This window comes from Rothia sp. HMSC066G07 (assembly GCF_001814485.1).
Classification (GTDB): domain Bacteria; phylum Actinomycetota; class Actinomycetes; order Actinomycetales; family Micrococcaceae; genus Rothia.
The window spans coordinates 108,958-153,054 of sequence record NZ_KV816926.1; the positions used below are offsets into that span (position 1 = coordinate 108,958).

The 44,097-nt window shown below is 58.8% G+C and carries 26 protein-coding genes and 1 other RNA gene; 13 read left to right on the forward strand and 14 right to left on the reverse strand.

What is annotated here, in order from left to right:
* Nucleotides 1–178 precede the first annotated feature (178 nt).
* The 11 genes from HMPREF2971_RS05450 to HMPREF2971_RS05500 all read left to right on the forward strand — a co-directional run bounded on the left by HMPREF2971_RS05450 (nucleotide 179) and on the right by HMPREF2971_RS05500 (nucleotide 19,793).
* Nucleotides 179–850: a TetR/AcrR family transcriptional regulator gene (locus tag HMPREF2971_RS05450; RefSeq protein ID WP_239662189.1), complete on the forward strand. Its 672-nt coding sequence runs from the start codon at nucleotides 179–181 to the stop codon at nucleotides 848–850.
* A gap of 130 nt (nucleotides 851–980) precedes the next feature.
* Nucleotides 981–2,708 (forward strand): MDR family MFS transporter, encoded by a 1,728-nt coding sequence (locus HMPREF2971_RS05455; RefSeq protein ID WP_070691807.1) that lies wholly within the window; start codon nucleotides 981–983, stop codon nucleotides 2,706–2,708.
* A gap of 516 nt (nucleotides 2,709–3,224) precedes the next feature.
* A complete protein-coding gene (locus HMPREF2971_RS05460) occupies nucleotides 3,225–4,220 on the forward strand; it encodes an ABC transporter permease (RefSeq protein ID WP_005507218.1) in 996 nt (331 codons plus the stop codon).
* Nucleotides 4,217–5,218, forward strand: coding sequence for an ABC transporter permease (locus HMPREF2971_RS05465; protein WP_005507216.1), 1,002 nt, complete (start codon nucleotides 4,217–4,219; stop codon nucleotides 5,216–5,218). The genes HMPREF2971_RS05460 and HMPREF2971_RS05465 overlap by 4 nt, the downstream gene beginning before the upstream one ends.
* The gene (locus tag HMPREF2971_RS05470; RefSeq protein ID WP_049359635.1) at nucleotides 5,218–7,311 is read left to right on the forward strand and encodes an ABC transporter ATP-binding protein; all 2,094 of its coding nucleotides are present in this window, start codon (nucleotides 5,218–5,220) and stop codon (nucleotides 7,309–7,311) included. The genes HMPREF2971_RS05465 and HMPREF2971_RS05470 overlap by 1 nt, the downstream gene beginning before the upstream one ends.
* A gap of 431 nt (nucleotides 7,312–7,742) precedes the next feature.
* Nucleotides 7,743–9,443, forward strand: a complete 1,701-nt coding sequence (locus HMPREF2971_RS05475; RefSeq protein WP_049353427.1) for an ABC transporter family substrate-binding protein — start codon at nucleotides 7,743–7,745, stop codon at nucleotides 9,441–9,443.
* 367 nt (nucleotides 9,444–9,810) lie between these two features.
* Entirely contained in the window at nucleotides 9,811–11,541 is a 1,731-nt protein-coding gene (locus HMPREF2971_RS05480) for an ABC transporter family substrate-binding protein (protein ID WP_070691809.1), read from the forward strand.
* Between the two features lie 407 nt (nucleotides 11,542–11,948).
* Nucleotides 11,949–13,649 (forward strand): ABC transporter family substrate-binding protein, encoded by a 1,701-nt coding sequence (locus HMPREF2971_RS05485; protein WP_070691811.1) that lies wholly within the window; start codon nucleotides 11,949–11,951, stop codon nucleotides 13,647–13,649.
* Nucleotides 13,650–14,092: 443 nt separating this feature from the next.
* On the forward strand, nucleotides 14,093–15,802 hold the full coding sequence (locus HMPREF2971_RS05490) for an ABC transporter family substrate-binding protein (protein WP_070691813.1): 1,710 nt from the start codon (nucleotides 14,093–14,095) through the stop codon (nucleotides 15,800–15,802).
* Nucleotides 15,803–16,133: 331 nt separating this feature from the next.
* Nucleotides 16,134–17,840: an ABC transporter family substrate-binding protein gene (locus HMPREF2971_RS05495; protein WP_070691815.1), complete on the forward strand. Its 1,707-nt coding sequence runs from the start codon at nucleotides 16,134–16,136 to the stop codon at nucleotides 17,838–17,840.
* 249 nt (nucleotides 17,841–18,089) lie between these two features.
* Nucleotides 18,090–19,793 carry an ABC transporter family substrate-binding protein gene (locus tag HMPREF2971_RS05500; RefSeq protein WP_049350487.1) on the forward strand — a complete coding sequence of 568 codons (1,704 nt, stop codon included), beginning with the start codon at nucleotides 18,090–18,092 and terminating at the stop codon, nucleotides 19,791–19,793.
* A 168-nt stretch (nucleotides 19,794–19,961) separates the two neighbouring features.
* Here the strand turns inward: HMPREF2971_RS05500 and HMPREF2971_RS05505 are convergent, their stop codons facing one another.
* The 7 genes from HMPREF2971_RS05505 to HMPREF2971_RS05535 all read right to left on the reverse strand — a co-directional run bounded on the left by HMPREF2971_RS05505 (nucleotide 19,962) and on the right by HMPREF2971_RS05535 (nucleotide 32,204).
* Nucleotides 19,962–20,987, reverse strand: coding sequence for a hypothetical protein (locus HMPREF2971_RS05505; protein WP_049350519.1), 1,026 nt, complete (start codon nucleotides 20,985–20,987; stop codon nucleotides 19,962–19,964).
* A gap of 183 nt (nucleotides 20,988–21,170) precedes the next feature.
* A complete protein-coding gene (locus HMPREF2971_RS05510) occupies nucleotides 21,171–23,243 on the reverse strand; it encodes a glucose PTS transporter subunit IIA (RefSeq protein ID WP_049350488.1) in 2,073 nt (690 codons plus the stop codon).
* Nucleotides 23,244–23,850: 607 nt separating this feature from the next.
* Nucleotides 23,851–26,409 (reverse strand): HAD-IC family P-type ATPase, encoded by a 2,559-nt coding sequence (locus HMPREF2971_RS05515; RefSeq protein WP_070691817.1) that lies wholly within the window; start codon nucleotides 26,407–26,409, stop codon nucleotides 23,851–23,853.
* Between the two features lie 241 nt (nucleotides 26,410–26,650).
* A complete protein-coding gene (locus HMPREF2971_RS05520; RefSeq protein ID WP_070599151.1) occupies nucleotides 26,651–27,421 on the reverse strand; it encodes a heme ABC transporter ATP-binding protein in 771 nt (256 codons plus the stop codon).
* On the reverse strand, nucleotides 27,418–28,497 hold the full coding sequence (locus HMPREF2971_RS05525; RefSeq protein ID WP_049340275.1) for a FecCD family ABC transporter permease: 1,080 nt from the start codon (nucleotides 28,495–28,497) through the stop codon (nucleotides 27,418–27,420). The genes HMPREF2971_RS05520 and HMPREF2971_RS05525 overlap by 4 nt, the downstream gene beginning before the upstream one ends.
* The gene (locus HMPREF2971_RS05530) at nucleotides 28,497–29,660 is read right to left on the reverse strand and encodes a heme/hemin ABC transporter substrate-binding protein (protein ID WP_049361834.1); all 1,164 of its coding nucleotides are present in this window, start codon (nucleotides 29,658–29,660) and stop codon (nucleotides 28,497–28,499) included. Before HMPREF2971_RS05530 ends, HMPREF2971_RS05525 begins: the two co-directional genes overlap by 1 nt.
* A gap of 183 nt (nucleotides 29,661–29,843) precedes the next feature.
* A complete protein-coding gene (locus HMPREF2971_RS05535; RefSeq protein WP_070691820.1) occupies nucleotides 29,844–32,204 on the reverse strand; it encodes an HtaA domain-containing protein in 2,361 nt (786 codons plus the stop codon).
* A gap of 236 nt (nucleotides 32,205–32,440) precedes the next feature.
* On the opposite strand from HMPREF2971_RS05535, the gene HMPREF2971_RS05540 reads away from it, so the two are divergent.
* Complete coding sequence (locus HMPREF2971_RS05540) at nucleotides 32,441–33,103, forward strand: biliverdin-producing heme oxygenase (RefSeq protein ID WP_049360377.1); 663 nt, start codon at nucleotides 32,441–32,443, stop codon at nucleotides 33,101–33,103.
* 139 nt (nucleotides 33,104–33,242) lie between these two features.
* Here HMPREF2971_RS05540 and purL read toward each other — a convergent pair whose 3' ends face one another.
* The 7 genes from purL to HMPREF2971_RS05575 form a co-directional block, all read right to left on the reverse strand.
* A complete protein-coding gene (gene purL / locus HMPREF2971_RS05545; RefSeq protein ID WP_070691823.1) occupies nucleotides 33,243–35,561 on the reverse strand; it encodes a phosphoribosylformylglycinamidine synthase subunit PurL in 2,319 nt (772 codons plus the stop codon).
* Between the two features lie 25 nt (nucleotides 35,562–35,586).
* Nucleotides 35,587–36,399: a phosphoribosylformylglycinamidine synthase subunit PurQ gene (gene purQ / locus HMPREF2971_RS05550; RefSeq protein WP_070691825.1), complete on the reverse strand. Its 813-nt coding sequence runs from the start codon at nucleotides 36,397–36,399 to the stop codon at nucleotides 35,587–35,589.
* A gap of 5 nt (nucleotides 36,400–36,404) precedes the next feature.
* The gene (purS, locus tag HMPREF2971_RS05555) at nucleotides 36,405–36,656 is read right to left on the reverse strand and encodes a phosphoribosylformylglycinamidine synthase subunit PurS (protein WP_005507194.1); all 252 of its coding nucleotides are present in this window, start codon (nucleotides 36,654–36,656) and stop codon (nucleotides 36,405–36,407) included.
* Nucleotides 36,657–36,778: 122 nt separating this feature from the next.
* Nucleotides 36,779–37,729 (reverse strand): 3-methyladenine DNA glycosylase, encoded by a 951-nt coding sequence (locus HMPREF2971_RS05560; RefSeq protein ID WP_070691826.1) that lies wholly within the window; start codon nucleotides 37,727–37,729, stop codon nucleotides 36,779–36,781.
* Between the two features lie 125 nt (nucleotides 37,730–37,854).
* Complete coding sequence (locus HMPREF2971_RS05565) at nucleotides 37,855–39,150, reverse strand: aspartate kinase (RefSeq protein WP_049333969.1); 1,296 nt, start codon at nucleotides 39,148–39,150, stop codon at nucleotides 37,855–37,857.
* A 192-nt stretch (nucleotides 39,151–39,342) separates the two neighbouring features.
* Nucleotides 39,343–40,491 (reverse strand): recombination mediator RecR, encoded by a 1,149-nt coding sequence (gene recR, locus HMPREF2971_RS05570; protein WP_070691828.1) that lies wholly within the window; start codon nucleotides 40,489–40,491, stop codon nucleotides 39,343–39,345.
* Between the two features lie 190 nt (nucleotides 40,492–40,681).
* Nucleotides 40,682–43,489, reverse strand: coding sequence for a DNA polymerase III subunit gamma and tau (locus HMPREF2971_RS05575; RefSeq protein WP_070691830.1), 2,808 nt, complete (start codon nucleotides 43,487–43,489; stop codon nucleotides 40,682–40,684).
* Nucleotides 43,490–43,717: 228 nt separating this feature from the next.
* On the opposite strand from HMPREF2971_RS05575, the gene ffs reads away from it, so the two are divergent.
* Nucleotides 43,718–43,814: signal recognition particle sRNA small type (gene ffs, locus HMPREF2971_RS05580), an RNA gene on the forward strand.
* Nucleotides 43,815–44,097: the final 283 nt, after the last annotated feature.

The following is a 44,097-nucleotide window of genomic DNA, read 5'->3' on the forward strand; positions in this document are numbered from 1 at the left end:
GGGGGGGGGGGGGGGGGGGGGGGGGGGGAGTGGGTTTGCCGCTTCGTATGTGATGTGTCGGTATTGTGTGCGGGTGTTGTGTGCCAGTGGCGGGGCCGGAGTTTAGCCGGCTATGCTGTGAGCCTTAACGCTAAAAATGCACTTGAGCATTGTGTGCAGTGGTGAAATAATTGCAGTTATGCAGAAAAAGGAACAGAGCCTTCGCGAACGCCGCCGCGAACAAACCTGGACGGCAATCCACGAAGCAGCCCTCAAACGCGTCCGCGACCATGGGATGCGCGGAACCACCGTTGAAGAAATCGCCCAGGAGGCGGGCGTCTCCCCGCGTACCTTCTTCAACTACTTCCCCTCCAAAGAGGACGCCGTTCTGGGTCTGCGTGAACCGGTGGTCAGCGAGGAAATCCTCGAAACAGACCGCGCCCACGAGGATGACAACACCATCATTCGTGTAACCCACCTTCTCTGGGAGGTCATTTTCCAGAGCTTCCACTACGCCAATGGCAAGGACCCCCGAGCTCCCTTTCAGGAGTTCCCCGAGTCCGCGAAACGAATGAAAATGCACTACATGAAGTGCGAACAGGTGCTCACCGATTACCTGAACACTATTGACTGGGTGGCTTTTGACGCGGCCGGTCGCCGCGGCCCCTTCCCGCGCCGAACCCCCGCTGACCCGCTGACCGATCACTTCCGGGAGCGATCACGCGCAAAGGTCCAGCTTGCCTCCGCGGTGCTTCGTCAGCTGGAGTTCGCCCGCGACCTGGAAGATAAAGAGGATATTGCCCGCCATATCCGCCAGACGGTGAAGACCTTCCAGTTCCTGCTTTTTGAGCAGAACCGACCGGCAATCTAGCGGCGGTTCACTGCTACAAACTACAAAAGCCCGCCGGAAACCGAATCCGAGGCCCCGAATCGAGGCAACCGAATCCAGAGCCCGGCGGACACTCACAACAGACATATAGAACGTAACTAAGGATTAAACGATGAGTACAGAGGAAAAGAATCTACCTCAGCCGCCAGCCGGTGAGGCTAAGCAGGAAAGTAAAAACCGCATCCGCGCCATGTTCCTGGGCCTGGTCATTGTGATGCTCATGTCCTCGCTGAACCAGACGATTCTGGCGCCGTCGCTGCCCACGATTGTGGGTGAGCTTCACGGCGTGGAGCACATGAGCTGGGTGATTACCATTTTCATCCTGCTTTCGACGATTACGATGCCGGTCTACGGTAAGCTATCGGATCAGTTCGGACGCAAGCCCTTCCTGATTTTTGCGATTGTCTCCTTCATGGCGGGCTCCGTGGTCGGCGCGCTCGCACAGAACATGAACTGGCTGATTTTCGCGCGTGCCCTGCAGGGTCTGGGCGGTGGCGGTCTGATGATTCTGTCTCAGGCTGTGATTGCTGATGTGATTCCTCCCCGCGACCGCGGCCGTTACATGGGTATTATCGGTGGCGTTTTTGCGTTCTCGTCGGTGGCTGGTCCGCTGATTGGTGGCTGGATTACTGAGGGGCCGGGTTGGCGTTGGGCGTTCTGGCTGAACCTGCCGCTGGCTATCCTGTCGATTCTTGCGGTGATTTTCTTGCTGCCGCACCGCCCGTTCCGTGACCGTGAGAAGCACAGCATCGACTACCTTGGTTCGCTGATTCTGATGGCGGGCACGAGTGCGCTGGTGCTTGCCACGATTTGGGGCGGTAACCAGTACGAGTGGACTTCGCCGCAGATTATTGGTCTGCTGGTCTTCTCTGTGGTTGCTGCGCTGGTGTTTATCCCGGTGGAGAACCGTGCGGCTGAGCCGGTCATGCCCATGTACCTGTTCAAGAACCGTAACTTCCTGCTGACCCTGGGTGCTTCGCTGGCGCTGGGTGTGGCAATGTTCGGTGCGGTGGAGTACATCCCGACCTACCTGCAGATGGCACTGGGTGTGAGCGCTACGGTGGCGGGTCTGCTGATGATCCCGATGATGGGCGTCATGCTGGTGGTCTCGATTGTGACGGGCCGCGTGGTGTCGAAGAGCGGTCGCTATAAGCGTTACGTGACGAGCGGTACCGCGATTGTGGCGCTGGGCCTGTTCCTTCTGTCGACCGTGAATGTTGAGACCCCGACCTGGCTGTTCTGTACCTACCTTGCGGTGATGGGTGCCGGTCTGGGCATGTCCATGCAGTTCTTGACTCTGATTGTTCAGAATGCGTTCCCGGTTAGCGTGGTGGGTACCGCGACGGCGTCGAATAACTTCTTCCGTCAGGTGGGTGCTACTGTGGGTGCCTCGCTGGTGGGTGGTCTGTTTACCTCGCGTCTGACCTCGCTGATTTCTGAGCGTATGCCGCAGCAGGCGCTGCAGTCTTCGGGTAGCCATGCGTCTTCGTCTCTGACTCCTGAACTGGTGGCGTCTTTGCCGGAGCCGGTGCACGGCATCATTGTGAATGCGTATAACGATGCGCTGATTCCGCTGTTCCTGTACCTGGTGCCGCTGGGTCTGGTGTCTACGCTGCTTCTGTTCTTCATTCGTGAGGATGCGCTGGCGACGACCCTGGAGACTGAGCCGGCTGTTGATATTGCCCGTGCGGCGACCGGTGCGATTCCGGTGATTACTCCGGAGATGGCGGCTAAGGATGCTGAGGCTCTGAAGAGCATGCACGCCTCTGCTCGTGCTCGTATTGATGAGTCGTTGAGCTCGGAGGCTTCGCCTGATTCGGAGCCTAACGCTAAGAGCTAGGGTCTTAGCACTAAACGCGGAGGCGTTGCCTTCCTATATAAGTGGCGCCCCGGTGCGAGTCGTGTGCTCGTGTCGGGGCGCTGTTTTTGGCTGAGTTGCCTTAAATAGCGCGCTTAAGAGGTGTGCCTTAGTGCTTGGTTTAGGGGTTGGAAGTGTTGGTTTAGTCCCCTAAATGGTGGGTTTACGTGGTGTTTTACCCCGTTAAAGCGCTTATCGAAAAGGTTATTACGTCCCTATGTCGAGAGAATTGTTTCGGATGTAAAATTTTCGTAAAAATTGTTAATCCGCCCCTTTTCCCCGGTATTCCGGGGCATTTTTTTACCCAGCTCCCTTTTAGCTTGCATACAGGCTGTTCTAAGGGGTGAAAGTGCCCAATGTGGGTTTGGTGGAAGTGTTACAGGCTATATAAGATAAAGTACATATGCTCCTAGTGACAGTCATCACGAAGCAGTGCGCTAGGACAGCATGACACACATGCCTTAACACCGACATCTACACAAGGAGGGGAACCGTCCCATGTTTAGGTACATCCTCCAGCGATCGCTGACGTACCTCGTCATGGTCTTTATTACGACCACGATGGGTTACTTTGCAGCGGTTACTGCCCTGAAGCCTGCCCTCTTGGAGCAGGAAAAGGTTCCGAAGCCTAGCCCCGAGCAGGTGAACCGTAACTTCGCATCCCTGGGTCTCGATCCCGAAATGAACCCCTGGGACCGCTACGTTCAGTGGCTGACCAATGTGGTCACCAAGTTCGATTGGGGCCGTAGCCCCAACGGCGCGTACATTAACCAGGAATTTGGCCAGCGCGTGTGGGTTTCTACCCGCCTGCTGCTGGTGGCTACCATTCTCTCGATTGTGATTGGTATTGCCCTGGGTGTGTACTCGGCAGCTCGCCAGTACAAGTTCTCTGACCGTGTTATCACCGGTTACTCCTACCTGGTCTACATCATCCCCGCTCCCGTTGCTTACTTCGTGGTGCAGCAGGGCGCGACCACTATCAACAACATCGCCGTTGCTAATGGTGGAGAGAAGATTTTCTATGTGACCGGTATTTCGACTCCGGGTCTGACCGGATTCTGGGAAATCACCATGGATATGGCGGCGCACTACGTCGTGCCGACCTTCTGTATGACCATCTTCGGTTGGGCTGGTTACCAGATTGCACAGCGTCAGTACCTGCTCGATAACGTGAACGCTGACTTCGTGCGTACCGCTCGTGCTAAGGGCTTGACCCGTAACCAGGCGATTACTCGCCACGCACTGCGCGTCTCCTTCATCCCCGTGGCACAGTCCATCGCGTACCAGATTCCGATGATTTTTGCGGGTGCATTCTTCGCCGAGACCGTCTTTGCATGGCCCGGTATCGGTAAGTGGTCGATTGACTCCATTTCCGCGCAGGACGTGAACGCTGCGACCGTGACCCTCGCGTACGGTTCTGCACTGTTCGCTGTCGGTGCGATCATCGCTGATATCGCTACCACCATCGTCGACCCCCGAGTGAGGATCTCATGAGTCAGGTAACTGCAACTTCCTCCGTACCGGTGGTACAGGAGAACGGTGACTTCAAGGTCATCAACAAGAGCGTTATTATTCTGCGCCGCTTCCTGCGTAACAAGGCTGCAGTCTTCGGTCTGTGCGTGTTCATCGGCATGGGTCTGTTCGGTCTGTTCGGTAAGTACCTGACCAAGTACAAGCCCAACGACATTGACTACATGGCGCTGGGTGAAGGCCCCTCGGCCGAGCACTGGTTCGGTACCACCATCGCGGGTAATGACGTGTTCGCCATGATGTCTGAGGCCGTCTGGACCTCTCTCCAGATTGGTGTGGTCGTCGGTTTGGCCACTGTGTTCATCTCCGCAGTTTACGGTTGTGTGATGGCGTACTTCGGCGGCTGGATTGACAAGATCATGCTGTTCATCCTCGAGACCCTGATCATGGTTCCCTCGCTGCTGATTCTGGCAATTCTGATTAACGGTCAGGTTGGTAAGCAGATTCAGAAGAGCGTCCCCACCTGGGTTCTGCTCTCTGCAGTGCTGATTGCCTTCGGCTGGATGGGTAGCGCCCGTGTTATTCGTGCAATGGCGCAGTCCCTCATCAACCGCGACTTCGTGAAGGCTGCACGCTACATGGGTGTGCACCCCTTCAAGATTGTGATGCGCCACCTGGTTCCGAACATTGGCTCCCTGCTGGTTCTGAACTTCACCAGCGGCATCATGGGCGCTGTGCTCTCTGAGGTCGCTTACTCCTTCATCGGCATCGGTATTAAGTACCCCAACTACTCGCTGGGCTCGCTGATTTCGGATGCTTCGCAGCAGATTAACACCCTGCCGCACATGTTCTGGTTCCCGGTTCTGTTCTTCTTCCTGCTGGTTGGTCCGCTGGCCCTCATGAACGACGGTCTGCGTGACGCATTCGACCCGACTTCGATGTCGGTCGGTAAGATCAAGAAGTCCAAGAAGAACGAGAAGGCAGAGGCACCCGCTGCCGCTGCAAAGGAGGCGAAGAACTAATGAGTACCTCTCCCGTTCTGAGCGTTAAGGACCTCAACGTCCGCTTCAACACTGAGAATGGCGTCGTGCACGCTGTTCGCGGTGTGAACTTTGACCTGTACCCCGGTAAGACCCTGGGTATTGTGGGTGAGTCCGGTTCCGGTAAGTCCGTTGCTTCCATGGCGATCATGGGCCTGCACCCGACTACCGCTGACATCACCGGTTCGGTTAAGTACAACGGCACCGAGCTGCTGGGTCTGAGCGATAAGGAAATGTGCGCATACCGCGGCAAGGAAATCTCTATGATTTTCCAGGATCCGCTGTCCTCGCTGACCCCCGTGTACACCATTGGTGACCAGATTGCTGAGGTGCTCAAGGTCCACAACAAGGGCATGAGCAAGCAGGCTATCAAGGACCGTTCCATCGAACTGATGCGTATGGTGGGTATTCCTTCGCCGGCTGACCGCCTGCGTTCCTTCCCGCACGAGTTCTCCGGTGGTATGCGTCAGCGCATCATGATCGCTATGGCGATTGCGAATGACCCCCGCGTGCTCATCGCCGATGAGCCCACCACCGCACTGGATGTGACCATTCAGGCGCAGGTGTTGGAGGTTATGCAGAAGGCTCAGGAAGAGACCGGCGCAGCGACCATCATGATTACCCACGACCTCGGTGTTGTGGCTGGTATGGCTGACGACATTCTGGTGATGTACGCCGGTAAGCCGGTGGAGATTGCTAAGGCAGAAGACCTGTACAAGCATCCCTCCCACCCGTACACCATCGGTCTGCTGGGTGCGGTCCCGCGTGTGGACCGTTCCGAGAAGGTCTCCCTGGTACCCATCGAGGGTACCCCTCCGAACCTGATTAACCCGGTGACCGCGTGCTCCTTCCGCCCGCGTTGCCCCATCGCTAAAAGCGGTGGCCAGTGCTGCCAGGACTCCAACGGCGAGCCCGATCTGCAGCTGCTGGAAGGCGTTGGCGAGGGCCACTACTCCTCCTGCACCATCTCTCAGGAGCTGGTCGGTAAGACCGCAGACGAGCTGTACCCGGTTCCGGAGCCCCCGGTATCGAAGTACGACGGCATCCCGCGTGAGGAGCGTGCCCCCGTCCTGGAGGTCCGCAACGTCAAGAAGCACTTCCCGCTCATGAAGGGTGCGCTGATTAAGCGCCGCGTGGGCACTGTGAAGGCTGTGAACGGCCTGTCCTTCGATATTCGTGAGGGCGAGTGCTTCTCCATCGTGGGTGAGTCCGGTTGTGGTAAGACCACCACCCTGCTGGAAATCATGGAGTTCAATAAGAACACCGACGGTGAGATTCTGATCAACGGAACCTCCACCAAGGACGGCAAGTCCGCAGGTGAGATTCTTGAGCTGCGTAAGAACCAGCAGATGGTGTTCCAGGACCCCACCGGTGCTCTGGATCCGCGCTTCACCGTTTACGAGGTGCTTGCTGAGCCCCTGGAAAACCAGGGCATGAACAAGGCAGACATCAAGAAGCGCGTCATCGAGCTGATGCACATTGTGGGTCTGCAACCCGACCACGTGAACCGCTTCCCGAACCAGTTCTCTGGCGGTCAGCGTCAGCGTATCGGTATTGCTCGTGCGCTTGCCGTTAACCCTAAGCTCGTGGTTCTGGATGAGCCGGTGTCCGCACTGGACGTGTCCGTCCAGGCTGGTGTGATCAACCTGCTGGAGGAGTTGCGTGCAAACCTGGGCCTGAGCTACCTGATGGTTGCTCACGACCTCGCGGTGATTCGCCACGCATCCGACCGCGTTGCAGTGATGTACCTGGGTCGTATTGTTGAGATCGGTGACGTCGACCAGGTGTTCGACAACCCGATCCACCCGTACACCCGTGCACTGCTCTCGGCGATTCCGGTTCCGGATCCCGAGGTTGAGGCAAAGCGCCACCGCATTATGCTTGAGGGCGACCTGCCCACTCCGGTGAACGCGCCTAAGGGTTGTGGCTTCTCGAGCCGTTGCCCGGTCTTCAAGCTGCTGCCTGAGGACAAGAAGCGTCGTTGCCTGGAGGAGATGCCGGAACTGACCCCCGTTGAGGGCCAGGATCACGGTTATGCTTGCTACTACCCTGAGGCTGAGGCCGCTACGGTGTAGCTCTAGAGTCGGCTGAATAAGTCGCATGTGTGCCGAGGGGCGAATATTCGTTGAATATTCGCCCCTCGGGTTTTTTAATGCCCGGTACTGGTGAGGCGCGTGCAGCTTGAGATTGTCACCTGGTGAGACGGCGGGAGCCTCAGAATGTGGCGCTTGGCACTGAAACCAGCAAGAAAACAGGAAAAACTGCACTGACTAGGCGTAACCTTTCTCACCATTCAAGATATGAATATTTATAGGCGAGCTTCTATACCGCGGGTAAGCCATAATTAAGCCTGTGGGTGCGCCGCTAGGGGCGTGCCTCAAGGAACACATTCATAGACCGGCACTAATTCATCGCTCACCGCACCCTAATTGCGGCGCATGAGCAGGGAACCCTTGACGCTTTCCTGCAGGATTATTGAGGGTCAAACGTATAAGAGGACACTCTCATGGAGAAGAATTTCATCCTGAACCGTCGTACCGTTCTCGGTGGCGCTGCAGCACTGGGTACCGTGGGCGTACTGGCTGCGTGCGGCTCGTCCAAGGACTCCAAGGCAACCACCCAGGGTGCAACCGTGGGCACCGATGCCAAGGAGCTTTATGACCTTGCTGAGGCAGCTGTATCTGAGCTGAAGGATGGCGGCACTCTGCGCCTGGCTATTCCCGGTATTGGTCCGGACTTCAACCTTTTCAGCGCGGACGGCAACTCCCTGTACACCCAGACTGCTATGAGCCCCGTGGCTTACGCAGGCCTGTGGCAGGGTGACCCCATGGGTAAGCGCACTCTGGCTCCCGATTTCGCGAAGAGCTTCGATGTTTCCGAAGAAAACGGTCTGCCCGTTGTCTCCATTGAGCTGAACCCCCAGGCTAAGTTCAACGACGGTACCCCCATCGACTACAAGGCTCTGCAGGCTACCTGGGAGGTCCTCAAGAGCACCGATGGCGGCTACAAGATTGGTACCAGCGGCATCTACAGCAGCATTGCTTCCGTGGAGCGCGACGGTGATGACTTCAAGGTGAAGGTAACTTTCTCCGCACCTTACTACCCGCTGGATACCCTCTTCGCTGGCATTATGCACCCGGCTCTGCTGGACAAGGAACTCTTCAACACTGGTTTCGTTGACAAGCCGCACCCCGAGTACTGGGTTGGCCCCTTCACCATTGCTGAAGGTGGCTGGAACTCCACCGAGAAGACCCTGACCCTGACCCGCAATGAGAAGTGGTGGGGCGAGAAGCCCGTTCTGGAGCGCATCGTCTTCCGTCAGATGGATACCGCTGCTGAGCGCGCGGCATTCAAGAACGATGAGCTTGACGCGATTGGCGCTACCACCGCTTCTGCATACAAGGAGCTCAAGGAAGTTGCTAACACCGAGATTCGTCGCGGTGCTCGCCTCTTCGCCGGCGGTCTGACCATGAACCCCGCCCGCATGCAGGATGTTGCTCTGCGTCGCGCTGTGGTTGTTGGTCTGAACCGTGAGGCTCTCGCTAAGGTTCGTTTCCAGGGTCTGGATTACGAAGAGAAGCTCCCCAACTCGGTTATTCATATGCCCTTCACCGAGTACTACCAGGACGACTACCCGACCCCGAACAACGATGCTACTGCAGCATCCAAGATTCTGGAAGAGGCAGGCTACACCAAGAACGGTGAGTTCTACGAGAAGGACGGCAAGCAGGCTGCCTTCAAGTTCTCCATCTTCGGTGAGGACCCCACTGCCAAGGCTGTCGGTCAGACCCTGGTTCAGCAGCTGAAGTCCGTCGGTATTAATGCTGAGCTCGACTCCCGTGCTGTGAGCGAGTTCAACAAGACCATGGCATCCAAGGATTACGACGCAACCTCCTCCGGTTTTGCTCCGACCTCCCCGGATGCTACCGAGGCTACCGAGCAGTTCTACATGCGTCGTAAGCCCGAGGAAGCCGGTTCCGATGAGATCAATGAGATGATTGCAAAGATGAAGCTCATTGCTGACGACAAGGAACGCAACCGGGCTTGCAGCGAGATCGAGAAGAAGCACCTGGCTGAGTTCGCAGTGCTGATTCCGCTCATCAACGGCCCCGAGTACAAGTTCGTGAAGAAGGGTCTGCGCAACTACGGCGTGTCCCTCTTCCAGGGCACCGGTATTCACTGGCAGAAGGTTGGTTGGGCTAAGTAAGTCCTTATCCCTTCACCTAATAGGTGAATAGTCTAGAGCTACTGAAAGTGTCCACCCGGATTATCCGGGTGGACACTTTTTGCATATCTGGAGGAATTGCTTTGGGCATTTTGTGTACCGGTGCAGGGGAGCGGTGGCATAGCTATCCGGCAAAATCCGAAAAATTCGCACAAAAACAGCGTATTCATGGTATGAATATTCAAAAAACACGATAAATATTAAGAAATATTGTAAAAATGCTTGGTTTTTGCTCCCGAGGCGCGCTACAGTGGAGTTATACAAAATTATGCAGTGCTCTGCATAAATAATCATTACTTCGGGGATACGGGATACACCCGCCCACACAAGACAGAAGGAAACCACTCCCATGACCGCCAACACCGCATACACCGCGAGTAGCCACGAAGCGACCAAGAACAGCTTCAGCCGCCGCGCCCTCATTGGCGGCACTGCGGCTCTGGGAGCTGTAGGTCTGCTCAGCGCCTGCGGCAACGGCAGTGCAAGCTCTGAAAAGACCAAGGCTGCCGGTGCCGGTGCCAATATCGAAGACCTCTACAATATCAACGCTCAGGACGTGAACAGCCTGAAGAAGGGCGGCATCCTACGCCTGCCCGCCGGATCTATCGGTCCGAACTTCAACTTCTACACCCAGAGCGGTAACACCAGCGATAACGTCAACGTTATGAGCACCATCAGTCAGGCTGGCATGTGGAACCTCGACTTTGATGGCACCTACAAGCTGAACACTGACTTCGCTGTCTCCTTCGAACACAGCAAGAAGGGCGACAAGATTCAGGTTGCCGTCAAGCTCAACCCCAAGGCTGTCTTCAATGATGGCACCCCCATCACCTACAAGGCGCTCCAGTCCACCTGGAATATCTTCAAGAGCCTGGACAACGGCTACAACATTGTCTCCAGCGGCATCTACGAATTCGTTGAATCCGTAGAAAAGGGCGAAGACGACTACAGCGCAACCGTCACCTTCTCCAAGCCCTTCTACCCGCTGCAGAGCCTCTTCTCTGAGATTCTGCACCCCGCCCTGGAGGATGTTGAGCTCTTCAACAACGGCTTCGTGGATGAGCCCCACCCCGAGTACTGGGCTGGCCCCTTCACTCTGGCGGATAAGGGCTGGGACTCCACTGCGAAGACCTTCAGTGTTGTGCCCAACGATAAGTGGTGGGGCACCAAGCCCCTGCTGGACAAGATTGTGTTTACCCAGATGGAGTCCAGCGCTGCACGTGCCGCGTTCAAGAATGATGAAATTGACGCTATCGGTGCAAGCACCTCCTCCACCTATGCCGAGGTGAAGAACATTGCGGGTACCGAACTGCGTAAGGGCACCCGCCTCTACGCCGGCGGCCTGGATATTAATCCCCGCCGCGTCAAGGATGCTGCCCTGCGTAAGGCAATCTTCGTCGGCACCAACCGTGAAGCACTCGCAAAGATTCAGTTCCAGGGTCTGCCCTACGAGGAAGCTATCCCTGGTTCGATGATTCATATGCCCTTCTCGCCCTACTACCAGGATTCTTACCCGACCCCGAATAATAGTGTTTCGGAGGCGCAGAAGATTCTGGAGGCCGCCGGTTACACCAAGAACGGCGACTACTACGAGAAGGACGGCACGAAGGCTGGCTGTGCAGTGGTGGTCTTCGGTGACGATCCGACCAACAAGGGTAAGGCTCAGACCTTCACTCAGCAGATGAAGGATGTCGGTATCGAGATCCGGATTGATCAGCACGCCGATAGTGAGTTCGCCACCATTCTGGGCAACTGGGACTACGATATTTCCTTCAGCGGCTACTCGGTCTCTGCTGACGCAACCGAGGGTACCAAGCAGTTCTACTACTCCGAGAACAACGAAGGTATCGGCAGCAAGGAAATCGATGCCCTCATCGACGCCATGACCCTCATTGAGGATGACAAGGAACGTAACCTTGCCTGTAACGAGATTGAGAAGAAGCACATGGCTGAGTTCGCCTTCCTGGGTACCATTACGAACGGTCCTGACTTTGTGATGGTCAAGAAGAATCTGGCTAACTACGGTCCGCACCTGTACAAGTCGATGGACTGGACTGCTGTGGGCTGGATGAACTCCTAGGGGTTCCTGCCCTATGAGCGGGTCGAATGCGTATATGCGCGTTCGGCCCGCTTTGCTGTGCCCGCTGGCTATTTCTGGGGGTGGGGGAGGGGTGTTGCGCGAAAGGCGGTGGGGTTGTGCCGATATGGATTTAGGCCCGCTGCATTAGGGCCGGGCGTAATAATTGAGAAATATTTATCGTGTTGCACACCTGTAGTGATGTGTGTGGTGTACACTACTAAAAATATTAAATGTGGCTTAGAACATAGCTTTAGGTCACATTATTTTGCATGGCTTGACCTGCCCGCCCATCACCGCAGATAGCAGGCGCTCCTACAGGCGGAAACCCCGCCTCCAGAGCACGCGAGCCACCCACTCTACACTGCAAACACTGCATCAGCGCAGTCCACACCCACAAGGAGCCCGTCATGAGCCCCCACCCCATCCCCTCCCTCTCCGGATTCAACCCGATCATGAGCCGCCGCGTACTGTTCGGCGGCGCAACCGCCGTCGCTGCTGCCGGCGTACTGAGCGCTTGTGGCTCCTCGTCCTCCAAGACCGAGCACAAGGCAAGCGAAACCCCGTTCTATGAAATCAACGAGCAGGATGCCTCGAAGCTCAAGCAGGGCGGTACCCTGAACCTGAGCACTTACTCCCTCGGTCCGGACTTCAACCGCTTCTCCCAGAACGGCTCGAGCACCTCCGTCTCCGAAACCATGGGCGTTATCGCCGGTGCCGGCATCTGGCGCAGCACCTTCAAGGGTGAAGACGAGCTCGACCCCAACTACTGCCTCGGCTTCGAAGCTAAGGAAGTAGACGGCAAGATCACCGCAGAGGTTCGCCTGAACCCCAAGGCAGTCTTCAACGACGGCACCCCCATCGACATCGATGCACTCAAGGCAACCTGGCAGATCCAGCGTGACCCCGACGGCGAATACAAGATTGCCGCAGCAGGTATCTACGAGTACATCGAAAGCGTTGAAGCTATCGATGGCGACCGCTACCACGCACGCGTTGTTTTCAAGACTGCACACAACCCCGTCAAGGGTCTGCTCTTCGGTGGAATCCTGCACCCGGCGATGCTCGACGTAAACCTCTTCAATGAAGGCTTCGTGGACAACCCCCACCCCGAGCTCGGTTGCGGCCCCTTCACCCTGGCACCCAACGGCTGGAACTCCTCCGAGAAGACCTTCACTGCTGTGCCCAACGACAAGTGGTGGGGTGAGAAGCCCAAGCTGGACCGCATCGTCGTGCGTGAAATGGCAGACGCTGCAGCTCGCGCCGCCTACAAGAACGGCGAGCTGGACGTCGTGGAATCACGTACCCTCAGCGCCTACAACGAGATGAAGGACGTTGCGAACTCTGAAATCCGCCGCGGTCGCCGCCTCTTCGCCGGCGGCATGAACCTGAACGCAGAGCACATCACTGATGTTGCTGTGCGTAAGGCAATCTTCCTGGGTATCGACCGTGGTGCTCTGGCAAAGATTCGCTTCCAGGGTCTGCCCTATGAAGAAGAAGTTCCCGGCTCGATGCTTCTGTTGGGTTCCTCCCAGTACTACCGCGACAACTACCCGGCACGTAACCCGGAGGAAGCACGCAAGGTCCTGGAGAAGGCAGGCTACACCAAGTCTGGCGACTTCTACGCGAAGGACGGCAAGACCATCACCTTGAAGCTGACCACCTTCGGTGATGACGCCACCACCAAGGGCCAGGCACAGACCTTCATCCAGAGCATGAAGGAAATCGGCATTAACTTCGAGCTCGATTCGCGTGCACAGTCTGAATTCTCGAAGGTTGTTGGTAACCGCGAGTACGACGTAAGCATTTCGGGCTTCGGCGTGACCTCCGAGCCGACCAGTGCAGCCGAGTACTTCTACCACTCCAAGAACTGGAACGGCGTCGGCACCCCCGAAATCGACGCTATGGTCGACGAGATGGTCACCATCCTCGATGACGCTAAGCGCGCCGAGAAGTGCAACGAAATTGAGAAGAAGCACATGAGCGAGGTTTGCCTCTTCATCCCCTTCCTCAATGGCCCGGACTTCAAGGCATGCCGCCCGAAGCTCGCTAACTACGGTGCGTTCCTCTTCAAGACCACCGACTGGTCTTCGGTTGGCTGGATGGCATAAGCCGCAGTTTTAAGCTCCCTGCCCCCTATACGTTTTCGCAGTGTCGTATAGGGGTGGGGAGCTTTTTCTTGTGGAGGGTTCAGCGCGCTTTAGCTGCCCCGACGCTGTGCTTGTAACTTGTAACGACTCTCAAAGTACCGGGTGTGACGCGCTCGCGCGCCAATGCTACATAATATTTCATTTTTTAGTTTTCGCACGCGGCTTCCGCATGATGATGCGGTTTCAGGCGCTGAACCCGTGATTTTTAGACGGTGTATAGTTCTTCCACGGATTGGACTGTGGTCTGCGTCGCTTCTTTTGGGGGTATACTGTGTTTCAACCACAAACAATGTGGGGGCTCTCACAAAGGTGATGGGCGGGAGCTTCGGCGCTCCCGAAAAATCAGCGCACAACACGGTGCGCTTATCGAATAGCACCCGAGCCCTCCGGCATGAGGAGAATACATGACTCATCTACGTATTAATCGCCGTACCCTGCTGACCGGCACCGTTGCCCTGGGTACCGTCGGCCTGCTCGCTGCATGCGGCGGCGGCTCTGACAAGAAGATCAGCGGTAAGGCTGCATCAAGCACCGAGGAAATCGTCAAGAACCTCGAAATCAACAAGCAGGACCGCTCCTCCCTCAAGCAGGGTGGCGAGTTCCGCGGTAGCGTCTCCGCAGTCGGCCCGAACTTCAACATTCTGACTCAGAGCGGCTACACCACCGAGAACCTCACCGCGTTCGGTGGCGCCTGCAACATCCCCTCCGCTATCGGCTTCACCTCCCTAAGCCCTGCTGGCGAATACAGCCTCAACGACGACTATGTCAGCGACTACAAGGCAGAGACCGTTGGCGGCGTGCAGACCATCACCTTCAAGCTCAACTCTAAGGCTGTCTTCAATGACGGCACCCCCGTTGACGTTGAGGCAATCCGCGCCGCGTGGACCGTCTACCGCAACCCTGATGACGGCTACAACGTTATCGCCGCTCCCTTCTGGCAGCAGGTAGCATCCATCGACCCCGTGGATGGCGACAAGACCCGCGTCAAGATCGTCATGTCCAAGCCCCTGTACCCCGCTGAGACCCTCGGCCTGCTCGGTCTGCACCCCGCACTGACCGACAAGGAGCTCTTCAATAACGGCTTCGTGAACAAGCCCATGGATCAGTACTGGTCCGGCCCCTTCAAGATTGGCGAGTGGAACTCTTCGGCTAAGACCCTCACCCTCGTGCCCAACGACAAGTGGTGGGGCGAGAAGCCTCTGCTGGATCGCATCATCTGGCGCGAAATGGGCGACGAAGCAGAGCGCGCAGCGTTCAAGAACGGCGAGCTGGACAGCATCGGCTTTGCTGGCCTGGCAACCTACAACGCCGTCAAGGGTCAGCCCGGTGTCCAGATTCGCTCCGGCCAGAGCGTCGGCGTGATCAACCTGCAGTTCAACCCGACCCGCGTGACCGACACCGCCCTGCGCCGTGCAGTCTTCGCCGCGGTTGACCGCTCTCAGCTGGCTAAGGTCAAGTTCGGCCAGATCAACTGGGAAGAGCCCCTGACCGGCTCCATGATTGCTATGCCCTTCCAGAAGGGCTACCAGGACGCTATGCCTTCTAACCCCGGCCCCGAGGCTGCGGCAAAGATCCTGGAAGCAGCAGGCTACTCCAAGAATGGCGACTACTACGCCAAGGACGGTAAGACTGCAGGCTTCTCCATCACCTACTTCGGTTCGGATGCAACCTCCCTGGCTCAGTTCCAGAACCTCGAGCAGCAGCTCAAGGTAGCAGGTATTAAGCTCGAGCAGGACAACCAGCCGCAGTCCCAGTTCAACTCCGTGATGGGCTCTAAGCAGTACGACTGCGCCTTCTCCGGCTGGGGTATTGGTGCTGACCCCGCAGACAGTGTTCAGTACTTCTACACCAGCGAAATCAACGAAGGTGTGGGCGATCCCGAGCTGGATAAGTTCATCGCGTCTATTTACGAGAAGGAATCCCACGAGGAGCAGTTGAAGATGGCTGCTGAGGCTGAGAAGCAGCACATGGAGAAGGTCGCTATTTACTTCCCCTACGCTAACGGCCCCAGCTACGCAGCTGTGAAGGAGAAGCTGGCTAACTACGGTCCTTCCCTCTTCGCAACCAGCTACACCGACCCCAAGCGCTGGGTCAATGTGGGTTGGCAGAACTAAAGCCACAGGTTAATTTTCTGGATTTCTATTCGGTAGTTTCTGAATTTTTGGAGGCGCCGGCATAAGACTCCGGAAGGGTAAAGTCCCGCGGTATTCCGCCTTAGAGGCGGGGTGCTGCGGGGCTTTTCTGTGTTTTTGATGGGGGGTTTGTGGTGGGGTGGTTTCGGGAATTGGCTGAAATATTTTCCCTAAAACGGTGAACTAGGTCATAGTGCGTGGGAAATGTGTGTATACTAATCTCAATGCAAAATGTGCGTGCTGTCACAAAGGTGTGCGGGTTGTGTTCCCCCGCGTACAGCAAAGCAGCATCCCACCTAACTGAGGAAAACTAATGACCACTTTCACCCTCAACCGTCGTACCCTACTCACCGGCACCGTTGCCCTGGGTACCGTCGGCCTGCTCGCAGCCTGCGGCGGCAACTCCTCCAAGAACGAAACCAGCGCTCTCTCCGCCGGCGACGACCTGTCCAAGGCAGTCTCCTACAACGAGAAGGACCGCTCCGCCCTCAAGGACGGCGGCGAGTTGCGACTGAGCGCAGACGGCATTGGCCCGAACTTCAACATCCTCAACACCAACGGCTACACCGCCGGTAACCTGAATATTCAGGCGGCAATCAACTCCGCCTTCACCGGCGGCTTCTACGCTGACTTCCGCGGCGAGTCGCACATGAACCAGGACTACGTCACCGAGTACAAGGCGCAGACCGTTGACGGCGTGCAGACCGTGACCTTCAAGATCAACCCCAAGGCAGCCTTCAACGACGGTACCCCCATCGACGTGAACGCCGTCAAGAGCTACCAGACCATCTACACCGCCGCGGCATCCGGTTCGGACTACCAGATCACCCCCTCGCCCATCTGGGAGCAGGTCGCAAGCGTCGAGGCTGTGGACGGCGATACCCGCCACGTGAAGGTCACCATGTCCAAGCCCTGGTACCCCATCGAAGGCAGCTTCACCTCCTTCCTGCACCCGGCATTCGTCGAACCCAAGTTCTTCAACGACGGCCTGAACGACAAGCCCCTCGACCAGTACTGGGCAGGCCCCTTCAAGGTCGGCGAGTGGAACTCCTCCTCCAAGGTGCTCACCGTCGTCCGCAACGAGAAGTGGTGGGGCACCAAGCCCGCTCTTGAGCGCATCACCTGGCGTGAAATGAGCTCCCAGGCAGAGCAGGCAGCTTACAAGAACGGCGAAATCGACTATGTGGACGCCAGCACCCTCAGCTCCTACAACGAGCTCTCCGGCGTGGCAAACACCGACATTCGCAAGGGTAGCGCTCTCAGCGTGGGCAACTACGAAATCAACCCCGAAAAGGTGCCCCTGCCCGTCCGCCGCGCATTCGTTGCAGCCCTGAACCGTGAGCAGCTGCAGAAGCTGCGCTACGAGAAGCTCGGCTGGAAGGAAACCCTGCCCGGCTCCATGTGCATGCTGCCCATGCAGGAAGGCTACCAGGACAACTACCCGACCAAGCTCGGCAAGGACGTCGCTACCAAGATCCTTGAGGACGCAGGCTACACCAAGTCCGGTGACTACTACACCAAGGACGGCGCTAAGGTCTCCTACCCGGTCATCACCTTCGGTAGCGACCCGGTTGTCAGCTCCACCGCGCAGTTCCTCGTTCAGCAGATGAAGGAAATCGGCGTTGAACTGACCATCGAGAACCACGGTGCCTCTGAAATGTCGAGCATCATCTCCTCGAAGAACTTCGCGATTAAGACCGGTGGCTACGGCATCACCACCTCCCCGGTGGATGCGGCGAACTACTTCTACATCTCCGAGACCAACAACGGTCACGGTAAGGATCTGGACTCGCTGGCAGCAACCATGATGTCCACCGAGGACCCGAAGGAACAGCTCAAGATCATGAACGAGCTGGAGAAGCGCCACCTGGACGAGGTCGCCATCTACGTGCCCACCCACAACGGCCCGAACTTCAAGGCGTGCCGTAAGGGCCTGGCGAACTACGGCCCCATGCTCTTCGGCCTGCCCTACTACAACCCGAACGTATGGATCAACGTCGGTTGGGAGAAGCAAAACTAAGCGTTGAGCACCGCTCACACACTCCATAAGGGGTAAAAGCGCTACAGCGGCGTGTTACAAAAGGATTAAAACCTTCTGTAGCACGCCGCTTTCCCGTTCCTAAGAGAGTCGCACGGATATACTTAAAACAAATGTGGGCATTCTGCCCGCAACCCCGGCAGAGACTGTCCTCCCGCCGGGTTGGAGTGTTAGTTGCGCACCGTTCGCGTACCGCCTCCACAACACTGCGAATACTCTAGGAGAAATTCCATGAAGAGCATGTCTGTCTCTCGCCGTACCCTCCTGACCGGCACCGTTGCCCTCGGCACCGTTGGTCTACTGGCTGCCTGCGGCAGCTCGAAGGAAAAGGTTGGCGGTAGCGCCGCTAACAACGCTGAAGATATTCTGAAGAACCTTCAGGTCAACAAGCAGGACCGTTCCTCCCTCAAGCAGGGTGGCACCCTGACCCTCGCGGCTACCGCCCTGGGCCCCAACTTCAACCTGCAGACCCAGAGCGGCTACACCTCCAGCAACCTGGACGCTCTGGCACCCTGCAACATTCCCGCCGTGATGGGCTTCTACACCATGAGCCCCGAAGGCGAAGGCACCCTCAACCCCGAGTTCTGCACCGAACACAAGACCGAGACCGTCAATGGCGTGCAGACCGCGACCTTCAAGATCAACCCCAAGGCTGCCTTCAACGACGGCACTCCCATGGACGTGAACGCTGTTCGCGCCATGTGGAAGGTCTACAGCGCAGTCACCGACAACCCCTACCACATCACCGATAACACCATGTGGCAGCAGGTTGAAAGCATCGAGGCTGTGGACGGCGACAACTTCCACGTCAAGGTCACCATGAAGGCTCCGTACTACCCCTCCGAGGGTCTGTGCGCCTTCGCAATCCACCCCGCACTGGAAGACGTCAACCTCTTCAACGAAGGCTTCGTTGACAAGCCCCTCGATCAGTACTGGGCAGGTCCCTTCAAGATTGGCGAGTGGAACTCCTCCCAGAAGGTGCTCACCCTGGTCAAGAACGACAAGTGGTGGGGCGAGAAGCCGGTGCTGGACCGCATCATCTGGCGTCAGATGGACTCCGAAGCAATCCGTGCAAGCTTCAAGAACGGCGAACTGGACGCCTTCACCTTCGTTGGCGCAACCAGCTACAACGCTGTGAAGGGCCAGGCAGGCACCGAGATTCGCCAGAGCCAGAACACCAACGTCAACATCATTCAGCTGAACCCCAAGCGCATCGAGGACCTGGCACTGCGCCGCGCAATCCTCGCTTCTGTGGACCGCGAGCAGATCGCTAAGGCATACTTCTCGCAGCTCGGCTGGACCGAGCCGCTGCCCGGCTCCATCATTGCGATGCCGTTCCAGAAGGGCTACCAGAACAACTACGCTGGTGACACCGGTGCACAGGCAGCTGGCAAGATTCTGGAGGCCGCAGGCTACTCCAAGTCCGGCGACTACTACGCTAAGGACGGCAAGGTTGCTGGCTTCGCGCTGACCTCCTTCGGTTCCGAGGCTGTCTACCAGGCGGTCTACCAGATTCTGGAGCAGCAGCTGAAGTCCGCAGGTATCCGCCTGAGCGCTGACAACCAGCCGCAGTCGAACTCCAACTCCGTGCTCGGCCAGAAGAGCTACGAAGCAATCTTCACCGGTTGGGGCGTTCTGCCCGACCTGGCTTCCTCGGCACCCTACTTCTTCACCACCGAGGTGTTCGGAGTCGGTGACCCCGAAGTTGATAAGCTCATCGAGAAGCTGCAGAACACCGAGAAGGAAGACGAGCGCATCAAGATCGCTAACGAGTCGGAGAAGCTCTACTACGAGAAGGTCGCAGTGTACCTGCCCTACGCAAACGGCCCGATGTACGCCGCTGTCAAGGCTAAGGTTGCGAACTACGGTCCGTCCCTGTTCAAGCAGAGCTACACCAGCGCTGACTACTGGGTCAACGTTGGCTGGCAGGAGTAGTACCGCTTGCGGTAACGCTCTAGCCGTCCTGTAGGACTCGAAATCCCGGGTACTCTCACGAGAGAGTGCCCGGGATTTTTCTGTCCCGCTTGTTCTGCGTCCTTTAGCTGGATACATTAGCGGGATATGTAATTACAAAAACTAGGGGAGCGCCACTCTAACTGGCTGCTACCACTCGCCCAGGTACAGGGCGCGCTCCTGCAGATACCTCAACATCTTCGGGTTCTGCCTCAGGTAGAAGATGCGGTAAATGCCGCCTCCAGCGACGATGAAAGCCAGCGGGAAACCTAAAATCACGAGCACACGGCTCATATTGGCGGACAGATCAAAAGGATCACCGCTGGTTGCCACCAGCATAATCCAGAGAGAATAGCCCACGCAGGCGAACACGGTGCCCCACATGCCGCGCACGAGCCAACTCACCAGCGCCACCGCAATAACCCACGCCAGCGCCAACGTGAACTGGTGCCGCTCCGCCTGAGCCCACGGAAGCGCCCCCACGTAAATAATTGCGGGGATGCCCAGGTACCCGGGGATATTCAGCGAGGCAAGAATGTTCACACAAAAATAGCCCAAGAAAATAGCGCTCAACGACGAGGATAGGAACAGGTGCAGAGGAATCATGCCGTCGCCGCTATAGGCTGCGGTCGGGCCCGCGTACACGGTTTCAAACATGAGGGTCAGCGGAGTCATCATGTACTCGATCCAGACGACCAGCGCAAAAGCACCGAACATGCCCAGAGCCTGCATCAGAGCAATCAGCCGTGAACGGGCATCCCGAGGAATCGTGAAGCTCTGACCCTTAGCCTTGACCCCGCAGAGATGAACAACGGCCACCATTGCCGCGATGCACAGCACCCAGCGCACGAGGGCCCCCGGCAGCTCAGGAAGGCCGCCGTAAGCCCCCGTAGCGGGGTTACCCCAGGCTCCGGGGAGCAATGTAATAGCGTGAGTACCCTCGGGGAGGTTTGCGGAGGAAGCAAGTCGGTGCGGTTCGTAGATAACCCACCACAGAAGGTACGCGGGAATCAGCGCGGAGAGCTTACGCAGCAGAACCGGGAACGGCGCGGACTCATAGACGAGCGCCTCAAGATTGAGCCGGCGCATCAGCCGCCGAAAAGGAGGAAGAGCGCGCAACTCTTTTTGCTGCTCTTCCCACACCTCGGTATCCCATATCCTAGTATCAGAAGACATCGTCGTACTCCCTATCACGTGAGAACTTCCTTGTTGAGCTTATTATCACACTAGCAGAAATACCCCCGGCTAGTGGGTAACCCCAGGCTAAGCCCTACCCGAATATCAGGGCATAAGGAAAGGGGGCCCCACCGTAATGGTGGGGCCCCCTTTAGAGCCATAGTTAGAGCCTTAGAAAGCGAACTACTTAGTGGTCACCTTCAGGACAGTGCTCAGGTTCTGGTGAGCAACGCCCGGCAGACCCTTCACCTCAGCGAACTTGCGGGTGTTGGTCACAATCACCGGGGTAATCAGCGGGTAACCCGCCTCCTTGATAACCTCAGGATCGAACTCAATCAGAGCGTCGCCAGCAGCAACAACATCGCCCTTAGCAACCTTCACGCTGAAGCCCTTACCGTCCAGGTTCACGGTATCCAGACCAACGTGAATCAGCAGCTCAATGCCGTTCTCCAGCTTCAGACCCACAGCGTGGCCCGAGGGGTAGGTTGCAGCAACCTTACCGGCAGCGGGAGCAACAACAGTGGTACCGGTCGGCTCAATAGCCACACCCTCGCCCAGCTTGCCAGCAGCGAAAATCGGGTCCGGAACATCAGACAGAGCAACAGCAGTACCCTCAATCGGAGCGTGCAGCTCAATGACCTCACCAGCGGAAGTAGCGGGTGCAGCAGCGGCGGTCGCAGTAGCGGCAGCAGCCGGAGCAGCCTTAACGGCAACAGCCTCAGCCTTGGGAGCGTCCTCAGCAGCCTCAGCCTTACGCTCCGCAGCGTGCCTTACAGCGTCAGCCTTCGACTCGTAACCGAAAATCAGAACACCGGTCATAGCGCCGAAGAACGCAATAGCCAGACCAATCACGTACAGGTAGGAAGGCTGCATAGCCGGAATCGACAGCAGCGAGGTGAACGCGAATGCGTAGGACTTAACGCCCAGGAAGGAAATGGTAGCGCCACCAATAACAGCGGGAACCAGAATAATCGGGATCACGCGCTTGTAGCGGAGCACAACACCGTACAGGGACGGCTCAGAAATACCACCGAGCAGACCGGACATCGACGCACCAACAGCGGTCTGGCGCAGCTCGCGGTCGTGCTTAGCCTTAATAGCCACACCGGTGACCAGGCCGAACACAGCGAAGTTGTAAGCACCCATGGGGGACTGAATGAAGTCAGTACCCATGGTCTGCAGGTTGTTAATCATGACAGCGTTCAGCGGCCAGTGCAGACCCAGCGGAACCATGAACAGGTACAGGCCAGCAATCAGAGCACCAACCAGAGCCGGAGCCTGGTCGTTAACCATCTTCAGGAAGTCAGAGATACCCATAGCCACACCAATACCGATGGGGCCAACCAGGAACGCGGTCACCGGAACCAGAATGATGACCGAAATCATCGGCACGAACACCATCTGCAGCATCGAAGGAATAACCTTCTTCAGGAAGCGCTCAAGCGGAGCCAGCAGAGCAACAGCAAGCAGCGGGGGGAAGACCTGGCCGGTGTAGCTGAATGCGTACAGCGGCAGATCCAGACCGAAGAACGGAACGTTCAGAACCTTGGTGGCGGGGTCAGCAAGAGCAGTCAGATCGGTGAAGGTACCGGTCATCAGTGCAGCGGGGATAGCTGCACCAACCCACATGTTCGCGCCCAGACGCTTAGCAGCGGTAGCACCCAGCATGATGGGCATGAAGTTCAGAACAGACAGCGAAGCAGCCTTCAGGATGTACCAGAAAGCAAACTGCTGCATCCACTGGGTGTTCAGAGCCTTAGCTTCCTCCGGGTCAGCCACACGAGCACCGTTAATGATGTCGATGTTCACGCTCTGACCGGTCAAGTCAGTGTACTGGCCGAAGAAGCCCAGCTGCTGCATGAACACAATCAGGGTCAGAATCATCGAGGTACCCAGAAGTGCCCACAGCAGAGGACGGAAGGAGTCAGACAGAACGTCGAAGACGTTGGTAAGCCAGCCGGACTTCTTGCCCTCAGCCTCAACCTTGGTGTCACCCTCAGCGTGGCCGGACATAGAAGGCAGAGCGTTGATCTCGTTGTACACAGCCTCAACGCGCTCGCCCAGAACAACCTGAGTCTGGCCGGACTGCTCAATCACAGAGAGAACGCCGGGCAGGCCCTCAATCTTCTTGTTCTGCACTGCATCGTTAGACACAGGAGTGACACGAAGGCGGGTTGCACAGTGAGTAATGTGCGCGATGTTCTCGGGGCCACCCAGGCCGTCAAGAATCTTCTCGCCAAGTTCGCGGTTATTCACGATACTTCCTTAGATATGCGGTCAATGTCTATACGGTTGTTGCCGGAGGCTGTGCCTACCTGACGTTGCGGTGGCCGAAAAAGCCCCGGAAAACACGGCCAGAAAACACAAAAGACCCGAGTCTCTCGACCACCGGAAGCACTACACTCGTGCCCACTATGGAGCTTCGGTACAGCAAATAGAGGGGATTCTCGGCAGATATATGCTGCCGTCCCATACGGTGTTGAGTAACTCAGGTCTTGCCTGCCAAACCAGTAACAACCCTGAAGAAGGTTTCCCTTCACAAATAGTTCCCTGTAACTCTAAGGGTTTTCCCAGGTTAAGAGCAAGGTGAGAGGCAAAAGCTATCAGAAGCTGTTAAATGTTTCACCCAAGTGATAGCTGAGAATAGCTGAGACACGCTCTCGACACTGATTGCGGGGCGCCTCCCGGCTGGACTCCAGCAGAGTTCGGGTAGGGCTCGGGCAGGGTTCCAGAGCCCTCCGGTACGCCCAGATACGCCCCGGACCGGGTGCTTTCGAAGACGGCGCTCATGAAGACGTGGAAGGGCCCCGCATCCACAGGATACGGGGCCCACACGCTACCGAAGTAGCTACCTTCCGACTAACTACTTAGCCGGGAAGAAATTCAGCGGAGCAACCTCCAGCTCAGGGTAATTACGCTTCTGCCAACGGCGGTTACGATGCGCATTCACCTCAATCAGCGCGGCACCCAGAGCACCGGCACCCAGAGCCGTCCACAGCAGGTGCGGAAGCACAGTAACGAACTGGTGGTACTCCACCAGAATCGGCACGAACAACGCCGCGAAGAACACCGCAAGCAACGCACCAAACAGCAGAACACGAGCACGGTTGAACGGGCGAGCCACCGCAGCCAAGTTCCACAGACCCATCATCACCAGGGTGATGAACGAAGCCGTCTGAACCTGACGGATATCCTCAACACCCATGCCGCGAGCCGTGAACGTCACCGCCAACAGCATCGCAACCACAATAATTGAGTTCGGAACCGTGTAATTCAGCACGCGACGCAAGAAGCCCGGCACGTAACGGCGCGAATTCGGCAACAGAGTCAACGCGAAGGACGACGCACCCACAATCAAGAAGTCAGCAGTCGAGTACTGACGCGGCAAGAACGGGAAGGTCAAACCGAAAATACTGAACAGAACACCCAGAAGAATCGCGAAACCAGTCTTCGTCAAGAACAGGTTTGCCACCATCTCAATGTTCGTAATGACCTGACGGCCCTGCTCCAACGCAGCCGGCAGAGACGAGAACTTACCGTCCAGAAGAACCAGGCGAGAAACAGCCTTCGTTGCCGGAGCAGCGTTACCCATCGCAATACCCAAGCTTGCATGCTTAAGCGCCAGAGCGTCATTAATGCCGTCACCGGTCATCGCCACCACATGGCCGCGCTCCTTCAGGGCAATCACCATGTTCTTCTTCTGCTCGGGCGACACACGACCGAAAATATTGTGAGTAGCCGCAGCCTCAGCAAGCTCCGGACCGTCCTCAGGCAGAGTCGACGCATCAACCGCACCCGCAGACGTATCCATGCCCGCAGTCTTCGCAGCCGCAGCCACAGTGAACGGGTTATCACCCGAGAAGACCTTCAGAGTCACACCCTGACGGTGGAAATACTCCACAATTTCAGGCGCATCCGCACGCACATTCTCACGGAAAATCACGAACAGAACCGGGGCAGCATCCGACGGGATCTTCTGGATCGGCTCATCCTTCTCATTGCGAACCACCGCAGAGGCATGCGCCAAAACCATCGTGCGCAGACCCAGTGCCGCCAGCTCAGCGGCACGCTCACGCTCAGCGCTACCCTTGGCGAGAAGCGCCTCCGGAGCGCCCAGAAGCCACGCACCCGAATCCTTAAACTCAATCGCGCTAAAACGCAGAGCCGACGAGAACGGCACAATACCGCTTACCGACGCCGAGGAAGCATCCGGGAAGCCACCGGTCAGAGCCGCAGCGGTCGGGTTCGCGTTCTCATCGTGACCAAACCACGCCAGCGCCTCATTCCAACCGGCAGGCAGAGAAGCACGCCAAGAAGTGTGCTCCGCCGAGTCAGCATCCGGGCCCTCAGCCTCAGCAACGGTGTCCAGCGGGCGCACCGAATCAAAAATCACGCCACCCTCAGTCAGGGTGCCGGTCTTATCGAAGCAGACCACATCCACACGAGCCAGAACCTCAACCGCAGGCTGCTCCTGCACCAGGATGTTGTGCTTACGACCCAGCGCCACAGCCGCCGCCGCAAACGCCAGAGTAGTCATCAGCGCCAGACCCTGCGGAATCATCGAAGCAACCGAGGACACCACAGCAATAGAAACCTGCTCCCACAGGTGGTTCTGCTGCACGGTCTCCAGGCCACCAGCCGCCTGAATCTGCCCCCACAGCACCACAGGAATAATGACCGCAAGACCCACCGTAATCCAGCGGACCACACGGTTCAACGCATCACGCAGCTCAGACTGAATACGCGAGAACTGACGCGCCTCATCAGAAATCTTGCTTGCACGAGAATTCGCACCCACGTGAGAGAGCAGGACGCGGCCGGTACCACCCAGCACACTCGACGCCGACAGCACCATATCGCCGGGGCGCTTAGCAATCGGGTCGTTCTCACCGGTCAGCAGGGACTCGTCCAGCTCCAAAGAATCGGAGGTGAGCACAACAGCATCCGCCGGAACCTGATCGCCGCGCTTGAGGATGACAACGTCACCCTCAACCAGCTGCTCCATCGGAACCTCAACGCTCTTACCGTCACGCACGGCAGTAGCGGGGGAGCGGTCCAGCAGGGAGATGCGGTCCAGCTCAAGCTTCGCCTTGTACTCCTGCACAAAACCAATCACCACGTTAGCGATAACAGCCCCCAGGAAGAGCAGATCAGCCCAACGCTGGTACATGATCACCACGGCACCACAGGCACCCAACACAAAGTTGAAGACCGTGAACAGGTGCGCACGCATAATGCTCCACAGCGTGCGAGAAGACTTATTATTCTGGGTATTGACCCTACCTTCAGCAGTCAGGCGAGCAACATCATCGCTGCTCAAACCGTGCTGGGCAATATCGAAAGATCCGCTATGCGGTGTTTCAGAATATTCGGGAATGTAGCCGGCAACGGCAGGCGCTGCCGTTTTCTGCTGAGGATCCATGCGGGGGTCTCTTTCTCGAATGGATGGAATGCTGAACTGAATAGAGTTCAGTATTGCGGACACTACCTTTCAGTGTATCCGTGCAGGAGGGGATAAAGATAATCTCCGCCCTGTAATGAACTGATATTTACAGTCATTCCAGAACGGAGATTTAATATATGCGAATACTGGCATATTTTGATGTGGAAAGTGTTTGCGGGATGGTTCGCTAACGCCCCGTAAAATCAGCGCGCCAGCAGACTCAGCGTTCTGGCAGAATCAACAAACGATTCGTCACCGGATGCCTCAACACCTCAATCGGATGCTGATACACCTCAGACAACAACTCCGCCGAACACACCTGCTCAGGGGCGCCCGAAGCAACCACCTCGCCACCACGCAACAACACCATACGGTCAGAATACGCAGCCGCAACATCCAAGTCATGAAGCACCGTCAACACCGCAGCACCCTCAGCAGCCAACTCACGGCTCACCCGCAACGTCTGCTCCTGATGCGTAATATCCAACGCCGCAGTCGGCTCATCCAAAAGAATCAGCGGAGTCTGCTGAGCAAACACACGCGCCAAATGCGCACGACCGCTCTCACCACCGGACAGAGTCGTAATATCGCGATCTGACAAATGAGTCACCGACGTACGCTCCATCATCGAAGCAACCACGGCGTCATCCTCTTCAGCGCGCTCCGTGCCCTTCCACGGGGTACGGCCCATCTGAACCACCTCATACACCGTGTACGAAAACGCCACATTCAACTTCTGCAGCAGCATCGCACGCTGACGCGCCATCTGACGGGCAGGAATCGAACCCAGAGGGGCGCCATCCAACAGAATCTCACCGCCACTGGGCGCAATATCACCAGCAATCACACCCAACAGAGTCGACTTACCGGCACCATTAGGACCAATCAGCGACACAACCTCGCCCGCAGCAACCGACAGAGACACGTCATTCAAAATCTGACGCCCACCAGCGTTAAAACACACACCGGACAGGCTCAACAACTCACTCACGAAGCACCTCCGCCCTGACCCAGGGAACGACGCAACAACACGAAGAACGTCGGGCCGCCCACCAAAGCCGTAAAAATACCAATCGGCAAATCAGCAAAAGGCACCAGCGTACGCGCACCCAAATCAGACAGCGCAATCAACAGCGCGCCACCCAATGCCGAAGCCGGCAACAACACACGATTCGACGGACCCAAAATCATGCGCAACAGGTGAGGAATAATCAGGCCAATAAACGCAATAATGCCCGCATACGCCACCGCAGCACCCGTCAACAAAGCCGTCGCCGCAATAGACACCGCACGCAGACGCTCCACGTTCACGCCCGAATGCTGCGCCGCACGCTCACCCAACGCCAGAACATCCAGCGAAGAAGCCATCACAAAACACGCCACCAAGCCAATCAGAATAACCGGCCACACGCTCGCAACAGCCTTCCACGTGGCGCCGTTCAGCGAACCCATCTGCCAGAACACAATCTGATCGCGGCTCGTCGTATCAGCAATGAACATGAGGAACGCAATAATCGCATTCGCCACCGCGGTCACCGCAATACCCGTCAAAATCATCGACAGGACCTTCGCACGACCCGAAGAACGCGACAGGAAATACACCAGCGCAGTAGCCGCCAACGCACCCACAAACGCGAATGCAGGAGTCGTGAAAATACCGAAGAACTGCAGGTTCAACACAATCGACAAACACGCGCCAACCGCCGCACCCGAGGAAACACCAATCACGCCCGGCTCAGCCAACGGGTTACCAAACACCGACTGCATCACCGCACCGGAAGTACCCAAAGCGGCACCCACCAGCACGCCCAACAGCACACGCGGGAAACGGATATTCCACAGAGTGCTATCCGCCAGCTGCATCGCCGGGTTCTCCGGCGCAAGACCCAGGCGGCGGCCCACAGAAGCAACCACCTGATCAGTCGGGATATTGTACTGACCCAAACCCGCAGACAGCACCATCACAACGCACAGTGCCACCGCCAAAAACGTAAACGTCAGACCGGCACGACGCCGACGCGAAGCACGATAATCCCGCGCACCCGCCGCACTCTTCACGGCAGCCACTACTGGCCCCCCGCAGGAGTGGAGTACGCAGCCTTAGCGAGCGAGAGCAACACTGCCGGAGTATTCGGGCCATAGGACAGAATCTGGCCGTCACCCATATCGATAATGCGCTTATTCTTACCGGCATTCGTCTCACCCACACCCGGGCGAGCCAAGAAACCATCCAAACCGCCGGTGGATTTAATGCCGCCGCTCATGGTCAGAATGACGTCCGGGTTCAGCTTCACCAGCGCTTCACTGGTCGCCGGAATAATATTCGTCGCGTTCTGCTCAGACGCCACATCTTTGCCGCCAATAGCCTGAATCAAATCGTCAGCGCCCGAACCCTTGCCGAGCACGAAGAACACGCCAGCGGTACCGCGCACGTACAGGAACGCGAACGACACCTGCTGTGCACCCTTCGGGGCGACGTCCTTGAGTACCTGCAGGGCATAATCCAGGTCCTTCTGCACGCGGGCAGCAACCTGCTCGCCCGCCTCCGGAACACCCAGCGCCTGCGCAACAGCCTTGAGCTGCGGAATGATCTTATCCATACGACGCTCATGATCGAAGACCACCACGGTCACGCCCGCTGCGCGTAGCTGATCCACAATCTCAATCGGGCCGTTGCTCTTATCCCACAGCACCAGGTCCGGGGAGGTCGCCAGAATCGCCTCAGCGTTCAGGTCGTGACCGTTCTGGGTCACCAGCGGCAGGTGAGCCAGCGACTGCTCCGTCGAGGAGGTGACACGACCGACCAGACGACCGCCCAGACCCAGCGCAATCATCTGCTGAGCCAGAGTGCCGTACAGGTCCAGTGCCAGCACGCGGTCAGCAGACTTAACGGTCACCTCGGTGCCGTTGAAGTCCTTGAACGTCACGGGGAAAGCCGGAGTGGGGGTATCGACCATCGGCTGAATTTCGGGGGTATCTGCGGCGCTATTGGGGCCGCGCAGAGCCTTCTGATCAGGGGCAATAGAAGAACGCAGCTGATCGGCAAGGTTCTCCAAAACGGTGCGGGTGCTCTGCTCATCCACCACAGCCTGCGAAGTGCTTGAAGAAGCGGCCGGGTTCTGAGTACCCACACCGCAAGAGCTCAGCAGAAAAGCGGAAGTGATGGAGAACGCTGCATACTTCATTGCATCGCGGCGGTTCAGGGCAGAAGAAGAAAGGGAAGAAAACATCGTCGTCTCACAGAAAAAAGGGAGTTAGAAAAACTGGGGTAGGCGCCGGGGTAAAACCTGGCACCTGAAGCGGGGGTGCAGTGAAAATCTGCACCCCCGCACGGGCCGTGTCGGCTTACCGGTGAACCTCATGGTTGAGTCTCACGGGCGAGCCGACAGTGTGGGCATCCTCGTGAGGTACCGTTATGCCTTCTTGCGGCGGCGAGTGTACACGACGGTACCCGCGCCGGCTGCAACAGCGATGAAGCCTGCAACTAGGGTGCCCTCAACACCGGAGGCGCCGGTGGAAGCCAGAGGCTTGCCGGTGACCGGGTCGCAACCCTCACCCTCGTAGACGGTCTCGGACACGGTCTTGGTGGTGGTCTTCGCGCCGTTAATCGCCGCGGAGAAACTCAGCGGAGCCATGTCCTTACCGGCATCGTAGAAGCCAGCGAACGCCTTCGCGCCCTCAGCGGTCAGGGTGGTTGCCGCACCGTTGACGCTCACAGCGTCAGAGGAGCTCTGCAGACCCGAAAGATCCACCTTCAGCAGTGCCACCTCACCGTAGTTAGTTGCCTTGCCGGAGGGGTCATTGCTGTTCATGGTTGCGTAGAGAGTGCCGGAATTGCCGTTAATCTCAAGGCGCGGGTTCGCAATGGTGGTGTCCAGAATGCCGTGGTGACCGGTGAAACGAACCGAACCGCTGAAGGAGATGGAACCCTTACCGCCCTTGAAAGTGCCGGTACCGTTAGACCAGTTGAACGCATCCGAAGAGTAGGAGGTGCCGTTCAGCTCCCAGCTACCGTTCGCGATGCCGCCGCGCACGTAGTTGCGGAAGGAATCACGCACGCCCCAGCCAAGGTTTGCGCTCTTAATGGTGCCGTCGGACGCGCCCTGCTCCTGCACCTCGCGGGTGCGGGTGACGGGTACGCAGACCGGCTGTGCCGGGTTGTTGCTGACAGAGCCGTTCGAGGAAGAACCGCCGTTAGAGACGCTGCCGGAGGTGCCTGCCGAACCGTTAGAACCGGAGCCGTTAGCGCCGGAGTTACCGGAGGAGTTCGAGGAGCTGTTATCGGAAGAGCCGTTCTCAGAACCCTTGTTATCGGAGGACTTGCTCTCAGAGACGCGGGGAACCTCAACGGTGTTCTCCGCGGTCTGCTCGCTGAGCTTTACGGAGAAGCTCAGCGGTGCCATAGCGTTGTCGGCACCGCGGTACTGGCCCGCGAAGAGCACCTCGGAACCTTCAGCGGTGAGCGCGACTGCTGCGTTCTGTGCGGAGAAAACGCCGTCCTTCACGCTCGCGCCGGAGAGGTCCACCTCGGCGATAGCCAGGCCGGTCTTAGAAACGGACTTGCCGTCGCGGGTCAGTGCGTCAACATCAGCGACCAGGGTGCCCTTGCCGTTGACGACGACCAGGCGCATGTTTTTGATGGTGCTCTTGAGCTGACCGTTGTGGCCGGTGAACTCTGCGGTGCCCGCGAAGTTGATCTGACCGGTCTTGGTCTCGGGGTTGTACACGCCGGATGCCTGAGTGTACTTGAAGCCGCCAGCTGCGGTCTTCTCCATGCCCTCAACGTTCACGGAGCCGTGCGCGAAGCCGGTCAGGTACTTCAGGAAGGACTCGCGGATATCCCAGCTGAGAGTGCCGGACTCGACGACGTTGCCGGTGACCTTTTCTTCACGCTTGGGCTCGGTGGTTGCGGCGGGGGAGGAGGGGGCCGCGGAGGTGGGAGCTGCGCTCGGTGCTGCAGAAGTGGGCTCGGCGGGCTTGGGTGCCTCGCTGGTCGGTGCGGAGGAGGGCTCGCTACTGGGCTCTGCGGTCGGCGCAGCACTCGGCTCGGCGCTGGGTTCAGTGCTGGGCTCAGGGCTCGGCGCGGGTGCTTCCTTGGTCACGATGGTTGCGGAGAAGCCGAGTGCATCCAGCTCCTGACCTGCCTTGTAGAAGCCGGCGAAGGCGCCGGTTGCCTCTTCGGAGAGCTTGACGCGGGTGCCGTTTTCTTCGTCAACGCTGGGCAGGGTGATGGTGTTACCCTCAACCTTCAGACCGGAGGCGTTGAAAGTGCCGAGGGTCATGTTCTTGGTTTCGACCAGGTCGTTCGGGGTGGTGTTGCCGTTGTAGGGGCGCGACTGAACGTTGGCGCGCACGGTGCCCACGCCGTCCTTAATGGTGACGGAGAGGTCGGAGATGATGACTTCCAGCAGACCGTGGTGAGCGGTGTAGTGGATCGAGGAGCCGGTGAAGGTGACCGAGTATTCGCCGTTGGCTACGGTGCCTTCGGCGGCGGTGAAGTGGTAGGAGCCGTCTTCGTTGGTGGTGACGCCGGTCAGCTTCTGGGAGCCCTGGGAGAAGGGGCCGTTGATGTAGGAGCGGAAGGACTTCTTCAGGCCCCAGTTGACGGTGACGTCCTGCAGGCTCTGCTCTGAGGCTGCGGCAACCTCACCGGCGCTGATGTGGGAGTTGGTTTCAGCTGCGAAGGCTGCGGGTACGCCGGCGACGCCGCTGAGGCCGATGGTTGCCGAAGCCAAGAACGCCCAGGTGCGCTTGGTGAGAGAGGGGGTAGACATTCGGTGTCTCCTTGAATTTTGTGATTGTGGTGTTCGTATCAAGTCTAGACCTATTAGCCTATGTTTGTGTAACTTAATGCCTAGGGTGACTTACTCATAAGGTTTACCTTAGCAAATTTTTTGTGGGGGCTATTGCCAAAACCGGTTTTTGGTGACAATATGTCATTAACAGTTTGGTGACACAGTGTCATTAAAACCTTTATAGTCCACCCACAAGCAAATTTAGGAACCCCACCATGACTATTACCGCCCCCGAAACCACCCAGGAACGCTTCTCCGCACGCCTGAAGGAAAGCACCAAGCACGTCCACGACAACGCCGAACACTCCACCTTCATGGAAGATCTCATGGGCGGCTCCCTCAACACCGAGGCATACCTGCGCCTCATCAACCAGTACGTGCACATCTACGAAGCACTCGAAGCGGTCTCCGAACACTACCGCGCAGAACCCAACCCCATCACCGACCCCTTCACCCACCCCGGCCTCGACCGCGCAGAATACATCCGCGCAGACATCCGCGCACTCGGCCAGGACGGCGACATCGACGCGCCCCTGCCCGCAACCGCAGAGTATGTAGAGCGCATCCGCGCCACCGTCAACTCCCCCGAACGCTACCTCGCACACCACTACCTGCGCTACCTCGGCGACCTCTCCGGCGGCCAGGCAGTCGCAGCACTCGTTAACCGCCACTACGGCATCCCCGCCGAAGCACTGAGCATGTACCGCTTCACCGAACTGCCCAAGCCCAAGGTCTTCAAGGACGGCTACCGCGAACTGCTTGACAACGCACCCCTGACCGACGAACAGCGCGAAGCCCTCATCGAAGAATGCATCGAAGGCTTCCGCATTAACGCCTCCCTGTTCGCGCAGCTGGGCCGCAAGGTCGCCGAGGCATAAACCCAGAACGCGCATAAACAGAACGCCTCAACGCACAACCTCTCACCGCTCAACGCACAAGCCAGCGGGCATAACAAAAGGGGCGGATGCTTTCACAAGCATCCGCCCCTTTCGGCGTTAGTCTCAAACTAGTCGAAGACTAGCCCTTCGCAACCTCACCGAAGTAAGAAGCGAGAGTACCCTCGTGAGCTGCACGCAGCTCATCCAGGTCAATGGAAACCTCATCCTGGAAGTCCAGAGCGTTCGACGCAGCATCCACCACACCAATACGTGCGAAGGGGAACTGGCGAGCGGTGCACATATCCTTGAAGCGCACCTCCTCAGAACGCGGAACCGAAACCACAACACGGCCCAGGGACTCCGAGAACAGCAGGGTGAACAGGTCCACGCCGTCACGCTCAGCAACCTCACCCAGGCCGATGCGGGCACCGATGTTGAAACGCAGGCAAGCCTCCGACAGAGCAGCAGCCAGACCACCGGCAGACACGTCGTGAGCGGCATCAATCATGCCGTCACGAGACATGTTCACCAGCATGTCACCCAGCTGACGCTCCAGAGCCAGATCAACCTTCGGCGGCTGACCGCCCAGGTGACCCTTGAAGCGAGCCCACTCGGAGCCGTCCAGCTCATCGCGGGTGGTACCCAGCAGGTAAATCGCCTGACCGTCGTGCTCAGGAGCCCAACCCGAGGGGGTGCGGCGGGTGACGTCATCCATCACGCCCATCATTGCCACCACGGGGGTTGGGTTAATAGCCTTGCCACCGGTCTGGTTGTACAGGGACACGTTACCGCCGGTCACCGGAACACCCAGCTCCATGCAGCCATCGGCCAGACCGCGAACGGCCTCAGCGAACTGCCACATGACGTCCGGATCCTCGGGAGAACCGAAGTTCAGGCAGTCAGACACAGCCACGGGGCGTGCACCAACGGTAGCAACGTTACGGTACGCCTCAGCCAAGGATGCGCGAGCACCCTCGTACGGATCCAGGTAGGTGAAACGCGGGGAGGCGTCGGTCGCCAGAGCAACACCGAGGTTGGTGTTCTCGTCCACGCGCACCACGCCGCCGTCGTCCGGCATGGACAGGGCGGTGTTGCCCTGAACGTAGCGGTCGTACTGGTTAGTGATCCAGGACTTGGAGCACATGTTCGGGGACGCCATGAACGCCTTGATTGCCTCGCCCAGCTCCTTGCCACGCGGGCGGGAGTCGTCAGCAGCCGAACCGGTGAAGTGGTTAGCCTGAACGTCATCCTGCCACTTGGGGCGTGCGTAGGGACGCTCGTAGGTCGGGCCGTCGTGCGCGACGGTGCGGGGGTCAACATCCACGATGACCTCGCCGTCCCACTCGATGACCAGGCGGCCAGAGTTGGTGACCTCACCGAGGAAGGAGTACTCCACGCCCCACTTGTTCATGATCGCTTCGAAGCGCTCTACGTTCTCGGGGGAGACAACAGCCATCATGCGTTCCTGAGACTCAGACATCAGAATCTCGCCCGGGGTCAGGGTGGGGTCACGCAGCAGAACCTTGGTCAGGTCGACGTGCATGCCGCCCTCACCGTTAGAAGCCAGCTCGCTGGTTGCGCAGGAAATACCCGCAGCACCCAGGTCCTGAATACCCTCAACCACGGAGCCCTTGAACAGCTCCAGGCAGCACTCAATCAGAACCTTCTCAGCGAAGGGGTCGCCCACCTGAACGGCAGGACGCTTCGAGGGCTTGGTGTCATCGAAGGACTCCGAAGCCAGCACCGATGCACCGCCGATGCCGTCGCCACCGGTGCGTGCACCGAAGAGGACAACCTTGTTGCCCACACCCGATGCGTTCGCCAGGCGGATGTCCTCGTGGCGCATAATGCCCACAGCCAGTGCGTTGACCAGCGGGTTTGCCTGGTAGCAGGAGTCGAACTCGACCTCGCCGCCGATGTTCGGCAGGCCCAGGGAGTTACCGTAACCACCAATACCGGCAACCACGCCACCAATAACGCGGGCGGTGTCCGGGTGATCAATCGCACCGAAACGCAGCGGATCCATCACAGCAATCGGGCGTGCACCCATCGAAATAATGTCACGCACAATACCGCCCACACCGGTAGCTGCACCCTGGTAGGGCTCCACGTACGAGGGGTGGTTGTGGGACTCAATCTTGAAGGTAACAGCCCAGCCGTCACCAATATCGGTCACACCGGCGTTCTCACCGATACCGACCATCAGGTCCTTCTTCATCTCATCGGTGACCTTCGCACCGAACTGCTTCAGATGAACCTTAGAAGACTTGTAGGAGCAGTGCTCGGACCACATGACCGAGTACATTGCCAGCTCAGCCGCGGTAGGACGGCGACCAAGAATCTCCTTAATATCCTCGAACTCGTTCTCCTTCAGACCCAGTTCAGCCCAGGGGAGTTCAGTGTCCGGGGTTGCCGCCGCGTGCTCGACGGTGTCGAGGTTAAACTGCTTTTCGCTCATAACTTCTTAGAATCCTTGTCGTGCGTTAGCGGGCGTTAATCAGGTTGGCAAGAACGGAGGTGAACACGCCGAGACCATCGGCGCCACCGCGCAGAGAAACCTCACCAAAACCGGAAGAGGAAGGACCGAAGCCAGGCTCCACAGCGTGCTCCGGGTGCGGCATCAGACCGACCACGTTACCGCGCTCATTGCTGATACCAGCAATGTCGTTACGGGAACCGTTCGGGTTGAAACCAACGTAGCGGAACACCACGCGGCCCTCAGCCTCCAGCGCCTCCAGAGTCTTCGGATCAGCAACGTACTGACCGTCCTGGTTCTTCAGGGGGACGACAATCTCCTGGCCAGCAGCGTAGTTGCTCGTCCAGGAGGTGGAGTTATTCTCAATGCGCAGAATCTGGTCACGGCAAATGAACTTGCGGTGATCGTTCTTAATCATCGAACCGGGCAGCAGGTGAGACTCAGTCAGAATCTGGAAACCATTGCAAATACCCAGAACAGGCAGGGGAGCAGAACCGGAGGTACCAGCAGCGTTAGCGGCATCAATCACCGAACGCATCACAGGAGCCTTCGCAGCAATAGCGCCAGCACGCAGGTAGTCACCGTAGGAGAAACCGCCAGGAATAATGACGGCATCAACGTTCTTCAAATCAGCGTCGTCGTGCCACAGCTCAACGACGGTACCGCCAGCCAGACGGACAGCACGCGCAGCGTCACGGTCATCCAGGGTGCCGGGGAAAGTCACCACGCCAACGCGTGCATCAGCGAAAGTGGGGTTCGGGGAGTAGCTAGAGAAGTCGCCAACCAGGGGGACTTCAGTAGGTGCGAGGGACTCAGCCATAAGTCTTAGTCCTCCAGAACCGAAACGTTCACAACGTCTTCGATGACGGGGTTCGAGAGCAACTCTTCAGCAGCCTTGCGGGCAGCTGCGAGGTGCTCCTCGGTTGCCTCACCCTCGACGGTCAGCTCGAAGCGCTTACCCTGGCGAACATCAACGAAGGAATCAACGCCGATACGGGGCAGCTCGTGAGAAATAGCCTTACCCTGCGGGTCAAGAATTTCGGGCTTGAGCATAACATCAACAACAATACGGGCCATGTGTGGGCACTCCTTGGGTGCGTGGGTTCTGTATGAGCCGTATCTCATCTTACCGTACTAACGACCGTAACGGGGGTATGCGTTCGGTTGGTGGATACCCTAAGAGGCTCGAATCACGTCTTTTACGCCTCGAGGGGCGGAAGATAGCGCTCGCACACCGCAAGCAGGCGCTCACGTAGCCCAATGGAACGCTCCGACAGCTCACGCTGAATGCGTACGTATTCAGCCTTGCCCTCGATCGTCTCCACCGGAATCGGCTCGTACCCCCAGTCGCGAATATCGTAGGGGGCGGCGCGCATGTCCAGCTCGCGCGCATCCCACGCCAGGTCGAAACAATCCATGACCAGGGTTGAATCAACCAGAGGTAGCAGCTTGTACGCCCACTTGTACACGTCCATATTCGCGTGCAGGCACGCGGGCTGTTCCAGGACGCGCTGCGTCTCGCGGGTCGGCTGCAGCTCGTTCAACGGTGCCGCCTGCGGCATGAAGAAACGGAACGCATCAAAGTGCGAGCAGCGGATGCGGTGCTCCTCCACCACGCGGTCCGTGCCCTCCGCACCCAGGCGCAGCTGTAGGTAGTCGTGGCGAATATTGTTCTCCACCGACTTGTACGCCATCGCCCACTCGTGCATGCCGAAGCAACCGAACTGGCCCTTCTTCGCGGCCGTATTGCGCAGAATCTCGTGGGTGAAGGCGAGGGCGGTGGCGCGGCGCTCCACGAAGTCGGTGACGTCCACGGTGACGGCGGAGGCCGCCTCCGCCTGAGCGCGCGCCTGCTCGGGGGCGCATCCGGCCTCTAGGAGTTCCTGCTCGGTGGCGGGTCGGTAGAAGCGCCAGGAGGCGCGCTCGGGGGCGTCCAGCAGAATGACGCCGGCGCCAGGGTGCCAGCGCTTGAACTGGCCGGGCTTGAGCGTGTAGTAGGTGAAGAGGAAATCCTCCACGGGGTGCACCTCGTGGAGGGCGCGACGCTGTGCAAAGGGGTCGGCGTAGCGGCCGGCGCGCACCTCGTGGGCGGCCGCGGCGGCACGCCATTGACGGGCATCCATCACCTGAGAAAACACAACACTACTCATGCTTCTAGGGTAGAGCACCCGCACGCCCACAAATACACAGACAAAAGGGAGGGGCGGCGCCGGATCAAACCGGCGCCGCCCCTTACCGAAGCGTACAGCTCGCGAACGAGCTAACCCTCTCAACCCTAGCGGCCGGTGCCACCGTACACGGTAGCCTCGCCCTCGGTGTCCAGACCGAACGCGGTATGCACCGCGCGAACGGCCTCATCCAGCTTGCTCAGCTCGGTAATCACCGAAATACGAATCTCAGAGGTCGAAATCATGTCGATGTTCACGCCCGCCGAGGACAGAGCCTCGAAGAAGGTGAACGAAACGCCGGGGTTGGTCTTCATGCCCGCGCCAACCAGCGACAGCTTGCCGACCGACTCGTTGTAGATAACCTCCTGGAAGCCCAGCTCGGCCTTGGCATCCTCCAGCGCCTTCAGCGCGGTGGGGCCCTGTGCCTGGTTCAGGGTGAAGGAAATATCGGTCACGCCGGGGCGGTCGGTGGGAACGTTCTGAACGATCATGTCCAGGTTCACCTTCGCCTCGTTAATCAGGCCGAACACCTTAGCGGCCGAACCGGGAACGTCCGGAACGCCAACAACGGTAATCTTTGCGCGGGTGCGATCGTGCGCGACACCGGAAATCAAGGGCTGCTCCAAGGGAATCTCCTTCAGATGAATGGGGGTCAGTTCCGCGGACTCCTCCGGAACCACGATAGTGCCTTCAAGGTCCGAGAACGAAGAACGCACGTGAAGCTTCAAGTTAAAACGACGAGCATACTCGACGCTACGCAGGTGCAGAATCTTTGCACCGTTCGCCGCCATCTCCAGCATCTCCTCGCTGGTGATGGTATCCAGCTTGTGCGCGGTCGGCACGATGCGCGGGTCGGCGGTGAACACGCCGTCCACGTCCGAGTAAATCTCGCACACATCGGCGTTCAGCGCGGCGGCCAGCGCAACGGCGGTCGTATCGGAACCGCCGCGGCCCAGGGTCGTAATGTCGCCACTCTGACGGTTCATGCCCTGGAAACCGGCCACAATCGCGATATTTCCGGCCTCGACGGACTCACGGATGCGATCGGGGCGAACCTCCACGAGGCGCGCCGAACCGTGCACGCCGTCGGTAATCATGCCAGCCTGCGAACCGGTGAAGGACTGCGCCTTAGCGCCCAGGTCGTTAATGGCCATCGACAGGACGGCGGTCGAAATGCGTTCACCGGCGGTCAGCAGCATGTCCAGCTCACGCGAGGGAACGACATTGCTGGTGACCTCTGCGGCAAGGTCGAGTAGCTCATCGGTGGTGTCGCCCATAGCGGACACCACGACGACCACATCGTTACCTGCCTTCTGAGTGTCCACGACGCGGCGGGCTACGCGCTTGACGCCCTCCGCATCCGCTACGGAGGAACCGCCGAACTTTTGGACGATCAGGCTCATAGAATTCTCCAGGTCTGTTATATCTGTGCCGCCGGCAGAGCGCCGGCTCCTCACCTATAGTAGACGGCGTTCAGGCCGGGCGGCTAACTTACCAGCCGTGTGTATTGACTTGTGGAATATTACCGAATGTTACGCGGGTCGTGGCGGGCCCGGGAGCGCGAACCCTACCGCGCACGTACTAGTGGTGGAAGGCTAGGTCCACGGGTTCACGTAAGTCACGCCCGGCAGCGGCGGAACGTCCGGCTTCGGGGTGCGTAACGGGGCGTTCTGAATCGAGCGGATGCGCTCCTCGTAGTCGGCGCTGCGGAACACCTCGTGAGCCTCCTCGGGCTCTTCGGGGTTCTCGGAGGCAACGGAGCCCTGGGAAACGGTGGGGTCCTCGGGGCTTTCGGACGTCTCAGGGTTTTCGGGTGTTTCGGCGTTCTCCGCTGCGGGTTCCTTGGCGGCGGGTTCGGCCTCGGGGGCCTCAGCCTCGCCGTCTACGGCGGCCGAAGCCTCCCCGCCGTCCTGCAGGACCCGTTCGATGAGCTGCTCATCTACCGTGGCCTGCACGCCGGCGGGCGCGGGAGCCTCACCGGCGGGAGTACCCGGTGCCTCCAGGTCATCAAACATGCTCGAATTCCAGCGGCGACGACTCTGCTTCGCCTCCTGAGCCTGAACCTGAGCCGCCTGCTCACGCTCCTGCTCCTCCTCACGGTTCACGCGCTCAAAATCCTCGGCGGCAGTATGAGCCACCGCCGTGCCCTCGCTAATGACGCGGCGGCCCTCCAGCGCGCGGCCCAGGGTAATCTCGTCCGCGTACTCCAGGTCGCCACCGACCGGTAGACCCGACGCGAGACGCGACAGACGCACACCCAGTGGCACGAGCATGCGCGAGAGGTAGGTTGCGGTCGCCTCACCCTCAAGATTCGGGTCCATCGCCAGAATAATCTCTTGGATACGCTCATCCGCCAGGCGGGACACTAGCTCACGAATACGCAGCTGCTCCGGGCCCACACCCGCCAGCGGGTTAATAGCGCCGCCGAGCACATGGTAGCGGCCGGTAAAGGAACGGGTGCGCTCAATCGCCACCACGTCCTTCGATTCTTCGACCACACACAGCACGGACGGGTCGCGGCGCTCATCACGACAGATTGTGCACAGCTTCGTCTCGGAGACGTTACCGCACTCCTCGCAGAAGCTCACGCTGGTCTTCACCGTGGAAATGGCGTTGGCTAGGCGCGCCATATCGGCAGCATCCGCATTCAGAATGTGAAAAGCGATGCGCTGAGCCGACTTGGGGCCCACACCCGGCAGGCGGCCGAGCTCATCAATGAGGTTTTGAACTGCTCCCTCGTACATGGCTTCTCCTTACAAATGCGGTGTGTTGTGCTGGTGTGTTGTTCTTGTGCTGGTGTGCTGTTCTTGGGCGACGTTATGAGTATGCACCCAACCCCTGACAGTTTAGGGGCGTTTCGCGTAGCGAGTATGCGGCTGGAATGAGTGCGCCCGCCATCGGTGCGATGGCGGGCGCGGCACCTACGACCCCGGGTTAGGGCTGGTGCAGGGGGCGTTCGTCAATGACGGTGCCACCAATAATTTTTTCGATAGCGCGCAGACCGATGAAGGTGCTGTTTTCGACCTTCTCATCATCCTCAGAGACGTAGTCTTCATCGGATGCGGTGCGTGCCTGGCGAGCCGGTGCCGCCGACGTGCTCGGAGTCGGTGTGCTAGGAGTCGGTGCTGGGGTTGCGTTAGAAGCCTGCGCTGCGGGCTTCTCATCGCTTGCCGGAGCAGTATCAGCCGGTGCTGCCTGCGGTGTCTCTGCCAACGGACCAGCAGGCTCAACCGGATTAGCAAGCGGACCTGCCGGTGCTACAGGCTGAGCAGGCATTGCGGGCGCGGTGGGTGCCTCAACCGGTTCAGCGTAGGCAGGCTCATCCTCAAAAGGGGGCTCCTCCTCATACGGAGGTTCCTCCATGTGAGGGGGCTCCTGCGAGAACGGGGGCTCTTGTACATGCTGGGGTTCAGTAGCGCTCTCCTGCTGCGGAACTCCACTACCGGAGGCCGCAAAGGAATCACGCTCACCAAAACCGCCCGCCGGAGCAACCGGAACCTGCTGAGCTACCGGAGCAACCGGGGGCTCAGGCGCAAGCGGGCCCGCCGGGGCTTCCTGAACCGGTGCCTGCACTGCCGCCTGGGCAGCCTGCTGAGGTGCCTCCTCGGGGGCGCTCTGCGGAATCGGGGCAACCTCCCACGCACCCAGGGGCGCATCCACGCTCGTAGACTCGGGGGTGTTTGCGCCGGTCAGCGGCTGACCGTGGCGACGCCACGCATCCTCACCGCCGCGCGGACCATCAGCCAGAGGCGCCGGCTGAGCGGGCTGCGGGGGAGTCTGCTGAACGGGCTGCTGAGGCACCTGCGGGGCAACAGTCGCAGGAACTGCAGGCTGCGCTGTGGGCGCACTGGGCGCTGCGGGCTGAGCAGCAGGCTGAGCTGCGGGCTTGACCTGCTCACCGGGCTTCGCCACCTGAGCGTGAATGGTCACCTGACGGCGCAGAAACTCACTCACGCGGGCGGTCAGCTCGGGCACAAAGCCCTTGACCGCGCGCAAAGTCGCAATGTCGGCGCTCACGTACAGGGTTGCGCCGTCCATGCGGGCGGGGCGAACCTTCATCAGCTGCTCCGCCGCACCGGGAACGCTCATTCGGTTAAGAATGGCGCGCCAATTACCCTGAACCGCCGCCAGGGGATCGTTCGGGTCAAGCTTCAGAGGCGCGGAGGGGGCACCCGCCGCAGCGGCATCAGCTACAGAAGAAGCGGGGGTATCCGGTGTCGCCGGGGCGTTACCCGCTAGGGGAGCACCAGCCGCAGGTGCGGACTCCTGCGCGGTCGGTGCCAGAGGTGCAGCACTAAGGGGCGCACCTGCCAGCGGGGGAGCACCCGCGCTAGCCTGCTGAGAGCCGCCCCGCTGAGGGGCTACCTGCTGCGCGGGCTGAGCTGTCTCCTGAACCGGGGCGCTAGGAGCCTGTGCACTAGGTACCTGAGCTTCAGTAACCGGAGTCTTAGGTGCCTGGGTCTTAGGCATTAGACCAGCCGCCGCCATACCCGCCGCACGAGCCGCAGACATGCCGCCCTGCGCCGGGGCAGAACCAGCGGAACCCGAGGAACCAGCAGTACCAGAAGCCACGCGGCGCTCCAAAACCTGCAGGCGAGAAGCCAACGCCGCAACCTCAGCGCCACCGGCAGAACCCTCCGCCGCAGGCAGAAGCAGACGAGCACACAGCAACTCCAGCTGAAGCTGCGGATTCGCCGCACCCGTCATACCATTCAGAGTCTCATTGACCGTACCCGCAGCAACCGTCAGCTCACGCTCACCCAGAGCCTGAGCCTGCTGGCCCAGGCGCTCCAACTGATCCTGCGGAACACCCTGCAAAATCTGGCCGGCAGCCTGCGGAACAGCCTTCACCACAATCAAATCACGCAGACGCTCCAGCAGATCCTCCACAAAACGGCGAGGATCCTGACCGGTCGCCACCACACGCGACACCGCGCCAAAGAGAGTCGGCGCATCCTTCGCACCCAACGCCTCAATGACCTCATCCAGAAGCTGCGCGTGGGTATAACCCAGCAGCGCCACCGCACGGTCATACTCAATACCGCTCTGCGAAGACGCACCAGCCATCAGCTGATCAAGAATCGACAGCGAATCACGCACCGAACCGCCGCCAGCACGAATCACCAGCTGCAGCACACCCGGCTCCACAGCCACCTGCTCCTGATCGCACAGGCCCTGCAGGAACGGCAGAAGAACCTCCGGCGGAACCAGACGGAACGGGTAATGGTGAGTGCGCGAACGAATCGTACCCAGCACCTTATTCGGCTCAGTCGTCGCGAAGATAAACTTCACGTGCTCCGGCGGCTCCTCCACAATCTTCAGCAGCGCATTGAAACCCTCACGGGTCACCATATGCGCCTCATCAATAATGAAGATCTTGTAACGGTCACGCACCGGCGCCAAAGTAGCGCGCTCACGCAAATCACGGGCATGATCCACACCGCCGTGGCTCGCCGCGTCCATCTCAATCACGTCAAGGGAACCGCCACCATCACGCGAGAGCTCACGGCACGAATCGCACACACCACACGGAGTAGGAGTCGGACCCTGCGCGCAGTTCAAGCAACGCGCCAAAATACGCGCCGACGTGGTCTTACCGCAACCACGCGGACCCGAAAACAGGTACGCGTGATTCACACGGTTCTTCTCCAAGGCGACCATAAGAGGTTCGGTCACGTGCTCCTGCCCGATAACCTCAGCAAAGGTTTCGGGGCGATAACGACGATAAAGGGCAGTGCTCACGGCAACCTCTTCAACTCGGGGGTGCGGATAGGACAATCCCTACCATTTTAGACGCTTTACTCTCGGCCCGAGTGGCCGACAGTCACCGGTGAACACGCCACCGCACCACCGCCACCGCGACACCTACTATGGACACTCACCCGGGCGCTCACCCGGGCGGCATGTACGCCCACAGAAATACCGCGAACACACCGAATTCCCAAGAACCCAAAAATCCGGTACACTGGTTCTTGCCTCTTACGTGGCGTTATCTTGGAAAACTCCCCCAGGACCGGAAGGTAGCAAGGGTATTCGAGCTATGACGGGTGCGTAAGGGGTTTTTCTATGCCCAAAATCAGGCACCTGGGTAGTTCACGCCCGTCATACCCGTCTCACTGTCGTTCGACGGCTTCAACCCAGGATTTATATCCTCGCTCGCTCGGAATCCTGGGTTTCAGCGGTTGCGTAGGAGGTTTTTTCATGCCCAAAATTAGGCACCTGGATAGTCCGCACCCGTCATATGCACTGCGTGCCCGCTCCGCTGGCGCTCCGCGGCTTCGGATCCGGATTGATTCTTCGCTCGCTCAGAATCCGAATCCTCAGCGGTTGCGTAGGAGGTTTTTTCATGC

What these genes read in the sequence shown, in the direction of transcription:
- HMPREF2971_RS05535 (WP_070691820.1), bottom strand. Translation starts at nt 32,204, where the DNA reads ATGTCTACCCCCTCTCTCACCAAGCGCACCTGGGCGTTCTTGGCTTCG.
- HMPREF2971_RS05455 (WP_070691807.1), top strand. Translation starts at nt 981, where the DNA reads ATGAGTACAGAGGAAAAGAATCTACCTCAGCCGCCAGCCGGTGAGGCT.
- HMPREF2971_RS05485 (WP_070691811.1), top strand. Translation starts at nt 11,949, where the DNA reads ATGAGCCCCCACCCCATCCCCTCCCTCTCCGGATTCAACCCGATCATG.
- purQ (WP_070691825.1), bottom strand. Translation starts at nt 36,399, where the DNA reads ATGGCTGAGTCCCTCGCACCTACTGAAGTCCCCCTGGTTGGCGACTTC.
- HMPREF2971_RS05460 (WP_005507218.1), top strand. Translation starts at nt 3,225, where the DNA reads ATGTTTAGGTACATCCTCCAGCGATCGCTGACGTACCTCGTCATGGTC.
- HMPREF2971_RS05450 (WP_239662189.1), top strand. Translation starts at nt 179, where the DNA reads ATGCAGAAAAAGGAACAGAGCCTTCGCGAACGCCGCCGCGAACAAACC.
- HMPREF2971_RS05470 (WP_049359635.1), top strand. Translation starts at nt 5,218, where the DNA reads ATGAGTACCTCTCCCGTTCTGAGCGTTAAGGACCTCAACGTCCGCTTC.
- HMPREF2971_RS05560 (WP_070691826.1), bottom strand. Translation starts at nt 37,729, where the DNA reads ATGAGTAGTGTTGTGTTTTCTCAGGTGATGGATGCCCGTCAATGGCGT.
- recR (WP_070691828.1), bottom strand. Translation starts at nt 40,491, where the DNA reads ATGTACGAGGGAGCAGTTCAAAACCTCATTGATGAGCTCGGCCGCCTG.
- HMPREF2971_RS05530 (WP_049361834.1), bottom strand. Translation starts at nt 29,660, where the DNA reads ATGTTTTCTTCCCTTTCTTCTTCTGCCCTGAACCGCCGCGATGCAATG.
- HMPREF2971_RS05465 (WP_005507216.1), top strand. Translation starts at nt 4,217, where the DNA reads ATGAGTCAGGTAACTGCAACTTCCTCCGTACCGGTGGTACAGGAGAAC.
- HMPREF2971_RS05515 (WP_070691817.1), bottom strand. Translation starts at nt 26,409, where the DNA reads ATGGATCCTCAGCAGAAAACGGCAGCGCCTGCCGTTGCCGGCTACATT.
- HMPREF2971_RS05480 (WP_070691809.1), top strand. Translation starts at nt 9,811, where the DNA reads ATGACCGCCAACACCGCATACACCGCGAGTAGCCACGAAGCGACCAAG.
- HMPREF2971_RS05475 (WP_049353427.1), top strand. Translation starts at nt 7,743, where the DNA reads ATGGAGAAGAATTTCATCCTGAACCGTCGTACCGTTCTCGGTGGCGCT.
- HMPREF2971_RS05490 (WP_070691813.1), top strand. Translation starts at nt 14,093, where the DNA reads ATGACTCATCTACGTATTAATCGCCGTACCCTGCTGACCGGCACCGTT.
- purS (WP_005507194.1), bottom strand. Translation starts at nt 36,656, where the DNA reads ATGGCCCGTATTGTTGTTGATGTTATGCTCAAGCCCGAAATTCTTGAC.
- HMPREF2971_RS05505 (WP_049350519.1), bottom strand. Translation starts at nt 20,987, where the DNA reads ATGTCTTCTGATACTAGGATATGGGATACCGAGGTGTGGGAAGAGCAG.
- purL (WP_070691823.1), bottom strand. Translation starts at nt 35,561, where the DNA reads ATGAGCGAAAAGCAGTTTAACCTCGACACCGTCGAGCACGCGGCGGCA.
- HMPREF2971_RS05565 (WP_049333969.1), bottom strand. Translation starts at nt 39,150, where the DNA reads ATGAGCCTGATCGTCCAAAAGTTCGGCGGTTCCTCCGTAGCGGATGCG.
- HMPREF2971_RS05500 (WP_049350487.1), top strand. Translation starts at nt 18,090, where the DNA reads ATGAAGAGCATGTCTGTCTCTCGCCGTACCCTCCTGACCGGCACCGTT.
- HMPREF2971_RS05540 (WP_049360377.1), top strand. Translation starts at nt 32,441, where the DNA reads ATGACTATTACCGCCCCCGAAACCACCCAGGAACGCTTCTCCGCACGC.
- HMPREF2971_RS05495 (WP_070691815.1), top strand. Translation starts at nt 16,134, where the DNA reads ATGACCACTTTCACCCTCAACCGTCGTACCCTACTCACCGGCACCGTT.